Below are 56,915 nucleotides of genomic sequence, written 5' to 3'. Positions count from 1 at the left end.
AGCTCATTCCAGAGCTACAGATGATCTCCGGTAAGTTCGAAGTGGAAGGCTACACCTTCACCCCTATTCCTGTCATACATGCTTTGAAACTGAAATCCCTGGGATACATAATTGAGAAAGACCAAAAAAGGCTATTCATTACGGGAGATGTGGCCTGGATCGAAAAATCCAACCTCGCTAAAATTCCTCCCCTCGACCTTGTCATTACAGAAGCCAGCTTTATCAACAAGGGCGGCAGAATAAACAGGAAAAGAGACAAGATCTTTGGACATACCGGGGTGCCAGACCTCATTCGGCTATTGAGTCCTCACGCCAAAAAGGTCGCTTTTTGCCACTATGGAAACTGGTTCTTCGAAAAAACTCCGGAAGAGAGCAAGGAACAAATAAAGGCTCTTGAACAAGAGGTGGAGCTCATTCCCGCACATGACGGTATGGAGTTGGAAATTTAACCTTGCCCGAATATCTCTTTTAATTGTCTTGCATTTACGGGAGCATGCGCATGAATATCATTATTGAAGTAGATGTAGATCTCTTTCAATCCACTGTCCTTGATCTTTCGATGCCATTCTCTCAATTCAGTTTCAGAGTATAAATGATCATACCAATCCTTTCCTGTACCGTGAAAGCGCAGGTAACCGATTTTACCGGTTGTAATAAGATCATCGGGAAATTCGGGACTGGAGATCGAACTGAAAATGATCTTGTTCTTTCTCAAAATCCTGTAGACTTCTTCATCATACCAGGAGTCATGGCGAAACTCCAGCACATTCTTTATACCTGGATCCAGCGTCTGACAAAATTCTTCCAGCTTTTCATCATTCCGGTGAAGGTTTGGGGGCAACTGCCAAAGTACGCAACCCAGATTCTTTTTTAGAAGCTTTGCCAGCACTTCAAAATCCCTCACACTTTCGGAAACCTCTTTGAGTTTTTTTCGGTGAGTCACGTACCGATGTCCCTTTAGCGTAAACTGAAAATCTTTTTCAACAGTATCTTTCCAGGAATGCAGTGCATTCTCCCTGGGAAACCTGTAAAATGTATTGTTGATCTCTACGGTGTCAAAAATATCAGAATAATATTCTAGCCATTTTCGCTGCGGCATTTTTTGCGGATAGAAAGGTCCCCGCCATTCCTTATAATTATATCCTGAACAGCCAATATGCACCTTCATTTTTGCTCTTTTTGACAGGATGGACAAAAATAGGTGCTGCGACCGGAAACCTTTATCTGCTTTATTTTCCCTTCACACTTAGGACAGTCATCCCCTTCTTTTCTGTGTTTTATTAAAAAAGAATCAGGAAAGTCATCCCTCACTCCTTCTTTTTTAATGGCCGTTTCCAGCACGCTCTTCATTTTCTTAAAAAGTTGCTTTTGTTCTTTTTCTGAAAGTTTACCGGTTTTTGTTTTTGGGTGGATCTTACACTGGTACAGCATTTCATCTGAATAAACATTACCTATACCGGCCATGACGTGTTGATCTGTGAGTACTCCTTTGATGCTTCCGGATTTATCTTTCAACAGCTCCAGAAATTCCTTTTCTTTCAGCTCCAGGGCATCCTTTCCCAGCTCCTGCCTTTCCCTGAAGTCCTGAAGACCTTCAGCTAAAAAAAGTTTCCCCAGCTTCCTTCTGCACACATAGGCCAAATGATCATTATCCTCAAAAGAGAAGATCACCCGGGAATATTTGGGCGGCTCCTGGTTCCTGTAATATTCGATCTTGCCGGTCATTCCAAAATGCATTACCAGCACTTTGTCTCCCGTAGTCTCTATTACCAGATATTTACCGAGCCTATGGCTCCCTGTAAATGCGTTTCCCTTAAGGGCCTTCAAAAATTCATCTTTAGGGGCCTGTAGACCGCCTGTATGCAAAAAGTCTATAGCAGTGATCTTTTTATTTAAGGAGGTGGCATCAAGGTAATCCTTAGAAAGGGTAATTTCCGGTAGTTCTGGCATAGTCGTTGTCTTTTGGTTCTCCTTTTAAATTACTTAAAATCAGTTGAACACCCTATTTTTTATGAAAAGTTTGGAAAAATTCCGTTATGTATATTCTAACTTAAAGGGGCAGAAATAAAAAAACCAAAATGCACAGCATCCTTAAACGAACATACTTTTTCTTGTTTTTGACACCCCTTATTGCAGGGAGCTGGAGCTGTGCTGCGAAAAAAGATATGGAAGAAGAAAAGATCATCTATAAGGAAAACAAAATCATTCCGGAAAGCATCTTAAATGAGGCTAAGATCGCCCTTTCGTACTATCCCGAGCTGGAAGATGTTGAAATTGAATTCAAATTCAAGCAGGACATAAAAAAATCTTTTATGCAGGCACAGCCAAAGATTTCCAACCTGTTCAAAGGCAAAAAGAACCGGAGCTATTATGTGTTCATAAGCAATAAGTTCCTTATAGAAGACGAAGAATTTTCAATGGCCGATGTTCCTTCTGAAGTACTCATTGGCTGGCTGGGACATGAACTGGGACATATCATGGATTACCGTCACAAATCGGCTTTGGGGCTTGTGATCTTTGGCGCCCGATATATAACTTCTGAAAACTACATTAAAGAGGCAGAACGTGCTGCCGATACCTACGCCGTAAACAGCGGAATGGGAGATTATATTCTTGCCACCAAGGATTTTATTTTGAACCACTCACATCTTTCAGATTCTTATAAAGAAAGGATCGCCCGTCTCTATCTCTCTCCTGAAGAGATCCTTGTTCTTGTAAATGAGCTCGAAGAAAAAATGGAAGAAGCCGAAAAAGAGGAAAGTTAGATCCAATTCTTATTTAATATTTAATATTGATTACTGAATGTTGAATTGATTATTTGAATTTCCGTAAGTTGTGGCATATACATTGATTTATTTAATGCTATCAAACTAACACCACCGGTGACCATTATGAAAGGTTTCGCGAAAATTACTTTCCTGCCTGAGGCCTTTTCGCAGGTGCCACAAAAGCTTTTATCAAATTTGTCAACAAAAAAAATTCTTGTCTTTCTCCTTGTTTTTCCCTTTCTCGGCGGAAACTGGAGCTGTGCAACAAAGAAAAGCCTTGAAGAAAAAAAGGTCGTTTTTGAAGACAACAAGATCATTCCTCAAAATATTATAGGAGAAGCCAGGGTCGCCCTCTCCTTTTATCCTGAACTTAAGGATGTAGAGATCGAGTTCAAGTACAAAAAAGGGATCAAGAAATCGTTTATGCAGGCGCAGCCTAAGGTAACCACCCTTTTCAACGGAAAAAAAGCTCGTAGCTATTATGTTTTCATGAGTAATAAATTTCTCATTCAGGATGAAGAGTTCTCGATTACCGAAATTCCTTCTGAGGTGCTTATAGGTTGGCTGGGGCACGAGTTGGGACATATTGTGGATTACCGGGATAAGTCGGCCATGAAGCTGGTGAAATTCGGAACAAGATATGTTACTTCAGATAAATTCATCAAAAAAGCAGAACGTACGGCAGATACTCATGCCATTAATCGCGGCCTGGGAAAGTACATTTTTGCTACCAAAGATTTTATCCTGAATCATTCCACTCTTTCTGACTCCTACAAAAGGAGGAAGGCCCGTCTTTATCTTTCTCCGGCGGAAATTTTAGCTCTGGTGAATGATCTTGAAGAGGAGGTGCCTGAGGAAATAGAAGAAGAGGAAAGCTAGCCTCACATTATATGTAGAATGTCCATTGTATATCGACCTGGTCCTCAAATCGTTTGTGCGTTTGCACTATAAGGAACTAAGCTGTTGCCTCTGTTTGTAATTTGGAAATTTAGACCGGAGCTAAAGCGTTCGATATTTGAGGATTTCCGGTTATTGCTACTTGTTAATTGCTCATTGATCTCACAAATTCTTCCCATTGAGCAAATTTATCTTCTTTCATCACCTTTTCCATTTTCACCTGTCCGCCCTTCTTTTTATTCGATGCGCTCCATTCTGTAAATACCTCAGGAGAAACTCTCACCACTTCTACCCCTTTTAAGGCCTTACTGCGGGCAACTCCATAATTCTTATTTGCTTCCTGCAGGGCGGCGTCAAGTGAAGCGGCCAGTTCCTTTTCATCCACCTTATCTTCTGTTCCCAAATACCATTTATGTATATATTCCCCGTCCTTCTTTACAGCTGCCACCGTGAACTCCGGAATACTGATGCTATACTTTTTCTCCATTTCCTTAATGGCATCATTCATTTTGTTGACCGAAAGTTGTGACCCCACCACATTCAGGAAGAATTTGGTTCTTCCGGTGATCCTTATTTCATGCCGTTCCAGGTCGGTGAATTTCACGGTATCTCCAATCACATAGCGCCATGCTCCCGAAACTGTACTTATCAAGAGGACATAATCTTTTTCAGCCTCCACCTTTTCCAACGGAAGCACAGGAGCATCGGTTTTGACCGAGCCATCTTCTTCAATGTATTCCGGTTTAAAAGGCACAAATTCAAAGTAGATCCCATTGTCAACCACAAGCTGCATGGAGCGGGTCTCTGGCCTGGATTGAAAAGCCATAAACCCTTCAGAAGCCAGGTAAGTGTCGATCACCACCAGAGGATGCGCCACCAGTTTTTCGAATTCCTTTTCATAAGGCTCAAAAGCTACTCCTCCAGTAGAATAGACCATGAGGTTGGGCCAGATCTCATGAATATTTGAGACCTTATGAAACTCAATGATCTTCTTGAGCATAAGTTCGGTCCAGGAAGGGATTCCAGTTAAGGCGCCAATATCCCAGTTCTTTGCCTCCCTGGCAATTTGCAGAACCCGCTCATCCCAATCCTCAATCTCGGCAATCTCAACGCCGGGTTTATAGAAATTGCGAAACCAAAAGGGAATATTGCTTGCGCTTATTCCACTTATTTCTCCTTCTTCATGATCCTCCACCTTCTTAAGATCTGTAGAGCTTCCCAACATCATGATCTCCTTCTGAAAAAAATCTGATGGCAGGTCATAATTCGCCAAAGAACCCACCTGCTTGATACCGGTTTGGCGGATGGCTTCCACCATATCATCTGTCACCGGTATCCTTTTGCTCGATTTTCCTGTAGTACCCGAGCTCAGTGCAAAGTAGGGAGGTTTTCCTGGCCAGGTAACATCTTCTTCTCCTTCATGCATTTTTTGCCACCACTCCTCATTGATCTTATTGTAGTCAAAAATGGGAATTCGGCGAGAGAATTCGGCTTTGATATCATCTGCTTCCAGAATTTCAGAAAACCTGTAGTGCTGGCCAAAAGCAGTATTTTTTGCTTTTTCCAACAGTCCTTTTAGTACCTCCTCCTGGGCTTCAAATGGTCTGGGTTGAGAAGTGAGGGCATCCTTTGCCTGAATTATTCCTTTTATGATCGATCCTATGACTGCCATTGATTCAAATTTGGCTGAAATTACTGAAAAGCCCATGAAGAGCCTGAAGAGGCGGTTTTAATTATCAAGATTTTAACCTTTTTAGAGCCTGAGATCAGAACAATTACTTCAGAAAAAAGCCGACATATTTTTGCTTTTTTGAGACCTTAGCCGCATGGAACTTCAGCCCAACTATAAAGCGCTTCTTGAACTTGCCCACGCCAAAATGCACTTTGGAAAGTATAAGGGGCGATATCTTTCAGAATTACCTGAGTTTTATTTGGTGTGGTTTAGGCAGAAAGGCTTTCCGAAGGGAAAAACAGGAGATCAGCTTCAACAGGTACTCGACCTTAAGGTAAACGGGATGGAAGATATCCTGAGGACAATTAGAAGAAAGTATCCAAAATGATTCGCCGAAACTCCCTTTTTGACACCTTAAAAACCTTAAAGTTTTGCTAACATATTCTGTTGCAAATGGTTTCTTTTTCTTTTCTTCTTTGTAATTTAGCGCCCTGAATAAAAGACGCACAAATACCTCTCAAAAATGGCTGAAACCAAGTATATTTTTGTCACCGGCGGCGTGTCCTCATCGCTTGGAAAAGGCATCATCGCTGCTTCCCTGGCAAAATTACTGCAAGCGCGCGGGTACAAGACGACTATTCAGAAACTGGACCCTTACATCAATGTTGATCCCGGTACCCTGAACCCTTACGAACATGGCGAATGCTACGTGACTGAAGATGGTGCCGAGACAGATCTCGACCTGGGGCATTATGAGCGTTTCCTCAATGTTAATACTTCCCAGGCCAATAATGTGACCACGGGGCGTATCTACCAAAGTGTGATCGAAAAAGAGCGCCGGGGGGAATTTTTAGGTAAAACTGTGCAGGTTATTCCGCATATCACCAATGAGATCAAGGAACGGGTGCAGCTACTTGGGAAAAATCACGAGTATGACATCGTGATCACAGAAATAGGTGGAACGGTTGGGGATATCGAGTCCCTACCCTACATCGAAGCTGTGAGACAGCTCAAATGGGAACTGGGAGATGACAATGCTCTGGTGATCCATCTTACGCTTGTTCCATACCTTTCTGCTGCAGGAGAACTGAAGACCAAACCCACACAGCACAGTGTGAAAACACTAATGGAAAGCGGATTGCGGGCCGACATTCTTGTTTGCCGTACCGAACACGAACTATCTGACGATATTAGAAGGAAACTCGCCCTCTTTTGTAATGTAAAGCAGGAGGCAGTGATCCAGTCTATTGACGCATCTACTATCTACGATGTGCCGAATATGATGTTAACGGAGGGGCTTGACACGGTGACTTTGAAAAAGCTGAACCTTCCTGATGATACTACTCCGAACCTTACTCAGTGGAACGAATTTTTGAAACGTCACAAAAATCCGAAACACGAGGTGAAGATTGGATTGATAGGTAAATATGTGGAGCTTCAGGATTCCTATAAATCAATTCTGGAGGCATTTATTCACGCCGGTGCTGCCAATGAAGTGAAGGTAAACATCGAGAGCATACATTCGGAATTTATTAATGACACTACTATAGAGCACAAGATCGCTCACCTGGACGGAATTCTTGTCGCTCCCGGTTTTGGAGAACGAGGAATCGAAGGAAAGATCGACGCAGTGAGATTCGCCAGGGAAAACAAACTACCTTTTCTCGGAATTTGCCTGGGAATGCAGATGGCAGTGATCGAATTTGCCCGAAATGTGCTTCAGCTTAAAAACGCCAATTCTACCGAAATGGATCCTACCACTCCGCACCCGGTAATCGATCTAATGAAGGAGCAGAAAGAGATCACCCACCTGGGAGGAAGTATGCGATTGGGATCATGGGAATGCGAATTGAAGGATGACACCATTGCCAAGGAGGTCTACGGCACCAATAAGATCTTTGAAAGACATCGTCACCGTTACGAATACAACAATCGTTATGCTACTCAACTGGAGTCGCATGGCTTGAAAAGTACGGGGGTTAACCCAAAAACAAATCTTGTGGAGATCGTGGAGATCGAGGATCATCCATGGTTTGTTGGTGTACAATACCACCCCGAATACAAAAGTACGGTTGCGAGTCCGCACCCTTTATTTATGGCTTTTATAAAGGCCGCTAAAAATTATTCACAGAAAAAAAAGAATGCCAGTCTGGCACAATAGGCTTGTTTGGTTAGAAAGTTGACCTGGAAGCACAGCGGAAGATCCCGCACTTATTAACTTTTAGAATGGAAGAAAAAAAATTAGATATTAATTCCCTGATAGGTTTCCTTTTAATTGGAGGAATCCTGCTTTGGATGTTGTACATGAATCCCTCTGCCCCCGAAGTTGAGGAAGAAACCACCACAGAACAAGTTGTAGTCACTCCGGATGAGGAGCAGCAAGTGGCAACAACAAATGCGCTTCAAGAAGCAGATTCTGCTGCAGTTGCAAGGGCAGCCAGCAGGTTAGGCGAATTTGGATATTCGGCCACCTTACCTTCAGCTACAGAGAATGAAACTTCGGTGGAGAATGATGTCTTAGACCTCAAGTTCTCTAATAAGGGTGGTTATCTTTCCGAAGTAAGGATGAAGAATTTCAAGACTTTTGATTCAATTCCTGTTTATTTGATAAAAGGCGACAACGCCTCTTTCAACCTGACATTTGCGACTACAGATGGCAGGGTGCTGAACACAAAAGACCTTTACTTTGAACCTACCGTGACCAAAAGCGGAGATAATACTATTGTCTCCATGAAACTCAAAGTTTCACCCGATGAATTCCTGGAATACCGTTATGTTTTGAAGCCGGGTGAATACATGCTCGACTTTACTATTCGCTCCCAGGGATTAAATGACGTGTTAAATTCTTCGGAGCCTATTGTCCTTGACTGGAAACTAAAAGGTTACCGTCATGCCAAGAGTATTAGCTACGAAAACCGTTACACCGAGCTCGTCTATGAATATGACGGAGGTGATGATGACTATGTCACCGATGGAGAAGATGAAGAGAACGACATCACCTATGTTGCATACAAACAGCATTTCTTCACTTCCATCCTGCTCACCGATACACCTTTTGAAACAGGAAAGTTTAAGTCTGAAGACCTGGTTGAGGATGAAGAGGTGGATACCCTTTACACCAAAGCTTTTGCTTCTACATTTCCTTTAGAGCTAAAAGGAGGGGAATTGAATTACAATATGAACTGGTACTATGGGCCAAGTGATTACCAGATCCTCAACGATTACGACCGCAATCTTGATGAGATCATGCCACTGGGCTGGGGGATCTTTGGCTGGATCAACAGATATGTTTTCATACCATTCTTCTCGTTCATCACCAACTACATGGGGTATGGAATTGCAATTATTGTAATGACCATAGCGATCAAACTCGTGTTGTCTCCCGTTCAGTACAAACAGTACCTGTCTCAGGCGAAGATGAAGGTGCTGCGGCCGGAGATCAACGAACTAAACGAGAAGTATAAGGACAACCCTATGAAAAAACAGCAGGAGACTATGAAGCTGTATAGCAAAGCCGGGGCCAGTCCTATGAGCGGATGTCTACCTGCCTTAATGCAGCTGCCGGTTTTCTATGCCCTTTTCATGTTCTTCCCAAGTGCTTTCCAGCTAAGACAAAAAGGATTTTTATGGGCAGATGACCTTTCCAGTTATGATACTATAGCTCAGTTACCATTCTACATTCCATTCTATGGAGATCACGTGAGCTTGTTCCCTATTCTGGCTTCTATTGCAATCTTCATTTACATGATGATGACAACGGGACAGACGATGCAGAATGCACAACAGCCGGGGATGCCTAACATGAAATTCATCATGTACCTGTCTCCACTTTTCATGCTGATTTTCTTTAACAATTATGCAAGTGGATTATCACTTTATTATCTGACTTCCAACCTTATTACTATAGGGATCATGTTGGTGATCAAGAATTTCATCATCGATGAAGATAAGATCCACGCTCAGATCCAGGAGAATAAAAAGAAGCCGAAGAAACAAGGAAAATTTGCACGAAAAATGCAGGAAATGATGGAGCAGGCAGAACAACAGAAAAAGAAAGGCAAATAAAATTTATCCTTTTAAAAAAATGAAGAGCCCGGAATTTCCGGGCTCTTCTGCATTAACCAATCACCTATTAAAAAAATTACATTTCCGGTAATATCACTGTGTCAATAACATGTATAACTCCATTATTTGCCTGGACATCAACAACAACTATATTGGAAGTTCTACCATTAGCATCGGTTATTGTGGCACCATTATCCAAATCGATCGTAAAAGATTGTTCTGCAAGGGTGGAAACCTCCATATCGTCGGCCAGCATAGATGAAGTCACGTTAGCTCCTGCAACCACGTGGTAGGCCAATGTAGAAGCAAGAACATCTTCAGGGATGTCTTCCAGAGAGCTCATCTCAAGTTCTTCAAGTAGAGCACCAAAGGCGTCATTAGTAGGTGCAAATACTGTGAATGGGGCAGGAGAACCGGTTTTCATAAGCGTACTTACAAAAGTAAAATCATCTTCCCGGGTAAGGGCCGCTACAAGTGTATTAAAAGTAGGATCGGCCAGTGCAAAAGTCACGACACTTGGCAGTCCTATTACAGCATCTACTGCGTGTATTACTCCATTATCAACTTCAATATTAGCCTGCTCAACTGTTGCTACGCCATTGATCATCACCCCATCCTCTGTACTTATATACATGGAAAGGTTATCATCTGAAGCACTTCCGGTAGCCATACTTTCAATATAACCTGTAGAGAGATCGGCTGCCATTATTTCTCCCATCTGCACGTGATTAAGTAAGATCTGCGTGAGAGCACTCACAGGAACTTCCGAGAGTGAAGAAAATCCGTTATCTGCAAGAAATGCTGCAAAAGCGTCATTATCTGGTGCAAATACAGTGTAATTATCCGTTCCGGCGAGAGTTGCAGTAATACCTGTCACCTGGAGAGCTGCTTCAAGCGAAGAGTAATTATCATTGGAGGCTACAAAATCGGCAATAGTATTAGTTTCCACAACCGGCGGAGTGGTAGCGTCATCGTCGTCACTGCAGGCAGTGAAAGTAAGCAACAGGAATAATCCTGCGAGGAATTGTTGTAAATTTGAATTTAAAGTCATGAGTTCTGATTTTTTGTTACATTTCAAAGATATATTTTTAAACAGAACACAAATGTTTATATTTAGTTAATTTAATTTAAACACAATATGATAAGATTTTGCTACTCCCTTCTGGCAAGCTGTTTATTATTCATGAATTCCCAAGTACTCCGGGCTCAGGAAGAATTAAACCGTCTCGATGCTAATGGAAAAAAACATGGAAAATGGGTGGAATATTTTGATAAATCAAGCTTATCGCTAAAATATGAAGGCCGGTTTCACCACGGAAGGAGGGTTGGTTTGTTTAAATATTATCAAGAAGGGCTTAAACAACCCGTAGCTCTAATGGAGTTTGATACCACCTCCAAAACGGCAAACGTCAAATACCTTTCCCAGAAAGGAAAAATAATTAGCCAGGGGGAAATGCAAGATCAACAGCGCACCGGCCTCTGGACCTATTTTCACAAGAATTCCAACAAAGTAATGATGACCGAAACCTATAAAGATGGAAAACTCCATGGTCCCAAAAAGGTGTTTTATGATAATGGAACATTGGCAGAAGAAGCAAATTACCTGGAGGGCAACCTGGAGGGAAGCAGAAAATTGCATTCAGTCAAGGGGGTGGTACTTGAAGACCTCACCTATAGGAATGGCGAATTACATGGCCCGGCGAAATTCTTTAATGGTAAAGGCGAGCTCATGAGTGAAGGACAATACCGCGATAATAAACACCATGGCACATGGCGCTATTACGAAAATGGGAAATTAAAAGAAGAGAAAATTTTTAAATAGCATCTTTTAATTGATATATTTACTTTACTCTTAATTAAAAACTTATGAAAAAGTATCTTTTATTATTTGCAGCTTTTGGACTATTCCTTTTTGCATCCTGCAGCGATGACGATAACAATGATGAAGAGCAATCAATAACCGGAACATGGGAACTCACCGCTGTGACCCCTTCTGTACCAGGTTGGGATTTCAATTCCTGCCCAGACAATCCTGAAATTACTTTTACCGCAAATGGTACCGCCATGTGGACACTCTATGATTCTGAAAACGACTGCGCAGAGAGTTCCAGTGAAGGTACCTGGGTAAAGAATTCCGGGAACAGTTACACAGTTTCAGTTCCGGAAGTAGGTGACGTGACGGGAACAGTTACTTTTTCGGGAGCTAATCAATTTAATTTCAATACCAGCGTACAATCTTTTCCGGTGGTACTTACTTTCCAAAAATAGGATCCTGGAATAACATTTTTGAGAGGCGGCCATGGCCGCCTTTTTCTTTTCTACCCTTTTTCTCCACTCGGCCCCTCCTTCTCAAAATGGCAAATTTTGTGTAATTTTGCAGGCTAATCAAGGACAGGAGAAGAATCATGAAAAGAGTAGTTGTAGGTTTATCGGGTGGTGTAGATTCCAGTGTAGCAGCCTATCTCTTAAAAGAACAGGGTTACGAGGTTATTGGCCTCTTTATGAAGAACTGGCATGACGAAGGTGTGACCATATCCAAGGAATGTCCCTGGCTTGATGATTCCAACGATGCCATGCTGGTGGCCGATAAACTTGGAATTCCGTTCCAGACTGTAGATCTAAGTGCAGAGTATAAGGAACGGATCGTGGATTATATGTTCAATGAATATGAACGTGGCCGCACTCCAAACCCCGATGTGCTCTGTAACCGCGAAATAAAATTTGATGTCTTTATGAAAATTGCCCTTTCTCTTGGGGCCGATTATGTTGCCACCGGCCACTATTGCCGTAAAGGGGAAGCTACTGTAGCTGGACAGCAGGTCTACCGTCTGCTTTCCGGAAAGGATAAGAATAAAGATCAGTCATATTTTCTATGTCAGCTATCACAGGAACAGCTGGCAAAAACCTTATTCCCCATAGGAGAACTTCAGAAGAGTGAAGTACGTCAAATCGCTGCTGAACAAAACCTTGTCACAGCCGAAAAGAAGGATTCTCAGGGCCTCTGCTTTATTGGAAAAGTAAGGCTTCCGGAATTCCTTCAGCAGAAGTTACAGCCAAAGGAAGGTGATATTGTAGAGATCCCTGCTTCCGAAGATAAGTTTCAAAATTCCACTCCCGAGTTTCAAAGCAAACAGGAAGAACTTGACTTTCTGGCCAGAAAATACACCTATGATACTTCCGAAGGGAAAAAAGTTGGCAGGCACCAGGGAGCACACTACTTCACCAAAGGCCAGCGCAAAGGCCTTGCTGTAGGAGGAACACCTGAACCGCTATTCGTCATTGAAACTGATGTTGAGGAAAACGTCATCTATACCGGACAGGGAAAAGACCACCCAGGAATCTATCGCCGCGGGCTTTTCGTTTCTCCCGATGAGACACACTGGGTTCGTCCCGACCTCCGCCTGAAAGAAGATGAGGAGATGCAGGTCAAAGCCCGCATCCGCTATCGTCAGGACCTACAACCTGCAACTTTGTTCCAAACAGCGAATGGAATGTATGTTATTTTTGATGAACCGCAGGCTTCCATTACCGAAGGTCAGTTTGTTGCCTGGTATCTCGAGGATGAACTAATAGGATCGGGAGTAATTTCTTAATTTGCAAAAGAACTTTTCAACCCTGTCAGGGTTCCAAACCCCTGACAGGGTTTATTTGACCTAATTATGACCAACAGAATTACCCAACTCTTCAATATTAAATATCCGATAATTCAAGCCGGAATGATCTGGGCCAGTGGCTGGAAGTTAGCCAGTGCAGTGAGCAATAACGGCGGATTAGGCATTATTGGAGCCGGCTCCATGTATCCGGAAGTGCTTAGGGAGCATATTCAAAAATGTAAAAAAGCGACTTCCTTTCCATTTGCTGTAAATGTACCCATGCTCTATCCCAATCTCGAGCAGATCATGGAGATCATTATTGAAGAGGGAGTTCCTATTGTTTTCACATCTGCCGGAAACCCAAAGACCTGGACTGCTCACCTGCAGGAAAAGGGAATTAAAGTAGTTCACGTGGTAAGTAGCGTAAAATTTGCACTAAAAGCAGAAGCAGCGGGTGTGGATGCTGTTGTTGCCGAAGGTTTTGAAGCAGGAGGCCATAACGGTCGGGATGAAACAACCACCTTTACGCTCATTCCTATGGTTAAGGAACAGATCAAGATCCCGTTAATTGCTGCCGGAGGAATTGCCACCGGTCGCGGAATGCTCGCAGCAATGGTGTTGGGAGCAGATGCAGTGCAAGTGGGAAGCCGTTTTGTCGCCAGTAATGAAGCTTCGTCTCATCCCAAATTTAAGGAAATGGTAGTGCAGGCAAAAGAAGGAGATACCGTGCTCACATTAAAAGAACTCGCTCCTGTAAGACTGCTTAAAAATCGCTTTTTCGAACAGGTAACCGAGCTTTATTCGAAAAATCCTTCAAAAGATGAATTAATAGAACTTCTTGGTCGTGCCAGGGCTAAGAAAGGAATGTTTGAAGGGGATCTTGATGAAGGGGAACTGGAGATTGGTCAAATTTCAGGGCTTATCCATGATATAAAACCGGCCGCAGAGATCCTGCAGGATATGCTAAAGGAATTCGAAGAAGCAAAAGCTGAAGTAGCTGCTCTTTAAGAGGAGAATTTCTCCAATTTACTTAGTTCTTCTTTAATTAGTTTTTGCCATTCGAGCTGGGCAGCTGCGTTCATGCTATGCCTTGTTTCCACATCAAACTTTTGTTGCATAAGAGCACGCTCCTTTTCAGCATGCTTGTAAAGCGCCTGTAGATCTGCCTTCAAATTACGGGCATTGACAAAATCGAATTCTGCAAGGGCTTTCCGAAGTTTTCTTGCGAAAAGTTCAGTAATGTCAAAGTGCAGCTGTTCATGCGCAAGAAGGTTGGCTGAAGCACTACCACCTTTCACCCATGACTTCCCCGGAATAAAAAAAGAAGTTACTTCGTATGTATATTCCTTTCCCGCGGCAGAACCTTTCATAGACCAGCCATAGGAGATCCCGGAACTGGTATTGGCAGCAAAAGGACTGGCAGGATCTGGTGTACCTTTGAAGTCACTCCAGGTAAGAACATTCTCCTTCCATCCCAGCCTTTCCTCTTCCATTTGAGCCTGTGTCCCAAAAGAAATGAGAAGAAGTAAAAGGCTACTAAGAATCGCTTTTTTCATGCTTGTAGTGAAAACTTATGTCCAGAACAATATCGGGATGTAAACTATACAGCACGGGACATGTCTTCGCTGCACGTTCCAGGATCTTCTGGTGTTTTTCTTCATAGGAAGCCGGAAAGGAAATAACCACTTTTATGCCCGAAATCCTTCTGGGATCGGCAGCCATCGTCTTTGTTACTTCAGCAACAGCTCCTTCTACTTTAATGCCCAGATCCCGTGCCTTAATTCCAATAATGGTAAACATGCAACTGGCCAAAGCTGTAGCAACAGTATCGGTTGGAGAAAAAGCCTCCCCTTTTCCCTGATTGTCTACAGGAGCATCTGTTATAAAAGTATCTTTACTCTGCAGGTGCTCGCACTGCGTCCTCAGTTCGCCCAGATATGTGACTTTTGATGTCATTAGCGCACTACGTTTAGATTGAGATTACGATCGTAGGAAACAATGTAAATAGCATTATTTATATAACCACCATTCGGGCGATGTTCGTACTTGAATTTATTCTCTACATATTGAGTGGTCCCTTCCTGCTTAATAGACTCATAAAGATCTTCAGCCGAAGCAAGTCTTAACAGCACATCATAAGTGACATCAAAACCTCTTACCGCCGCTGCATCTGGTGTAACACCGTACTTCTCCACATATTTTTTTATGAAGTTCCGGTTCTTAACAGGATCAAATGAGCGGTCAACCGACGGATAATGGAAATTCAGCTTTCCAAGGTGATTGTTCGAAATATTGTCACTGTCAAAAGACTTATTCCGGTCGGTGGTGAGAAGAGTTATTTTATAGCTGTCAGCGAGGGAATTTAGGTATGAAGTGGCATTACTTAAAATTCCAATCTTACTTGATTCCAGAATGATCCAGTTTGGCCTTGTCTTGTCCAGGGCCTCTGCCATTTGCGCCTGATTCAAAGATCCGCCTTCAGAAGGAGTGATAAGCCTTGCTGAAGGAAAAGCTGAAGATAACCTTCTTCGCTTTTCAGAAGCACTCCCATCGGCAATAATAATTAGATTTTTGCCTGCGGAATGATCTGAAATATAATTGATCATTGCCTCACTCAGCATCTCATCTGTAGGACGGGCCTGCAGGAAATTATCAAGTGATGCAGTTTCTTTTTTCGTAAGTGGAGAGATGACAGGGATATTCCTTCGCTCCAATCCCCGGGCCACTGTCTCTACAGTAGACTGCAACAGCGGACCAATAACCGCGTCAACATTATCAAAATCCCTGCTGTTAAGAAGTAGATTCACCTGCCCCGGATTTTGTTCTGTATCCAGAACCGTAAGATCTGTTGAAATCCCAAGAATTTTGGCAGAATCAACAGCCATAAGTACTCCGGTGTAAAAGTCCAGGGAAAGCTGCATCACCTTATCTTTTCTAATTCTTTCTTTAAAGTTGTCAGAACTGTCAGTCACAATAACTTTGTTCTTATTGAAAGGCAACATTACCACGAGGTTCTTGGTCTTATAGTTGGTGATATTTCGCTCAAGGTTAATATATTCTTCAGCGACGTATTCTCCCACACCTTCGGCCAGTTCAACATTAGGAATCCTTAGCACCATACCCGATTTTAAACCATCGGCCAAAGCAGGATTTAAAGAAACCAGAGAATCCCTGCTTATTCCGAAGCGGCGGGTAAGACTAAAAATTGTTTCCTGTGGTTGTACCTGATAATATTTGAACAGATTTCCGTAAACATCAACTACTTTTTCAACATTTCCATTGCGTACTTTGATCACCATCCCCGGTTTCAGGCTTTCCATATTTGGATTAAGCCTTTGCAGGTCGGCAATAGTTACATTGTATCTACGGGAAATCCCATACAGGGTTTCCTGTGGAAGTACCACATGCTCCTTAATACTGAGGTCTAATGGATTTGAACGGGAAGGGGTTGGAGTCTCAGCCCGGGTAACAGCTTGGGACGTCCCCTGGGGAATCCTGATGCGTTCCCCCCTGCGCAACTCTTCAGAATAAAGATGTTTGTTGAATCTTTTTATGTCTTCAATGCTCACGTTATATTTTTGCGAAAGGCTGAAAAGAGTTTCCTGCCGCTTCACCCTGTGCATCACAAACTGCTGCTTTTCATCTCCAGGAGCTTGAGCTGTTTCTGTGCGCCCTGTGGTAACAGGAACCACAAGTTTTCCCTCAGGTTTTATTCCACGACGGGCATCGGGATTATATCTAAAAAGGGTTTCTTCAGAAATATTGTATTGCCTTGCGATCTGCGCTGTAGTTTCTCCTCTTTTTACAATGTGATATTTGTATTGTTGTGCAAAAGCCTGAACGACAAACATCTGCAAGAACAGAAAAAGAACTGCAATTTTTTTCATAGGTTATATATTATTCCCACTCAATAGTGGCCGGGGGTTTGGAGCTTATGTCGTACACTACCCTATTAACGCCTTTAACTCTGTTAATTATTGTATTGGACGTCTTTTGTAAAAAATCATAGGGTAAATTCACCCAATCTGCCGTCATACCATCTGTGGACTCCACAGCACGTAATGCCACTACCTTCTCATAGGTCCTCTCATCTCCCATTACTCCCACAGAATTGACCGGCAAAAGAATTGCTCCTGCCTGCCAAACTTTATCATAGAGCATCCATTCCTTTAGACCATTGATAAAGATAGCATCCACCTCCTGCAAAATACGAACTTTTTCTGCAGTGATATCTCCAAGGATCCTGATAGCCAGTCCCGGCCCCGGGAAAGGGTGTCTTCCCAGCAATTCCTTATCGATCTCCAGCTCGGCTCCTACTCTTCTCACCTCATCCTTAAACAACATTCGCAAAGGCTCCACTACCTTCAGTTTCATATACGCCGGCAATCCTCCCACGTTGTGGTGAGATTTTATGGTTACTGAAGGCCCGTTCACAGAAACAGATTCAATCACATCGGGATAGATCGTTCCCTGTGCCAGGAACTTTACATCCTGAATGCGGTGGGCCTCATCATCAAAAACATCAATGAACGTCTTCCCTATCGCCTTGCGTTTGCCTTCGGGATCTGAGATACCTGCGAGGGCATCCAAAAAACGTGCCGAAGCATCTACTCCTTTCACGTTAAGCCCCATGTGCTTATATTGATCGAGCACGCTTTCAAACTCATTTTTTCTAAGCAATCCGTTATTGACGAAAATGCAATAAAGATTCTTTCCAATTGCTTTGTGCAACAGCACAGCGGCAACAGTAGAATCTACTCCGCCGCTAAGCCCCAGGACAACTTTATCATCTCCAATTTGCTTTTTTAAGTCTTCTACCGTCATATCCACAAAGGCTTCGGGCGTCCACTCCTGTGCAACTTCAGCAATATTGACCAGGAAATTTTCCAGCAATTGCTTACCGTCTGTAGAGTGATAGACTTCAGGATGGAATTGAATTGCAAAAGTTTCTTCCCCTTCAATTCTATATGCGGCATTCAAGACATCAGGAGTACTGGCAAGCCGAACTCCATTTTCGGGCAATTCTTTTATAGTATCACTATGGCTCATCCACACCTGCGAATTTTCAGTGATATTCTGAAACAAAGCCTCCCCATCTTTAATGACAGAAAGATTTGCGCGACCATATTCCCTTATCTCTGAAGCTTCTACTTTTCCGCCGTTGAAATGAGCGAGATACTGGGCGCCGTAACAAACTGCCAAAACAGGCAATTTTTTCCTGATTTTTGAAAGGTCAGGGTGCGGGGCATCTTCAGCCCGTACTGAAAAAGGGCTTCCTGAAAGTATTACTGCTTTAAAAATGGAAAGATCTTCAGGGATCTTGTTGTAAGGGTGGATTTCGCAGTAAATGTTCAGTTCTCTTACCCTGCGGGCTATCAACTGTGTGTACTGCGAACCAAAATCTAGGATGAGAACATTGTTTTGCATGTGCAAAAATAGGAATTTGAGCCTATTATCCTCGCCAGAAATGCATTTTTGTATACTGCTTAAAATCCAAAGATGAATTTTTTAATCCGGATACTGCTCCCGCGAAATCTCCAGCGGAAATACCTCCTAAAAATGTCATTTTTGGAGAGGAATACCTGCCATAATTCCATTGCGATACAAGGGAAGCAGAAATTTAAACTTTTCCCAAAGCTATCAACCGACTCTCCCGCTTTTGATATTTTTGAGAGAACCTCATAGATTTTAAACATGAAACTCTCCATTTCTTCTGAATTTAGAAAAGTCGCACTGGTAAATTATGTAGTTCCTCCCGAAGTCGTGGAGAAATACCTTCCTAAATACACAAAAATGGACTTTTACAATGGCGAGTGCATCATAAGCCTGATTGGCTTCCAGGTGCAAAAGCTGAAGGTCGCAGGTGTAAAGGTTCCCCTGTTGAAGGATTTTGACGAAATCGATCTTCAGATCTATGTGAAAAGGTTTGACGGGGCTCAATGGCGCAAAGGAGTAGTTGTGATTAGCCGCATTTTTGACCAACTGGCTGCTAGAGATCTGGCCAATACTGTCTTCAAAGCTAATTATACCTCAATGCCTGTATCGGGCAAAGTAGAGGAAACAGAATATCATTTAAAAGTACAATACTCATGGCAATTCAGGGAACTGCAGCAGAATTTTTGGGTGAAGAGCAACCGGCTTGCAGCACCTTATGATAAGGATTCGGCAGCCGCATTCCTTCTCGACCGACCTTATGGCTACCTAAAATCTGAAGATCAAACCTATGAGTACAAACTTGATCACGTGGACTGGCACCTGTACACTGTTGACGAATATTCCATAGATGTGGATTTTTCCAAACAATTTGATCCGGCTTTTAATATCCTGAACAGTCAGACCCCGCACTCTGTAATTCTCACGGAAGGCTCTACAATTGAAATTGGTGCCAATCAACTCGTACAATCCTGATTATAATCGGTTAATTGTGAACTGCTAATTGATCATTGGTTATTGAGCCGCTTCTCCGTAGAGCGTAAGTACAAGTTTTCTGCTTCCCCCGTGATCCCTGTGTTCACATAGATAAATTCCCTGCCAGGTCCCAAGATTTAGTCGGCCGTTGGTGATGGGGATCTGAAGAGAAAACCCGAGCATCGCAGCCTTTATATGTGCAGGCATGTCATCACTACCCTCCAAAGTGTGCCTATAATATGGCTGATCCTCGGGAACCATCTCGTTGAAATGACTTTCAAAATCCTCCCGTACAGTGGGATCGGCATTTTCGTTGATGGTCAATCCGGCTGATGTGTGTTTGATAAAGATGTGCAAAAAGCCAACCGATACCTTCTTTAACTCCGGAATTTGCTGAAGCACTTCATCCGTTACAAGGTGAAAACCTCTCGGTTTGGCTGCAAGTCGAATTTCCTTCTGAAAAATGTAGTTCAGATTTCCCATTTTTGACCCTCTCGTTTTACAGCTTTAAGTTATAAAATTCAGCAGCATTTCTTCCAAAGATCTTTTCCTTTTCTGCCTGGGAATAGCCTCTGAAAAATTCTTCCAATATTCCCAGCACTTGCGGATATCTCGCTGCGGAAAGGCAAACCGGCCAGTCTGAGCCAAAAATAATTCTATCCACTCCAAAGGCCGAAACCACTACCTCCAAAAAAGGCCAAAAATCGGTGCGTTTCCAGCTGAAGTTTTCCGTCTCTGTCACTAAACCGGAGATCTTGCACCAAACTTTGTCGCACTTCCCCAACTCCTGAATGTTTTCCACCCACTTAGCATCGGGTTTTCCTGAGATCTTTGGCTTTCCGATATGATCCAGCACAAACTTTTGCTCCGGAAAGGCCTTTACAAGTTCGACTGCCGCCTCGAGTTGATAATCAAAAGCAAGAATATCATAAGTGAGATCAAAAAGACCCAGGGCTTTGATCCCCCGCTGAAAATTGGGAGCTGTCATAAATTCCCCTTTTTCATCCCAGACCGTGTGGCGTATACCTTTCAAAAATGTGTTTTTTGAGAAGTTTTTCAGCCGGTCTTCCACATCGGCTGCAGAAAGATCCACCCAACCTACCACTCCTTTGATGAAGTCATGCTGTTCAGCATATTTCAGTAAGATCTCTGTTTCTGTTTCAGACTGATCTGCCTGCACAGCAATACAGCCTGAAAAGCCATTTTTGGAGAGTACTGGTTTGAGGTCTTCGGGAAAAAAGTCCTGTCTTATTGCCGACATCTCCTCCGGGATCCAGGAGTATTTTACAGGATCATATTTCCAGAAGTGCTGGTGGGAATCAATCTTTAGATTTGAGATTTGGGACATGAGGAATTAGACGTTAGATTTTAGACGGTAGACGGTAGACGGTAGACGGTAGATTTTAAATTTGAGATATTGAGATTATTTAAAATAATGTTGGCCGGTACAGTTTCAGAGAATGAAACGAGGCATTCCCTTGGCACCTGGAATTTGGTGCTTGTTTTATATTACGTCTTTTGCTTTTGCTTTTTAGCAGCCGGGAAAAGAACGTTGTTCAGGATTAGTCTATAGCCGGGGGAAGTGGGATGCAACTCCAGTTCGGTTTTTGGATCTCCAACCATGTGCTGATAATCTTCCGGGTCATGACCGCCGTAAAATGTAAAAAATCCGTTGCCTTTTATTCCGTGGATATAACGCGCTTCGCCATTGATCTTACTCTGCCCCATTACCAAAACGGTGGGTTTGATAGTAGCGGGATCATAGGCCGTAGTTTGCCCCATAAAACCTTTGACCAGCATGGTGTGATTTTGTGTGAGCATGGTGGGAACAGGATCCCATTTGGCAGAATATTCCATGAGCGTAAAATAATCTACATCCATTGGCACCTGCCGCTTGTTCGTCATATCTATAGAAGAAAATTCGTAAACCATAGGACTTCGCTCCAGGATGAAATTCTCAAAAGCGAAACTCTTTTCAAAATTCAGTTGTTTCTGATAATTGGCATCGCTTGGATCCCCATCAAACATTGGTTCGGCAATGTCAACTCCTTCGGCAGCGAGGGCAATATCAAAGCTGTCGGTAGCACTACACATGGCGAACATAAAACCTCCTCCCACAACATAATCCCGGATCTTTAAAGCCACGGCCAGTTTTTCTTCCGAAACCTTATCATAACCCAGCCTTTGAGCCAAAGCCTCAGCCTGTTTCTTATCTTCAATATACCAGGGCGTAGTGCGGTAAGTGCGGTAGAATTTCCCATACTGTCCTGTAAAGTCCTCATGATGCAGGTGCAGCCAATCGAACAGCAAGAGGGCATCATTCAATACTTCCTCATCATAAATGGTTTCATAAGGGATCTCGGCATAAGTGAGCACCATGGTAACTGCATCGTCCCAGGGCTTGTTGTCCTGCGGTGAGTAAACTGCAATTTTTGGTGCCTTCTCCAAAAGAACAGCTTCCATATTTTTCGCCGGACTGGAGATCTCCTCCAGGATACTTTCAGTTTTTTGATCACTGATCACTTCAAAGGACACTCCGCGGATCTTGCATTCCCGGCGCAGTTCTTCTGAATCGGGTAATAGAAACGAGCCGCCGCGGTAATTGAGCAGCCACTGTACCTTCACATCCTTGTCGAGCATCCAGTAGGTGATGCCGTAGGCTTTTAGGTGATTCCGCTGGGTTTCAGCATCCATAGGAATCAGGATCTGCGAAGCAAAAGCCGAGGTAGTCAGCATTAGCAGAAAAAAGAGCATGAAAAAACCGGAAAAGAAATAACTCTTTCCGGCTTTTGATCTTTTATTTGCAGTAGTAGCTTTTCCGAAGTGATTCGGAAGTTGAAAATTTATTTTATTAAAAAGGAACGTCGCTATCGTCATCATTTAAACCATCATTCATTGAGCTGCCAAAAGCTTCATCGGCACTGGGGAAATGGCCGGTATTGAAGCCAAAATCCCCCGAGTCATCGTCATTCATCTTAGAATGGAACTCAGACGGGGAATCAAAGTCATCTAAGTTATCGAATTTACCTAAATGTCCAAGGAATTTCAATCTAATATTCTCTAATCCACCATTCCTGTGCTTGGCGACAATAAATTCGGCCTGCCCATCGGTTGGAGATCGTTCTTCATCATCCCACTCCTCGATCTTGTAATATTCGGGACGATAGATAAAGGAAACAATATCGGCATCCTGCTCGATCGCACCAGATTCCCTAAGGTCACTCAAAAGTGGCCTTTTTGAGCCCCCTCTCGTTTCCACGGCACGGGACAACTGGGAAAGTGCAATTACCGGTACATTCAATTCTTTCGCCAAAGCCTTTAAGTTTCGGGAAATGGTAGAAATCTCCTGCTCCCGGTTCCCACCTTTCTGGCTTCCCCCGGCGGTCATCAACTGCAGGTAATCGATCACAATTAGTTTAATACCGTGTTGAGAAGCAAGTCTCCTTGCTTTGGCCCTGAGGTCAAAGATGGAGAGAGAAGGAGTATCATCGATGAATAAAGGTGCTTTTTCCAGGCCCTTTACCTTTACGTTAAGCTGCTCCCACTCGTGTTTTTCAAGATTTCCTGTACGCAGTTTTTCTGAAGAGAGTCCGGTTTCAGAAGAGATCAAACGGGTGATCAACTGTACCGATGACATCTCCAGGGAGAAAAAAGCTACGGGAATATTTTGCCCTACAGAAATATTCCTTGCCATAGACAGGGTCAATGCTGTTTTACCCATACCGGGACGCGCCGCCACAATGATCAAATCACTTGGCTGCCATCCCGAAGTTAACTTATCCAGCTTTTCAAAACCTGATGGAATTCCCGAAAGCCCCGATTTATTAGAGATTTCCTGGATCTTCTTCTTTGCCTGCATCACCAGATCCTGTGCAGTTTCTGAAGATCTTTTGATATTCCCCTGGGTCACCTCGTAAAGCTTGGATTCTGCGGTGTCTAAAAGGTCAAATACATCGGTGGTTTCATCGTAGGACTCCTCAATGATCTCATTCGAGATCTTAATAAGGCTACGCTGAATGTACTTTTGAAGAATTATCCTGGCATGAAATTCAATATGCGCCGAAGAGGATACTTTTTGAGTGAGCTGTACCAGGTAAAAATCACCACCCACCTGCTCCAGCTTCTGGTCTTTTCTCAACTGGTTGGAAACCGTTAATAAGTCAACGGGTTCTGAACTTTCAAAGAGTTTAAAAATGGCCTCAAAAATATATTGATGTGCACTTTTATAAAATACCTCAGGGTGAAGAATATCGATAATTTCATCTACACCTCGTTTGTCGATCATCATCGCACCTAGCACAACTTCTTCTAAATCAACTGCTTGAGGCGGAACTTTTCCTTTTTCGAGATTAATTACATTGCCGGGAGCGTAATTATAATTTTGGGGGGCTTTGGCTTTTTCCATGTTACGAAAGTAGAAAAATAGAGTTTAGAAGGTTACTGCAAAGCCTTCTACTTAGTTCACAGTTTATGAACATTTTAACTGTTGAAAACTTTAATTATTTGTTGATAAGGCCAAAAAAATCCGAAGAGAAACCCTTCGGATTTTTTGCCTTCTTATATACTAAGAGATTACCCTTTAAAGACACCCATATCGGAATATTTATTCATTCGCTTTTTCACCAATTCTTCTGGTGATAAGTTTTTGAATTCCCCATAAGCTTCAGAAATGGCATTCTTTACAATGTCAAAGGTCATTTCCCTGTTGCTATGTGCTCCACCCAATGGTTCTTTAACGATCTCATCGATAAGCTTTTGCTTTTTCATATCCTTGGCAGTTAGCTTTAACGCATCGGCTGCTCTTTCCTTGTACTCCCAGCTTCTCCAAAGGATCGAAGAACAGGATTCCGGCGAGATCACAGAATACCAGGTGTTTTCAAGCATAAGTACCTTATCACCTACTCCAATTCCCAGGGCTCCACCGCTGGCTCCCTCTCCAATGATCACCACAATAATCGGCACTTTTAGGCGGGTCATTTCGAGAATGTTTCGGGCAATGGCTTCTCCTTGTCCGCGTTCTTCAGCTTCCAGGCCGGGATAAGCTCCGGGAGTATCCACAAAAGTCACTACCGGAATACCAAATTTTTCCGCAGACTTCATAAGGCGTAGTGCCTTGCGGTAACCTTCAGGATTTGCCATCCCAAAATTGCGGTATTGTCGGGTTTTGGTATTGTACCCTTTTTGCTGACCAACGAACATATAGCTTTGATCCCCGATTTTTCCAAGGCCACCTATCATCGCCTTGTCATCTTTTACATTCCGGTCTCCATGTAATTCCAGGAAAGTATCTCCACATATCGCATTGATATAATCGAGAGTATATGGCCGGTTAGGGTGCCGGGAAAGCTGAACCCTCTGCCAGGCAGTTAGGTTCTTATAAATTTCTTTTTTGGTCTCGTTAAGTCTTTTTTCAATTTGACGGCAGGTCGCCGTAACATCAACATCACTTTCCTGACCTATGGCACAGGCTTTTTGATATTGTTCTTCCAACTCCTTTATAGGTAATTCAAAGTCTAAATATTCCATAATGAGTTATGGGTTGTTTTAAATTAGCTTACAAATATAAGAAACTTAAGAGGTAGCTTTCGGCTGTTTTTTAAATTTTCTCCTTGTCTTGAGAAAGCCATTCAGGATAACCGTCGTAAGTATAATAGCCGCCCCGTAATAGAAGCCGGGAGCCATGGCCTCGTCACTTCCAAAAACCCAGAAAGCCAGAAGAATTCCATAGACAGGTTCCATGTTGATGGTAAGCATGATAGTATACGGACTTAAGTGCCGCATTACCGCTACTGAAGCGATAAAAGCATAAGCAGTACAAACAGAAGCTAGAATGAAGAGCCACATCCAGTCTTCTGCCGAAATATTAAAGAAATTGAAGTTGAAACCTCCATCCCCCAAAAAGGAAAGAACCAGCAGGTAAAGACTTATAGCCGCAGCCCCGGTAAGTAGTTCGTAAAATGAGATGACAGAAGCATCTTCTTTTTTGGCCAGTTTTCCATTGATCAAAGAAAAAACTGCTGAAAGAAATGCAGAGATCAAAGCCAGCAGGATTCCGAGAACATATTCAGTCTCTACCTTAAAAATGATATACAGGCCCAGAATCACAATCAATCCGAAAAGGATCTCATACCAGATCACCTTTCGCTTATAAAATATGGGCTCAAGAATTGAGGTAAAAAAAGCTCCTGTTGATAGTAGCGCCAAAGTGATCGAAACATTTGACACTTTAATTGCACCAAAGAAAGTGAGCCAATGCAGTGCGATCACTACACCCGCAATGATCATTACCAGCACCCGCTTTGGTCCCAGCCGCAGGTTCTTTTTTTTCCACTTTATCCAAAGTAGAATAAAGACGCTCGCAAGCAACATGCGGTACCATACCAGCGGCACGGCATCCAACGTGATCAAAGCACCCAGCACTGCCGTAAATCCCCAAATAAACACGATCAAGTGAAAATGGAGATAGGACTTAACTTTATCGTTTAGCATTCCAAAGCAAATAAATTGCTAAAATTCCGAAGAAGATATTTGGAAACCACACCGCAATAAGAGGAGAAAAAGTACTTTGTTCAGCAATAGTTCCAAACACCTTATCCATAAATATAAAGACAAAGGCAAGACTAATTCCCAGGGCGAGATTCACTCCCATCCCACCGCGGCGTTTCATGGAAGATACCGCAACGGCAATAATGGTAAGGATATAAGCAGAGACAGGAAGGCTCCAGCGTTTATACGCCACAACTTTGTAGCGGTTAATGTTGCCCGAACCGCGACGCTTCTCCTGTTCGATAAAGGCTTCGAGCTCATCATAATTCAGGGTTTCGGCCATATAAGAAACCGGAGTGAGATCGTTAAATTCAAAAGGAAGGACAGTATCTTTTTTAATTTCAGAAATTACTTCATCCCCTTCTTCCCCAATGATCCTTTTAGTATAATTGGTGAGGGTATAGGTGGTGTCCTCTTCATTGAACTTTAACCGGGAAGCACTTATCTTGAACTTCATTTCATTGCCCTCAAAATGTTCAAGTGTGAAGTTTTGAGCCGAATTGATCCTGGGCTGAAAGTGAGAAGCATAGATAAATTCATTCTCATTGATCTGCCTGTAAACATCACTGGTTTCCTGAACCTCACTACCTCTTTTAAGGTAAGTGTATTTGAATTCATTAAATCCCTTACTGGCACTGGGAGCAAGATACATTCCCAGGATCAATGCCGCCGCACAAACTATCGTTGAACCTATTATATAAGGACGCAGGAATCTCCAAAAGGAAACCCCGCTACTCAAAAAAGCAATAATTTCGGTGTTCTGTGCCAGCTTTGAAGTGAACCAGATCACAGAAAGGAAAAGGAAAAGCGGAAAAAGCAGATTGGCAAAGTAGATTGTAAAGTCAATGTAATAATTGACAACCTCCCAAAAAGGCACTTCATTCTCCAGGATCTTGTCGATCTTTTCGGCCAGGTTAACTGTTATACCAATAGGTATGAACAGGAGCAACATTAAAATAAATGTCCCCAGATATCGCTTTAATATGTACCAATCAAGGATCTTCAACTTAGAGGCGTTTGTTCATTTGCTGTACCATCATATTTTTCCAGGAAGCAAAATCCCCGGCTAAGATATGTTTTCTGGCCTCACGAACCAACCAGAGGTAGAAGCCAAGATTGTGCATGGTTGCAATTTGCTTGCCAAGCATTTCATTGACGGTAAACAGGTGTCTTAAATAAGCCTTTGTATAAAAAGTATCCACATACGTAGCACCGGACTCATCTATAGGTGAGAAATCATCTTCCCATTTTTTGTTCTTTATGTTGATGGTTCCCTGTGCTGTAAAAAGCATTCCGTTACGTGCATTTCTCGTGGGCATAACGCAATCAAACATATCAACTCCCAGTGCAATATTTTCCAGAATATTTATTGGGGTGCCTACGCCCATTAAGTAGCGGGGTTTTTCCTTCGGAAGGATATTCGTCACTACTTCGGTCATGGCATACATTTCTTCGGCAGGCTCCCCTACTGAAAGTCCGCCGATAGCGTTTCCTTCTGCCCCTGCATTGGCAATGTACTCGGCAGATTGCTCTCTTAGATCCTTGTAAGTACTGCCCTGCACAATAGGAAAGAGAGTTTGCGAATAGCCATATTCCGGTGGGGTTTTATCGAGATGGGTAATACAGCGGTCCAGCCAGCGATGTGTACGGTGCATAGAGTTTTTAGCGTACTCGTAATCGCATGGATAGGGGGTACACTCATCGAAGGCCATGATAATGTCTGCGCCAATAAGACGCTGTATCTCCATTACATTTTCGGGAGTGAAATTGTGGTAAGAACCGTCAATGTGAGATTTGAACCGGACTCCTTCTTCCTTGATCTTTCTTCTTTCCGAAAGGGAATAGACCTGGTAGCCCCCGCTATCGGTCAAAATATTGCGGTCCCAGTTCATAAATTTATGAAGTCCGCCGGCCTTTTTCAGGATCTCGGTCTGAGGTCTTAGATAAAGGTGATAGGTGTTCCCAAGGATGATATCGGGATTCACCTGTTCCTTAAGATCTTTCTGGCTTATTCCCTTAACCGAAGCCACCGTTCCCACCGGCATAAAGATGGGAGTTTCAATGGTTCCGTGATCTGTAGTTATAATTCCCGCCCTGGCACCGCTGCCGGGATCATTCACTGCTAATTCAAATTTCATAGGAGATTTTAATGGGCGCAAAGATAGTTATTTTTAGTGGTCAGTGGTCAGTGGGCAGTGTTCAGAAAAATTTTCTAGCGGCTCCTAAGTTCAAATCAAAAATCATCGAGGATTAGGAAATTCCCCAGACTCACTTTCTTTATTTTCAGAAAATTGTACAAACTTTTAGGAATAGAAATATCCCAAAAGTCTCAACTACCTTCTCAAATCCCCAATTCACTAATCCCTTTTTAACCTTTCCATCAACTGTTAACAGCTTTTGATAAGAATTGAGGCAGGTTGATTTCCAAAGCATTGATAAAATAGTATTTTTGCATCACATTTAATTAAAACCAGATGCCAAACACACAACAACTAGAAGATTTTGTCACTCAGGTGAGAAGAGACATTTTGAGGCAGGTTCATAAGGTGAATTCGGGGCATCCCGGGGGATCATTGGGCTGTGCCGAATTTTTCACTGTTCTCTACCAGGAAGTGATGCAAAGAAAAGAAGGCTTTGACATGGATGGAATTGGAGAGGACCTGTTCTTTCTTTCCAACGGTCACATCTCCCCTGTTTTTTACAGCGTTCTTGCCCGTAGCGGTTATTTCCCAGTTGAGGAGCTAAACACTTTTCGACTTATTGATTCCCGCCTGCAGGGACATCCTACCACTCATGAAGGTCTACCCGGAGTAAGGGTGGCTTCAGGGTCTTTGGGACAGGGTCTTTCTGTAGCCATTGGTGCTGCAAATACAAAAAAACTCAATGGAGATGACCATCTGGTTTACTCCCTTCATGGGGATGGAGAACTTCAGGAAGGACAAAACTGGGAAGCCATCATGTATGCGGCTGCCAAGAAAGTTGACAATCTTATCGCTACTGTAGACCGAAATTTTCAGCAAATAGACGGTTGTACAGATGATGTACTACCAATGGGCGATCTTACTGCAAAATTTGAAGCTTTTGGGTGGGATGTGCTGGAGATCAAGAACGGCAACAGCATCCCCGAAGTGCAGGAAGGCCTAAAGGAAGCTAAAAGCCGAACCGGAAAGGGAAAACCGGTTTGTATTATAATGAATACGGAAATGGGCCACGGGGTGGATTTCATGATGGGAAGCCACAAATGGCACGGCGTTGCTCCAAACGATGAGCAATTGGAAAAAGCACTTGCACAAAACCCTGAAACCTTAGGCGATTATTAATCTCCCACACAAGAAAGAAATGAAAAGATATACAGATACAGGAAAAAAAGATACCCGATCTGGTTTTGGAGCCGGACTTACTGAATTGGGAAGGACTAATCCCAACGTAGTTGCACTCTGTGCCGATCTTGTTGGTTCGCTAAAAATGCAGGATTTCATTGATGAAAATCCCGAAAGATTTTTCCAGGTAGGGATCGCTGAAGCCAACATGATGGGGATTGCAGCAGGAATGACCATAGGCGGAAAGATTCCTTTTACAGGAACTTTTGCCAACTTCTCTACCGGAAGGGTTTATGACCAGATAAGACAATCTATTGCATATTCAGACAAAAATGTGAAGATCTGTGCATCCCACGCAGGACTTACTCTTGGGGAAGACGGGGCGACTCACCAGATCCTTGAAGATATAGGTTTGATGAAGATGTTGCCAGGTATGACTGTGATCAATACCTGCGATTACAATCAGACAAAAGCAGCCACTATCGCCATCGCAGAGCATCATGGGCCGGTCTACCTTCGCTTCGGAAGGCCAAAAGTTGCAAACTTCACTCCTGAAGACCAGAAGTTTGAAGTAGGAAAAGCCGTTCTTCTAAATGAAGGAACAGACGTGACCATAATCGCCACCGGACATTTGGTATGGGAAGCACTACAGGCCGCAGAGGAACTGGAGGAGAAAGGAGTTTCGGCTGAAGTGATCAATATCCACACCATCAAACCTCTTGATGAGGCAGCTATTTTGGCTTCGGTTGGAAAGACAGGTTGCGTGGTTACCGCCGAAGAGCACAACTTCCTTGGAGGGCTTGGAGAAAGCGTATCCCGCACCCTGGTTCAAAATCACCCTGCACCACAGGAATTTGTTGCAACTATGGACACTTTTGGAGAAAGTGGAACTCCCGAGCAACTTATGGAAAAGTATGGCTTAAATGCTGCGGCAATTATCAGGGCTGTAGAAAAGGTGATCAAAAGAAAATAAGTTCCGAAAAACAGGAGCATATAAAGCCTCTCAAAAATGACATTTTTGAGAGGCTTTCTTTTTCAGCAAATATTTCAGCACTTACAGCGTTTAAATTAGGAACTAAAACAAATCTTTTATGAAAAAGTACCTACTGATCTTTATGATGACGGCAACATCAGCAGCAATGGCCCAGAGCGGCTTTGGTCTTAAAGGAGGTCTTAACTACGCCGATAATGGGGAAATGACCTATTCTGATTTTACGGGCGCCGGTGAGGATGTCCTGAAAGGTGGAGAAAGTAAAATGGGCTATCACTTTGGGGTTTTTTATGAGGCCAATATTCTTGGCTTCTTCTTAAGACCGGAGCTCGTTTATACCACTACAAAAAGCACCTATCAATTCAACCAGCAGGAGTCTGATTATGATCTGTCGAAAATTGATCTTCCAATTCTATTAGGCACCAGGGTTTTTGGGCCTGTGAGATTATTTGCGGGACCAAGTCTGCAATACATTATGGACAACGATTTTGAAGGTTTTGAACTGGGAGATGTTCAAAATGAGTTCACTATAGGTGCACAATTGGGCGCAGGAATTCAGTTAGGAAAACTTGGCCTGGATGTGAGATATGAACGTGCGCTTAAAGAGAATGAAGCCGAATTTATGAGCCTTGATGGCGGCCAGGGTCCAGAACGCGTAGATACCCGTCCCAGCCAGATCATCTTTGGACTTTCCCTTAGTCTTTAAAACCCTTTTTTATAAGCATCAAAAAAGCCCCTTTCCGGGGCTTTTTTTAGTTGTTTATATCCAGATAATCCGGAGTGCCATCGTTGTCGGCATCGGGATATGGAAAAATAATATTTCCGTCTTCATCTGAAATTTCTTCCCAGGTTGGAATAAAATCCCCGTCGTCATCCCTATCCAGATAATTTGGAGAGTTATCCCCATCTGTATTATCATCAAGTAATCTCTGGTTCCCGTTTAGATCTTCTCTCCATGAAGGAACCCCATCCTGATCATGATCGGCTTCATTCACAGCATAAAGGTGAAACGTAAACACCAACGGACTGTAAGTGGGGATTCCCTGCTGGAAGGAACTAAAATAGCCAAGACCTGAAGGCATAAAAATAGCTCCTATCCCATAATCATCGTTCCATTGAACTGTATTGTCGGATAATATCTCAAAACCCGATGCACCTCTGAATTCAGTTAACCCCTGTCCAAAGCCTGCTATAGTGCGGGTAAGGTCAAACCATACAGGACTCTCAGAAGAATCAAAGGTCGTTCTGTTGAGCAGCTCCCCTTCATAAGCAACATAGGTAGAGTCACTGAATTTTGGCTGAGGCTGCTCCGCTGCACCTTCTCTTACCTTCAGAACATATAAAGTGTACTCTACATCTTCATATGTAAAAGTCTTAGGCATTAAAAGCGGTGAGGAACTCAAAGGAATTTTATCGGCATTAGCTTCATTGATGGTGTCGATCTGGATCCTGTAATCGAAACCTGCAGGAGGATTTTCAAACTCTTCGTAGTTGTAAAAATGCGTCTTTAAGTATTCCTCTAATGCTGCCTGATCGGCGATCTCCTGTTCTCCCCGGTCTCTTGGAGGGACAACTTCAGGATCATCATCATCTTTATCACACGAAATGGCAAAAGCAGCTAAAAAAAGATATAATAACAAGAACTTGTTCAGTTTCATCAATAGGTAATTTAGGGCCGCAAGATACAATATTCTTGTATTTTTGCTGAAGAACGACAGATTTTTACTGTACAAATATGAGAGTAGATAAGTTTTTATGGTGTGTGAGATATTACAAAACCCGAAGCATTGCTACAGAAGCATGTAAGCAAGGTAAAGTAAGAGTGAATGGTGCACTTGTCAAACCTTCAAGAGAGGTCTATGCGGCCGATAAATTGACTGTAAGAAAGAACCAGATCAATTATGAACTCGAGGTCCTGGATCTTCCAAAAAGTCGTGTAGGCGCTAAGCTGGTCAACCTTTACATAAATGACATCACTCCCCGGGAAGAGCTGGAGAAAAGAGAACTTCTCAAATATTCTCAGGATTATTACCGCAAGAAAGGAACGGGAAGACCTACCAAAAAGGATCGCAGGGAACTGGATGATTGGTTTGATGTGGAAGAGGATGAGGATGGTTCAAATTGAAAGACCAAATACTTATCTTTGAAAAAAAACAATCCCAATGGAGAAAAACTCTGTCATTATACTCGATAAGGACCAGATCAACCATAAGATCAAAAGAATCGCCTACCAGATCTATGAGAGTAATGTAGACGAGGATGAAATAATCCTGGCAGGGATCGCAGATAGCGGATTTGAGCTGGCAAGAAGACTGCGGGTGGAGCTTCAGGAAATTTCAGATCTAAGTATTCTCCTTTGTGAAGTAAAAATAAATAAGAAGGATCCGCTGGATGTCATCACCACAAGCCTTGATCCCGGCGATTATCGCGACAAGGCACTGGTGCTTATAGACGACGTTTTAAACTCTGGGACCACCTTGATCTACGGAGTGCGCCATTTCCTGGAAGTTCCCCTAAAGAGATTCAAGACAGCTGTACTGGTTGACCGTAGCCATAAGAAGTATCCCGTAAAAGCAGATTTTAAAGGAATCTCCCTCTCCACCTCCATTCATGAGACCGTCAATGTTTCTTTTTCTGAAGGAGAGGATCGTGTAGAATTAATTTAATCTTTCCAGGATATCATCCACTATATCCCGGACAGATCTTCCATCTGTAGAAACAATAAGATCACTCTGGTTATAATAGAAGGTACGCTCAAATAAATGCTTCCTTATGAAGTCTTCCAGAACTTCAGGAGAGTCAAGCTCTGCAATAAGAGGTCTACTTTCCTTTTCGTTGATCAATCTCTTCTTTAGCTCCTCTATTCCGGTTTTAAGATAAACTGAAATGGTTTCGGGGTTATCTTTGATTAGCTGAAGGTTCTTTCCGTAGCATGGAGTACCTCCTCCCAGTGAAAGAATAAAGTTGCCCTCCTGCTCCAGAAGCCTTTGAAGTACCTCTGTCTCCTTTCTCCGGAAATATATTTCCCCTGAAGCCGAAAAAATTTCCGAAATACTGCGGCCTTCAAGTCTGCTAATTTCATTATCCAGGTCGAGGAACTGCAGGTCCAGGCTGGCGGCAAGTGCTGTACCCACAGCAGTTTTTCCTGATCCCATGTAACCTGCAATAATTAATTTCATACTTTAAAATGATGATTTCTAAGGGGTTTTACCCCCTGGTTAAATTCATGAGCAAATTTATGTCAATTTGTTCTTGAAAAATAAATTAATGTGGGTATATTTGCACCCGCATTAGCAAAAATGCAACAAGTTAGATCTGGTAGCTCAGTTGGTAGAGCATCTCCCTTTTAAGGAGAGGGTCCTGGGTTCGAGCCCCAGCCAGATCACAAATTGGAGTTCTGATCTTTTTGGGCGAGAAGTTTATCCTGAGCGAAGTCGAAGGAAGCCCCAGCCAGATCACAAATTGAAGTTCTGATCTTTTTGGGCGAGAAGTTTATCCTGAGCGAAGTCGAAGGAAGCCCAGCCAGATCACAAATTGAAGTTCTGATCTTTTTGGGCGAGAAGTTTATCCTGAGCGAAGTCGAAGGAAGCCCCAGCCAGATCACAAATTGAAGTTCTTTAAATATTGACCTGGTAGCTCAGTTGGTAGAGCATCTCCCTTTTAAGGAGAGGGTCCTGGGTTCGAGTCCCAGCCAGGTCACTTTTACCTGAACCACAGCGACAGCATCTTGTCCCGGTTCATAAGTTCTAGATCCCATGGGGTCATTTTTCTTTTTCCGGAGCTTCTTAACTGGTTTGATATTACCTTAAGAAATCATAAACAATTGCCCAGGTGCTGGAACTGGTAGACAGGCATGGTTGAGGGCCATGTGTCCATTAGGGCGTGCGGGTTCGAGTCCCGCTCTGGGCACATTTCATTTTCTACTTTCTTCTTTTGAAAGAAAATTCTGGCTACTGTTAAGAATTTTCACCTTTCTGACCACACTTCTTACATAAAAGCTAAATTTCTGTTAATCATATTTTTAGCATCTTCATGAGAAAAAATAAAGACTATTTTTATCAAAGATAATTCACTCTTAGACCGGAAGAAGATGCAGTTCCAATTATATTCTCAGCTACTAAAATTAGATCTCTCCAATGATGATCTGCTTCAAATGTATTATGTACTTTATTACGATCTAAGGCAGGAGGAGAAAGAGATGGCTGAAAATATAGCCAAACTCATCGAGATAAGAGAAAAAGCAAAACTCGAGTTGAGAAGACTTCTTTTCAACATAAAAAATTCTATTCAAACCTCCACAGTTGGAAGTGCGATCTTGAATTTTTTGCCGGTTTTTCTTAAGCTGGATTATCTGGCCCGAAACACCTTCAACAATTTAAATTTGAAGGCATGTTATGAAAAAGAGAAAAAAAACATTAAATTGTATTACGAAACACTTTATAATCAGGATATTCCGACTTCAACTCTGGAAGTTTTGTTAAAACACAAGAGAAAACTGGAATCCTTACCATAATAAATAGATGAGAAAACAGTAATTTTTACTGGGGGGCAAAAATTACTTGATAGAATACTCCGGAATAAACCCCGGGGTTTCTCATCTACTTTTTTAGAAAAGCAATCCTTTGGGGGTTGCTTTTTTATTTTTTTACCCAAACAAAAAGCTCCCGCCGGTTGGCGGGAGCTTTTATCTTTAATTCAAGATACTTTTAAGCTGCGTTCTGCTTTTTGATAAGGTTAAGAGCAGATCCTTCCTTATACCACTCGATTTGAGGCTGGTTATAAGTATGGTTGGCCTTAATGATATCTTTAGAACCGTCAGCATGAACTACTTCAATTGTAAGCTGCTTATCTGGTGCAAAATCTTCAAGATCTATGAAATTGAAGGTATCATCTTCCTGGATTAGATCATAATCGCTTTCATTAGCAAAAGTTAGTCCGAGCATTCCCTGTTTTTTCAGGTTAGTCTCATGGATCCTTGCAAAAGATTTTACAAGAACTACCTTCACCCCTAAATGCCTTGGCTCCATGGCAGCGTGTTCTCTCGAAGAACCTTCCCCGTAGTTGTGATCACCCACCACCACGGTTGGAATTCCTGCGGCTTTATACTTTCGCTGCGTTGCAGGAACACCATCGTATTCTCCGGTGATCTGGTTCTTCACAAAGTTCGTCTTCATATTGAAGGCATTCACAGCACCAATCAAACAGTTGTTTGAAATATTATCGAGGTGACCTCTAAATCTCAACCATGGCCCGGCCATAGAAATATGATCTGTTGTACATTTTCCATGAGCTTTAATAAGCAATTTGGCGCCCATTAAATTCTTTCCGTCCCAGGGTTCAAAAGGCTCAAGCAATTGGAGTCTTTCAGATTTCGGGTTTACTTTCACCTCCACACTGGAACCATCTTCGGTTGGTGCGAGATAACCGGGATCTTCAACATCAAATCCTTTTGGAGGTAGTTCCAATCCTGTGGGCTCATCCAGTTTTACCTGTTCCCCATCCTCGTTCAACAAGGTATCTGTAGTTGGATCAAAATCCAGACGACCCGCAATTGCAATTGCCGCAACCATCTCGGGTGACCCTACAAATGCGTGTGTATTTGGATTTCCATCTGCCCTTTTTGAAAAGTTACGGTTGAAGGAATGTACAATTGTATTCTTTTCTTCTCCTTTACGATCGCTTCGGTCCCACTGTCCAATACATGGTCCGCAGGCATTGGTAAAGATGGTTGCATCAAGATCTTCAAAAATCTGAAGAAGCCCATCTCTTTCTGCAGTATAGCGTATTTGCTCAGAACCCGGATTGATCCCGAAGTCAGATTTTGCTTTAACTTTTTTGTCGACCGCCTGCTTGGCAATAGAAGCCGCGCGGGTAAGATCTTCATAAGAAGAGTTGGTACAGGAACCAATTAACCCCCAATCTACATTGATCGGCCAGTCATTCTTTTTGGCTTTTTCTCCCATTTCTGAAATTGGAGTAGCGAGATCCGGAGTAAAAGGCCCGTTTAAATGTGGCTTCAATTCTGAAAGATTAATTTCGATAACCTGGTCAAAATATTGTTCCGGATTAGCGTAAACTTCAGCGTCTCCTGTGAGGTGTTCCTTCACTGCATTGGCAGCATCTGCAACATCTGCACGGTTTGTCGCACGAAGATATCTGGCCATTGATTCATCATAGCCAAAAGTAGAAGTGGTTGCCCCAACTTCTGCCCCCATGTTACAGATTGTTCCTTTACCGGTAGCTGACATTGACTCGGCTCCTTCTCCAAAGTATTCAATAATAGCTCCGGTTCCTCCTTTTACAGTAAGTATTCCGGCAACTTTTAAAATCACATCTTTTGGTGCAGTCCAACCCGAAAGTTTTCCGGTCAACTTAACCCCTATAAGCTTAGGAAATTTAAGCTCCCAGGCCATTCCGGCCATTACATCAACAGCATCTGCACCACCTACTCCAATAGCTACCATTCCCAGTCCGCCGGCATTAACCGTGTGAGAATCGGTACCTATCATCATTCCTCCGGGAAAAGCATAGTTCTCAAGTACTACCTGGTGAATAATTCCTGCTCCCGGCTTCCAGAACCCAATTCCGTATTTGTTCGAAACAGACTCCAAAAAGTCGAAAACCTCATCACTGGATTTCTTTGCACTTGGAAGATCGAATTGAGCTCCAAGTTTAGCCTGGATAAGGTGATCACAATGTACAGTAGTTGGAACTGCAACATTCTTCTTCCCAGCCTGCATAAATTGCAGCAGGGCCATTTGCGCAGTAGCATCCTGGCAGGCTATCCTGTCTGGTGCGAATTCCACGTAATCTTTACCGCGGTTAAATTTCTTTGTAGGTGTTCCATCCCAGAGGTGGGAATAAAGAATTTTCTCTGAAAGAGTCAAAGGTTTCCCAACGATTTCGCGTGCAGCATTTACCCGCTCGCCCATCTGGCTGTAAACCTTCTTGATCATATCAATATCGTAAGCCATATCTTGAATTTGTTTTATTCTGAAGTGTTGCAAAATTACAAATTCCAACCCGATTTAAAAAATCACAACCAAACTTGAATATTACATGAAGAAAGTTTAATAAATCCTAAAAAAAAGGCTATCGAAAATAGCTAAATCACATAAAACGTAGCTTAAAATAAGAATCTGGCAAAGCGTAGTGAAATTTATTCCCGGTTAAGGCCAGTTGGTTTTACGTGCTTTAGTCTTTTACGCTGAAAGACGTACCACCGGTGCAAGATTCGGCAAGATGAGCATCGACATTAACCAGAAGGTCTTATTGAAGATCCTGGAGTTGATCATATCGAATAAAATGAGGAGCCAAAATCCGGTGAGAAAAAGAACACTCATAAGAGCGGGGATGGAAAGGCTGTCCCAGTCCATTAGATTGGCGCCCAACTTAATCCAGAGAAATTGGCAACCAAAGAAAAGCAAGGTTACCGGAAACCTCAGTTTCACGAGAAGATCAATCATGATCTAAATATAATAAAAGATCTTAAAATAAGCTTTTTATGATCTCATCTTCCGAAATTCCTTGGACCTAGATACTAAATTCCTATTGAAGAAAAACATAATTGAGGTGCTGCAGCTTCTTTATCCAAAATGAAATAAAGTATATTTTCTTAAGGTCATGATTACTATTGAAATTGCACAATCCTACCCTTTTTCGCTGGAAAGAAATATGCTGCACGATTTTGCCTGATACTTAACAGTTTGAGAATTTCTTCTCGTTTCCTGAAGGCTGTACTACAAAAAAAACATCATTGATGAATTCGAGGACTGCTAGCAAAAGCCAGGTGTGAGAGAATTATTTCTATACGACGAGAAGTTAATCAATCGGGTTTTTTAAGCTGCCACTTTAAATCTAATAAAGGTTCTAACATAAAAACCTTCTCATCTAAAGGTCTATAACCCAGGAATTTGAACAACCTGGTATCTCTTTGTGTAAAATCTAAACTGTAAGACTTATTTAAATCGAATTCTATCAGCGGTTTTGAAAAGTTTCGATCATCAAGGAGAATTAGTTCTGTATTTCTTTCGAGTTCATTAGAAGCTTTGGAAAGAGGATGAGCTGCTATTACCGTCACATCACTTTTACTGTAAGTCTTATCCTGACCTAAGGCTATAGCCGGCACAAGAAATATTAGGATCAAAAAAGATTTTTTCATGATATCTTGTGGTTTAAATTACTTCCTGACAACAAGCCGTTTTGAAGGTTTAATATACTACAAATAATTTTTCTTGTTTAGGAATCAGTTCCCAATTTCAACATCAAATATGTTAATCCAACTCCTCTAGGTTCATATCATAAGTTCTTCTGTGCAGACCTGTCAACTTTATAGTTCCACTTCTTTCCTTACCTATGATATACGGGATGTCCAGATCCATAAAGAGAATATCAAAGCCGTTATGTTTTGTCCTTTCCCAGGCTAATTCAAGTTTAGTATTATTGTCCCAGCACTTTATTAGCAAACTGTCATTTACGAAGTTTAATGTATCACTATAATTTTTAGATGTTCTTAAAAACCGTTTACCTGCCAGATCTATGTTTTGCGATCTGCTTTTTAGGGTATCGCTAAGTCTTTTATAGACTGTATTATTTGCTCCTTCCAATCCCTTTATAACCAAACTATCCCTGGATATAATATCAAGAACGGCGGTACTGGGATTGTCAGAGTTAAAGAAAATGGTGCCATCATTATATGAATATGTTCCCTTTTCAACGTCTGACTTTGATCTATAGTCATATTTAAACCTCTTCGCAAAGTATTTATCAACTTCGAAGGTAACAACGATCCGCTCGGGCAGATGATTAGCAGAATCCGAAATATTGTAATAGGAATAAGCTCCAATCCAGGTTCCTTCTATATTTTCCCGGGAATTACAGGACAAAAGGTGTCCTGCAACAAGCATGATGAGTATCTTTTTCATTTACTGATTAATGGCAGGAAAAAAGTGCAGTAAAAGATATTAAAATAAGCTTTTTATGATCTCTTCTTCTGAAATTCCTTCAGCTTCGGCTTTGTAGTTCTTGATGACTCTATGCCTTAGAATGCCATAGGCTACTGCCTGCACATCCTCAATATCCGGGGAAAATTTGCCGTGGACGGCTGCATTTGCTTTGGCTCCTAAAATGAGATTTTGAGAGGCTCTTGGACCCGCCCCCCAGTCCACGTATTCTTTTACTAAAGCAGTAGCCCTTTCTCCCGCCGGCCTTGTCTTTCCAACCAGGTCAACAGCATATTCCACAACATTATCGGCTACCGGAATCCTCCTTATTAAATGCTGAAAATCTACAATCTCGCTGGCTGTAAAAAGAGAATTCACTTTTATGACCTCATCTGATGTTGTGCTTTTAACTACTTCAATTTCCTCTTCAAAAGTGGGATATTCAAGTTTTATTGCAAACATAAACCTGTCTAGCTGAGCTTCGGGCAATGGATATGTTCCTTCCTGTTCAATAGGGTTTTGTGTAGCCAGCACAAAGTACGGAAGATCCAGTTTATAATGCTGTCCCGCTACAGTCACTGCTCTTTCCTGCATGGCCTCCAGTAAAGCAGCCTGTGTTTTTGGGGGCGTCCTGTTGATCTCATCGGCCAGGATAATATTTCCAAAAACGGGGCCTTTGATAAATTTAAAATGACGGTTCTCGTCCAGGATCTCAGAGCCAAGAATATCGCTCGGCATAAGATCGGGTGTGAATTGTATTCTTTTGAAGTTAAGTCCCAGCGCCTGAGCGATGGTGTTCACCATTAAGGTCTTTGCCAACCCGGGAACGCCGATAAGCAGAGAATGACCACCTGAAAAAACGGATAAAAGGATCTGGTCCACTACTTCCTGCTGTCCAACAATCCTTTTGGCAATTTCCTGCCTCAATTGCTGGTGCCTGTTGACCAAATTCTTTACCGCTTCTACATCTGTCATACTCCCAAATATATTACTTTTTCAACCAGTTACTCGAAAATGCACAATCCCTGTATTCCCCGTTCACTTTTACATAAGTCTCACTGATCTTCTCCTTTTGCCATTTTTCAATAGCCTCCAGCTGTTTGTCACGCAGGGCGAGTTCCTTGATCTTGTTATAATCCTGCGCATAATCTGCCTTATGCTCCGGGTATCTGTTGGTTACCGTGATGATCTTGTAAAAAGGTCTTCCTGTGTTATCCTGATCTGTTAGAATTCTGGTCACCTGACCTTTTTCAAGGTTTACTACCTGCTCATAAAGTAAAGGATCTATTTTAGTAAGCTCAAATCTTGTGTCTCCTGTAGTAGGATTGATAAGCTTTCCACCGCTCTCACGGGTTTCCTTTTCATCTGAAATTTCTCTTGCAGCTTCAGCAAAAGTGATCTCTTTATTATTGATCCTCTCGCGTACCCTCTCAATTTTATCGAAAGCTTTTTGTTTCGTCTCTTCAGTAACATCAGGTATTAAAAGGATGTGACGCACATCTACCTGCTGACCACGAATTTTATCCACCGTAAGAATATGATATCCAAACTCAGTTTGAAAAGGTTTGCTTACCTCCCCTTCCTGCAGGGAAAAGGCGGCATCCTTAAATTCTTTTACAAATGGATCCTTTCGGGTAAGAGTAATTTTCCCTCCCGAAGATCTTGAGCCTGGATCCTGAGAATACAACACAGCTTTAGTAGCGAAACTGGCCCCGTTCTCTATCACATCTGCTCTCATTTCGTTGAGACGGTTGATGATCTCGTTTTTCTGCTCTTGAGGAATCTCGGGCTTTACCACAATCTGTGCGATCTCCACCTCATCTCCAAATACAGGACGCTCATCTTCAGGAATGCTGGTAAAGAAGGCTCTTACTTCTTCAGGAGTAATTTCCACAGCATCAACGATCTTTCTTTGCATTTCAGAAGCAAGGCGGTTCTGCTTATTGATCTCGAAAAGCTCTGCCCTAAAATCGGCTTCGTTATCTTTTTTATAGAATTCGAGTACTTTTTCCAAAGATCCAACCTGCTGTGTCATATAAGCCAGCTGTTGATCAATATTCGCATTGATCTCGGCATCAGAAACTATAATACTATCCTGGATTGCATGATGGGCGTATAATTTATTTTCCATTAAACGACCGGCAAGATTACAGTTGGTCACATCTTTTACAGAAGCTCCCTGGCTTTGAAGTTCCAGATACATTTTGTCAATGTCGCTTTCAAGCACAACAAAATCACCGATTACTGCGGCAACCCCGTCTACTTTGAAGCGTCCACTTCTATCCTGTATCTGCTCCTGGATCTCAGATTCGATACCAATAGCTGTACTATCGGTAACAATTACTTCCTGTGCCTGCAAAGAACCTCCGGCAAGGAAGAGAAGCAGCAAGCTATTAATTATAGATCTCAAATTTGTCATTTTTAATTGCATCTTGTGTAATGTCTTTTTCTAATTTCTTAATGAGTTCCAGCTTTCTTTTATTGAGCAGGATCTGCTTTATGCTTGGCAAAGAATATTCCAACGGCGCCTGTTCAGTGCGTAATTTAACATCCTCAACAGAGATCAAATATACTCCTAATGAGTCTTCAAGCTGCATAAAATTCTTATTTTTTAGGAATTCCGGATTGTCCTGAGGGGTCAATGGCCTTATCTTATCATAAACCTGCTTGGTTTTAACCCACACCGAATCATTAAGGGAATATGAGTTGAAATGTATGGCCATATCCAGCAATGCTTGCTTATCCTCTTCATTGAACCTGCGGAAACGGGTCTTAATGTTTTCAAAATCTTTATTGTCCTTAGTGATATTGATGTATCTCAATTTCACCAGATTCTCATTCAGCACAAAATTTTCTCCATTCTCCCTATAATAAGCCTCGGCTGCTTCGGTGCTAATGGAAGTATCCAATTCCCGGGCAACGATGGCATCTGTATATGCTTTTGCATAAAGCTCATTTTTATAGTTCTGCACCAGGCGGTCGAATTCTGCCTGTTGCTTTGTACTGAGATTTATTCGGGCCCTGTCGAGCAACAGCTTTTGAGTTGCCCATCGGTTAATAAAATTGTTTACCAGGAGCGTGCTGTCTTCAGGCGAGGTATTTTGGGAGACCAGGTTAGCAATATCTTCTCTAAAAAGATAAGCATCATTGACACGGGCAATCACTTCCTGCTCTTCGGGCTCATTTAAAAAATTGCACCCGGTGGTAAGAAAACCCAGCAGCAGAAAAGAAATTAAAGCATTTTTTATTGTCAAAATAACCTGCAGTGTTATGAATTGGCAAAAATACGAATTCCAAACAGTATACCAACCTGCAGGTAAAACGAAAGAATTTTATAAAAAGTACATTTTTGGCCCGGCTTTGGTTGAGTGTCTGATCAAGAAATAATTTTTATGACCCAACTTAGAAACCTTAAACTCATCTGGGACTTTAAAGGTCCGGATGCCGAAAATACCGCAGCTCATCATGCAATTCACCTTCAGGAATATGCTGAAAGGAACAACCTGCATCAAAAGATTTCAGGTTCAGAAAAAATGGGCGAAATGCATTGCATTGCATATCTAGTAGTTACTGAAGCAGAAATGCCGGCCGTGAGAGATGCCCTAAAACCTCATCGCGGGCAGTTCTATACTGCTTCTGAAGAAAAATAATTTTTTAAAATCCTCATAAATACCACTGCAGCTTTATATTTGCGAAAACTAAATTCAAATCATGAAAAAATATCTAATAGCCTTAAGTTTTGCCTTTTTAAGTATCTCTGCCTTTTCGCAGTCGAAAATAGGAACCATTGATGCCGATTATATTCTGAATCAAATGCCACAAATGGCTGAAGTCAATGAAGGCCTGAAAACCTACAACACCGAGCTGCAAAAAGAACTGGAAAACAACGTTACCAAATACGAGACCCTGGTGAAGGATTACCAGGCCAACAGTACAAGCCTTTCTGAAGAAGAAAGAAAAACAAAGGAAACTGAAATTATAAGTTTAGAAAACGACATCAAGAACTTTAGGCAAAAAGCCAGTGTTATGATGCAGCTTAGGAGAAATGAGCTCACAAAGCCTCTTTATGAAAAGATCAATGGAGCTATGTTGCAGGTAATACAGGAGGAAAATTACACGCAGATCTTCCACTCAGGTGGTAACGATCTCGCCTTTTCTGCCGAGGAATTTGATATTACCATGAAGGTTATTGGTAAACTTGGGATTCAGGTGAAGGAATAATTTTAGTGGTCAGTGATCAGTGGTCGGTGATCAGTGGTCGGTGATCAGTGGTCGGTGATCAGTGGTCAGTGATCAGTGGTCGGTGATCAGTGGTCGGTGATCAGTGGTCGGTGATCAGTCGGTGATCAGTCGGTGATCAGTGGTCGGTGATCAGTTGTCGGTGATTTTAGATTAAAAAGGGTCTCAAAAATGTCATTTTTGAGACCCTTTTACTTTTAACTTTTATAAACTGACTTAAGGAGTTTTATATTTCCTATTTTTTTCCCTACAGGACGTCAAACATATATCTACCGGATAAATTTCCAAGGACAAGTTTAACCGAGTCTTGATGACCGTTTAGTGGTGGGTGCAAAAAAATAAACTGCCAACGGCTACTAAATACTGCCAAGTAAAGAATCCTTGTTCCTGTCTCTTTCTAAACCTAAAAAATTACCTGCTGTAGTTGGGGGATTCTTTGGTGATGGTTACGTTGTGAGGATGGCTTTCATTGATCCCTGATGCAGTTATTTTTACAAATCTGGCTGTCTCTTTTAAAGTAGCAACATCCTTCGCGCCACAATAGCCCATTCCGGCACGTAAACCGCCAACAAACTGGTGAATACTTTCATAAAGGTCCCCTTTATAAGGTACGCGCCCTACGATTCCTTCGGGCACCAATTTTTTAATATCGTCTTCCACATCCTGGAAATAACGGTCTTTAGAACCTTGTTTCATGGCTTCGACAGAGCCCATTCCGCGGTAAGATTTGAACTTCCTTCCTTCGTAGATAATAGTTTCGCCCGGCGACTCCTTGGTACCGGCTAAAAGACTTCCCAGCATCACACAATCTGCGCCTGCAGCAATGGCTTTTGGAATATCCCCGGTGTAACGGATCCCACCATCGGCAATTACTGGAACTCCGCTGCCTTTAATAGCTGCTGCCACTTCCAGGACTGCAGAGAACTGCGGAAAACCAACTCCTGCAACAACTCTTGTAGTACAAATAGATCCCGGTCCAATTCCCACTTTTACAGCATCGGCTCCTGCCTCCACCAAATATTTGGCGGCTTCGGCCGTGGCTATATTCCCTACAACCACCTCAAGATCGGGGAATTTTTTCTTTACTTCCTTCAGCACTGTCACCACTCCTTTAGTATGCCCGTGAGCTGTATCAATAACAATAGCATCCACCCCGGCTTTTACTAAAGCTTCAGCCCTGTCTACAGCATCTCCCGTCACCCCTACTGCAGCTGCAACGCGCAGCCTTCCGTAGGAATCTTTATTGGCAATAGGTTTTTGAGTGAGCTTGGTGATGTCCCGGAAGGTGATCAACCCGACCAGCTTATCGTCATCATTTACAACAGGTAGCTTCTCGATCTTATTCTGCTGCAGGATTCCTTCGGCGTCTTCAAGAGAAGTACCTTCAGCAACAGTCACCAGATTTTCAGAAGTCATAACTTCAGAAATTGGCCGGTTGTTATTCTTTTCGAAACGCAGGTCACGATTGGTCACGATCCCCAGCAACTTTCCTTCTTCATCTACTATAGGAATTCCTCCAATGCTATGCTCCCGCATATTCTCTTTCGCATCACCTACCCTTGCAGTTATAGGAAGAGTGACCGGATCGATGATCATTCCGCTTTCCGCACGCTTTACCTTTCGCACTTTAAGCGCCTGATCTTCTATGGTCATATTCTTATGAAGCACTCCAATCCCTCCTTCCCGGGCAATGGCAATGGCCATACGGGATTCGGTCACGGTATCCATAGCTGCAGAAACGATGGGAACGTTCAGCGTGATGTTACGCGTAAATTTTGATTGAATACTGACTTCGCGAGGTAGGACTTCTGAAAAGGCAGGAACTAAAAGTACGTCATCGTAAGTAAGTCCTTCGCCCAATATCCTGGAGGTGTGTGCGATCATGGCAATTAAGATTTAATTGCGTGCAAATATACATTCTTTATACCACATAAGGGAATTATAACTCCTAATTATTTACAGGAAATTAATCCAGCTCCTTAACCCGGTAATGCTGCTTAAAACTATTGAAATTCTTTGAGCCAGAACAGTTTAGTCGCACCTCAAAGGAACTATAGTCTTATCTGTAAAGTGGAATACCAGGTCAATGGCTGTGCAGGAATTATTCCCGGCCCGGGATAGCCTGTAGCCCTTCTTGCAAAGTAGGAATTATTGAGAAGGTTGTTGATACCGCCCTCCAGCTTAAACCTTCCCAGGGAATAGGAAAAAGAAAGATCGAGAATTCCATAAGCGGGAATAGCTCCTTCAATCCCACGCTGAGAATCGGTCCTGTCCTGCGGGGCATTCGTAGCATCTGTATATTGCTTTGAAAGGTAAGTGTACTGCAGACTGCCAAGAAAATCTTTATAGCCGAAATTAACCCCGGTCTTAAGGTTGATCAAGGGAATAAATTCTACCTGATTTCCCTCTACATTGTTCTGTTCTGAGCTTAGATATTCGGAATTTGTAAATGCAGCGTTTACAAAAATGCTTGAGATCATGTTCGAATTGCCACTCAAAAAGGTGTTTTTTAAGTTCCAGTCTGCAAAGGTTTCAAGGCCATATATGAAAGCATCACCTATATTACCACGAAACCTGATTATCCTTCCTGTCCGTTCCCACTCTTCCATGGCATTTAATCTCTCTTCTGCTTTGAGCACCTCTCCTATCCGGTTGTTATATTCTAATGCGAAAGCACTTATGTCTAGAGAAACATAGTTTTTCCATCTGCCTCTTATCCCAACATCTGCAGTAAACCCTTCTTCGTCGGTGATATTCGGGTCCACCTGAAAAACCGGGTTTACTACACGAATGTCATTAAAGGTTACCGAGCGATAGTTTTGAGAAAAATTCCCGTAGAGCTCGAAATCAGGTGTTAATTCATAACTACTTCCCAATCCCAGTAAGACAAAGCTACGTTCGAACTCCCTGTTATCCGGAAGGGTTTCATTCTTCAGCACATTTCCCGCCCTGTCCAAAAAGATATTTTTATAGGTTCCTTCACTGCGGGTATTGATGTATTCAAACCGAAATCCCGGAGTAACAGAAAACTTTCCAGTCAAATTAAAGATGTTTTCACCGAAGAAGGCCAGGTTTTGGTTAGGAAAGGTGAAATCTGATTGCCTGTTATAGTTCGGAAACTGTTCATCGGCAAAGGAAAAATCGGCATCGGCTGCCGCAGTTCCCGGTCCCTGCCGTTGTTCATTTTGAGCCGTATAATATTTGCTGCCAAGGAGAATGACCGATTCTTCATTGAAGACGTTATACCTGCTAAGCAGTCTTAACTCGGCGCCCCAGTTGTTAAACTCATCGGATAGGAGCTCTCTTGGAGCCTCGGGGTCATCGGCCTGGGAGACCCTGTTTTCCCTGTATCCCACAGCCTTTCGGGAGGCATCAAGTCCAAAAACATTAAATGAAAGATCGGTTTTTCGAGAAAATTTGTGTTCGAGCTTTACAGCAAAAAGATTCCAGTTCACCTGGAACCAGTTACGGGTTCGGTTACTGTAAACAGGATCTTCGTAGAACTGCCTGTCTGTAAGTCCGCCGGGTTGCTGTGCAAGATAATCCAGCCAGGTGTACTCGAAACTGAGCCTCGTGTTTTCACTGAATTCATAATTGAGGTGAGCAAAGGCATTTTGGGAGTCATAGCCTGAATTCGGTCTATACCCATTTCCGGTCTTATAATTGTAAAATGTATAGTAGCTGAATTTTCCCAGCGTTCCGCTAAGGCTGTTAAAACTGGTGAAAAGGTCATAAGAACCAACCGATTGTCGCGAGATAAGCTCGATCTTTCTTACCGGATTTGGTTTCCTAAATTTAAAGTTGATCAACCCGCCAAACTGCGTCCCGTACTGAAGGGAAGCTGCACCTCTAATTACCTGTATTTCGTTGAGAGCTTCAGCAGGTGGTGTATAATAGCTTTCGGGGTAGCCAAGTACATCTGCAGAAATATCATAACCATTTTGCCTGGTGTTAAAGTTCTGGGTGCGATTTGGATCCAGCCCCCGTCCCCCTATGTTCAACTGCAACCCAGCGTCTCCGTTATCATAAATATTCAGGCCTACCACCTGGTTGTAGATCTGCCTGGCATTATTGGCTGCAAGGTTTCCTGTGATCTCCTCCATGAGTACCACTTCACTCTTCTTTCCTGCGTAAATTGCAGTTCCCTCGACTTTTCGAAGGTTACGTAGCGCAAAGATCTCTTTTCTTCGCTGGACCAGCACCACTTCTGAAAGACTTTCGGCAAGCGGAAATAATTCTACAAGTAGCTCCCGGTCCTGCGATAACTCGAGCTGCAGCTCCTTTACTTCATGATCATAAATAAAAAATGCAAGGTCGTAGGTGCCGGCAGACAAGGATTTAATTTCGAATGCCCCATTTCTGCCCGCGATGGTAAGTTGTCCCGTTGTGCGGTTGTAAATCTCTGCGTTTTGAACCGGTTCTCCTGTTTCGGCAGAAATGACTTTTCCGCTTAATGAATATTGAGCATATGCGGCAAGATTGAATGCCAGGAGAAATAGAACAAAGCTATAAGCCTTTGATGCTGTCATGAAAAGGTAAAATAAAGGTCTTATGCTCAAAAGAATCTTTATGTTCAAGCAAATTGACCCGGGGGTTTATAAAAGGAGTACTTCTTCGACCGTTAAGAGCTACGTGGCTATCGACATAGATTTCGACGTGCTCGAAACCTTGCCCTTCAAAATGATCGGCTAAAAAGTGGGCATACTGGAGAATAAAATCAGGCTGAAAAGACATTTGTTTTTCCTGGAACGGGGTGAGGAAATTTCCATTATTCACATAAAAGGTTTTTCCTGTTTTTCCATCCACCACTCTAAATTGTGCATAACCGGCTTTCTCCATTAGCATTACCCGCCATGAAAAACGAAAGCCTTCCTCTGTCCAAAAAAGCTCGCCGGGATATAAAAGATATCTCCAGGGGAAGAGTAATTGCACTGTAAAGAACAGAACCAAAAAACCGACCGTAAAATACCTTTTTTGAGCAGGAAGTATGAGGATCTTCGCATTATCAAAACGAGCCTTAGAAATTTTGAACAGTGCCGAGATCTTCTCCAGGATCTTATGATGCAGGCCTGCGTCAAAAAATATTAAGCTGCTTACGATCATTATAAAGGGAAACATTCCAATGGGGAACAGAATCCTGGTGAGCCCGTGAAAGATCACCACCAGGAGAAAAGCGAACCAACGCGTGGGCTTGTAAAGTAGCAGAAAAGGAATGGTGAGATCATAGATCATTCCAGACCAGCTAAAGAAATAATGTGCCCACTCCTGTTGCAGGATATTTCCCAGGAGGGGAAGATCATATTTGGAGGGCAACCAGATCTTAAGGGGCATTGCTCTGAAAAGCCAATCGGAATTTATCTTGGCGAGCCCTGCATAGAAATACACGATCCCGAGCAACAATTTGATACTGTCAATACACCAGGATGGCACCCTTTGAACAGAATTTTCGGGATTTCTATAAGCGTCAACCGAGTAGTATTTCGCGGCCGGAAGAAAAATCAGCAGAAAACTAAGAAGGCTTATAAAATAGTAATGATTGAGGTAAGTAGTCTTGTCCATAAGCTCTATATAAGTAAAGCTTAGGAAGAAAAGAATAATGGACAGCCTGTACCTGTAGCCTGCAGCAACTGCCAGTGAAGCCAGGGCACAAATACCAAAGATCACATAAGTGAGATCACCCGGCGGTTTCACCCATTCAAAACCATAATAGGAAAAGGAAAATTGAGGTATAATATAAAGCTTCTCGATCCAGCCGTTAAGCCAGAACCTCATTATACTGCCAAACATCATAAGACCAAAAAAGATACGGAACACCGCCAGAGGGGCGGCTTCAGTATCTTTTTTTAAATACCTGGCAATATTCATGATCCCAACAATCTAATACAGGTTAATCCCCGTCGGTATCAACATAGTCAACACTAATGTCAAGGGCCTGCAACATATCGATCTTTAGGAGGACGACCAGCTTTTGCAATTCATCAAAAGCAGCTAACATGACGTCCTTATCGGTCCTCACCTGCTCTGCAAGATTTGATTGAAGCGCGTCTGCCTGTTGTACAACATCTGCCATCTGCTCATTGATCAAGGCAGCAATGTTCTCTCCTCCCCTTATGGAATGGAGGTACTCCAAATACTGCTTGTAACTTGGACCTGTTTGACTGCTGTTAAAATGCTTTCCATTAAAGAAGTTCCTGAAAGTCTCAAAGGCTTTTAGATAAAGCTGTTTTGAAAGGTCTTCTGAATAATAAGCTTCGGCGGTTTCGGGCGCAGGGTTACCGGAAAAAGCTCCTGCGGGAATTCCGATTTTTCCTGAACGCAGATCCATTTCGAAGTACATCACAAAATCATTAGTGAACTTATCTACAGATCCGGTACTGGAGGAGCTGGTATTGTTTACAAAAATATCGCGGTATGAATTCTTCCAGTCAGCCAAAACTGCATTAGTGAGTGCATTGATCCTGGCTGTTACCGCCGTAAGGTAATTTTTATAACCTTCGGAATTTTCATTTTCAGAAGTATAGAAGGAAACAATTTCGGTATCAGTTTCCCCAAGTCCGTTGATTAGATAATCGAGTGCAGGAAAACCCTGTTCATCCCTGGAACCCGGCAGCTCAAGATTAAAACTATTAGCTTCGGCCTTTGCTGTTATAGCGGCGGCATCTGCTGGATAGATATTAAGGAATCCATGGTAATCGAGGGCCTCTGCCTCTCCTATTTCAAAGGGGGCAACGGTTTGATACTCCAGATAAGCCTCTTCAAATGCAGCCCTTAGAATTGCGAGATTTCCTTCGGAAGGATCTTCAGCAAAATTAACTGCCGCCTCCTCGAGAGATGCTGTCTTACCTGAAAAATTTTCAAAAGACGGAATGATGATATTATCAGCCCAATTTTCAAGCATGGCTCCCCTGTCAAAATTATCTGTATCTGTATTTCCGGATTTTCCCGAATCGTCGGAGTTACAGGCGACAATAAAAGCAGCTAAAACGAGAAGTTTTATTTTCTTGAACATAATATTGTAGTTGTATTAAAGGGCCGGCAGTACCGGCCCTTCTCTAATTTTATTTATTCTGCAGCCTGGGCAACAGTTATTCCAAAAGCATCTGCTATAGCTTCAGAAATACTGTCAAGAGTCTCAGGCGTCACATCCCATAGCCCGTTTCCTGCTGTGAGTTGCTCATGATATCCCAGGAGCACCTCGGGAGCTAAATAAGGTTCTCCGGTCTCGGGGTTATGAGTAAACCTAAGACTGTAAAGGAAACCCAGACCTTCAGAAAGTCCGTGGAAGGCAGTACCCAAGTCCTCGTTGGCCATGGCAGATTTGCCGTTTTGCAGGTAATATATAGTACGTACTGCACTTACCAGAGATAAATTCCTGCGAATTATCGCAACCTGTTCATCACGAAGTTCATAATCTCCTGCTACGATTGCAGCACGCCCTGTTTTAAACGCTTCAAAAGTTTCCTCGGCAATTCCGGCAAAATCAGGATCATTATCCACCTTTACAAGGTAATTAAAAAGTAATTTGTCTTCATGTGAATCAAGAGAAGCCAAAGGAGATTCTGAGGAGATAGATGGATGTCCTACAAGGTAACCATAAGCTTCATCCCACTTGTGTTCCATAGTAGTATAGCTTTTACCCTCTTCTGTAGCACCTTCACTATTTTTTTCGGTATTATCTGCTTCATCAAGTACAGCCTCTGAAAGATAATTGTTGAGGATCTGATCTGTCACTAAAGCTCCTATCAGACTCTTAGCAAAGATTTGATTCACTTCAATTCCCTTTCCGTTTACGTATCGGGTTTTATCTCCCTGTGCTATTTGTCCTGCAACACCTTCTTCGGCCAAAGTCTCCCAGTTGGGAAAAACATCTGTAACCTGCTCGCTTATCCAGCTTTCAAAAGTGCTCTTTATAGCGTTGCTCTCTACAGAGTTGGAACTAAAGTAAAGTTTTGAAGCAGCCACCTTACTTTTTATGTCCTTTGAACTGGAATTGAGATCTTCGGAAGAAAAAGGATTTTCTTCATTTGAGAACATGTTGGAAAGCTTTTCTTCTGTCATCTCCGGATTTAGGAGGTCACCGAACAGTTCCCCGGCCATAAGGATCCTGGTAGTTTGCCCGCTAAAAGAGACAGTAGACTCTCCATTTCTTGTAAAGGTATAAGTTTCCGGAACTTCAATGGAAGGGTCCGGATAAATAACGTCATCATCTGTTGAACATGAAGTGAAGGCAATCCCTCCTACTAGTGCAGCAAATAAAATTTTTTTCATTTGTGGTTTATTTAGACTTATTTAAAATAGAGATGCAAATATAGAACTGTGAGCTTTTTTGACACAGTTTATTTAGACCAATTTTAAATACTATTTTTTGATAGCAGATAAAGAAGCTATTAGTAATTCTAATGATAAACGCTGAAGATCTTCGTAGCTTCGTTGTGTGAAGCTTCAAAACTCATCATTTTTACGTTGGTATCATCCTTTTTTGAGGTGAAGTAAGAGAGCAATTTTTCAGTAGGCATGTTCCCCGTGAGTTCATCCTTGGCCATAGGACAGCCACCAAAACCCTGAATAGCTCCGTCAAATCTTTTACAGCCGGATCTATACGCTGCATCCACTTTTTCGAACCATTTAGCCGGGGTAGTATGAAGATGGGCTCCAAATTCGATCTCGGGGTACTTTGGAATAAGATTGGAAAAAAGATATTCTATCACCTCGGGTGTTGAGCTCCCAATGGTATCAGACAGGGATAGGATTTTCACACCCATTCCGGAAAGCTTTTCTGTCCACTCCCCTACGATCTCCACATCCCAGGGATCACCATAAGGATTACCAAAGCCCATGGAAAGGTAAGCTACGACTTCCTTTCCCGTTTTTCCTGCAATGTTGAGGATCTCCTGCAGCGTTTCGACCGATTCGGCTATGGTTTTATGGGTATTCCGCATCTGGAAGTTCTCGGATATAGAAAACGGATAGCCCAAATAATGAATTTCCGGATATTGGGATGCATCCTCGGCTCCACGGGTATTGGCAACAATTGCCAGAAGCTTGCTCCGGGTTTTGGAAAGATCCAGTCGTGAAAGCACATCTGCAGTATCGGCCATCTGCGGAATCGCTTTTGGAGAAACAAAACTTCCGAAGTCGATGGTATCGAACCCGCAGCGTAATAAGGATTGTATGTATTGAACTTTTTTTTCTGTAGGAATAAAGGTTTTTATTCCCTGCATCGCGTCCCGCGGACATTCAATAATTTTAATGTTCCCCATAGGCCAAATATAAGGAAGTTAGAATTGAGATTTACGATGGAAGAAGCAGGAAAAAAAAGACCCTGGACCGCTTCGCTACAAGAGCCAAGAATCAAGACAAGGGTCTTTGAATGTTTCCAAATTCGTCACATTTTCAAATTTCGCCATCAGATTTAGGAGAATAAAAAGTCTAATAGAATTTTTGAAACTATGTAAAAGCGAACAGGGAAGCAGATTTATTCTTATACAATTAAAAGCTAACCCCGACCCCACCCCCACCTGCGGTCATCCGTTGGTAGGAGGTGAAGTAAAAAAACAAACACCGTATCACGGATTATAAATCCCGGTCCAGGATACATGAAAAAACAACGGCTAAAGGCTAATAGCAAAAGTTCTTTGCTCAATATTCAAAACAGCAAACCAACTCTTCTATACCAAAATAAAAATCCCAATCCCGACAAATACTACCACCTGCAACCACTTAAAGATCACTCCTGAGTACGGGTGCTTGTTGAGATATGTCGAGATCTTTCCGGCAAGGATCGCGACCGTAGAAAAGATGAGAAAAGCCTGCAACATAAAAAGAGATCCAAGGATGTAGAATTGCACTACGGTATTCCCTTCCGGCTCCCAGAGAAAGCCGGGAAAAAATGCAAGAAAGAAGATAGCAACCTTTGGGTTTAGAACATTCATCAAAAATCCCCTTTTAAAGAGGGAAGCCATTTCCTTTTTACTACCGCTGATCTCTGCTCCAATCTTGATGCTGGCATCACTGCGGTACACCTGCCACGCCAAATAGAACAAATATCCCGCACCGAGGATCTTAATGAGCAGGAACAAAGCCTCGGATTGTTTAATAACAGCCGAAACTCCAAATGCCACTAAACTCGTATGAATAATAATTCCTGAAACCAGCCCTAAAGTTGTAACTATTCCATGCTTCTTCCCGTTGGTCATTCCCTGCACCAGTACGTAAATAATGTCTGGCCCGGGAGATAAGGTGAGAAGTATGGAAGCAGTAAGAAAGGGAATTAATTCGGCGGTCACTTGGCGCGTTTTATAATTTCCTCATTGATCCTTTTAACCAGGTGAGGTCCTTCATAGATAAACCCCGTATACAACTGCACAAGGCTTGCACCTGCCTCAAGTTTTTCTATAGCATCTTCGGGAGTCATAATTCCCCCGACGCCAATGATAGGAAAGGCTTTATTACTTTTTTCAGAAAGGAACCGGATCACCTCTGTGGCTCGTTTAGTCAATGGTTTTCCGCTTAGTCCTCCTACCTCATTTCTGTCTTCTGAAGTCAAACCATCCCTTGAAATAGTGGTATTGGTCGCTATAACTCCGGCAATTCCTGTTTCTTTTACTATCTCTATGATATCCAGCAACTGGGCATCTGTAAGGTCTGGAGCTATTTTTAGAAGGATGGGTTTGGAAGTTGGTCGCTTCAGGTTCTCCTGCTGAAGGGTGTTGAGCAGAGCAGTTAAAGGCTCCTTATCCTGAAGTTCCCGAAGATTTGGCGTGTTTGGAGAACTCACATTCACCACGAAATAATTTACATGCTCAAAAAGGGCATTAAAGCAGATCAAATAATCATCTACTGCGTTCTCGTTAGGAGTGATTTTGTTCTTTCCAATATTCCCCCCAATCAATACTCCGGTATTCTTCTTCAACCTCCCGACAGCTTCGGCCACTCCCCCATTGTTGAAGCCCATGCGATTAATGATCGCCTTGTCTTCCCTTAACCTGAATAATCTCTTCTTCTCATTTCCCGGCTGCGGTTTTGGGGTAAGAGTTCCGATCTCCACAAATCCAAACCCGAAATTTGAGAGTTCCTTATACAACTTTGCATCTTTATCAAAACCTGCAGCAAGTCCTACGGGATTGGGAAATTTGATTCCAAACACCTCTTTTTCAAGACGCCTGTCTTCAATTACAAACTGCTTGCGCACTAACTTCTGACTTCCCGGCAGCAGAAATATTTTTCTAAGTGCAGAAAAGGTAAAATAATGGACTTTTTCAGGATCAATATTGAATAAGAGCGGCCGGATTATCTTTTGATACATGGCGAGGAGTTTCAGCAAAATTAACACAAAGCTGCACAAATATAGAGGAAAAGATAAAAGGTTTTGAACCTACTTCTTATATGATTATTTTTGGTAAAACTTCAGCAAAAATGACCAACAAGCAAGAGATTATTGACCGCTTTCTAAGCTATGTCAAAATAGATACCCAAAGTGATGAAACCAGCGACTCCACTCCCAGCACGGAAAAACAGTGGGATCTTGCAAATAAATTAAAAGGTGAGCTTCAGGCCATGGGAATGCAGGATGTGAGCATTGATGAAAATGCCTATGTCATGGCAACCCTGCCTTCCAATGTTGATCACCAGGTGCCGGTAATTGGTTTTGTTTCACATTTTGATACTACCCCAGATTTTTCGGGCACTAACGTCAATCCACAGATCATAGAAAATTATGATGGCAAAGACATAGTTTTAAACAAGGAGAAGGACATTATCCTTTCCCCTGATTACTTTAGCGATCTGCTACAGTATGAGGGACAGACCTTAATTACTACCGATGGCACTACCCTCCTCGGAGCCGACGATAAAGCCGGAATTACCGAGATCATGGAAGCCATGAAGTACCTCCTGAACAATCCGCAGATCAAACACGGAGCTATTAGAATATGCTTCACTCCCGATGAAGAGATTGGCCGGGGCGCTCATAAATTTGATGTAGAAAAGTTTGGAGCCGAATGGGCTTACACCATGGACGGCAGCCAGGTGGGTGAACTGGAATTCGAGAATTTCAATGCGGCAGGAGCGGTAGTGAAAGTCAGCGGGAAAAGCGTTCATCCCGGCTATGCCAAGAACAAGATGATCAACAGCATGTACATTGCTATGGATTTCATCAATTCCCTGCCACGCCTGGAGACACCCGAGCATACAGAAGACCGGCAAGGCTTCTTCCATCTGAATGCAATAGAAGGTGATGTGGAGGAAACAACTCTACACTACATTATTCGTGACCATGACCGGGAACATTTTGAGGCCAGAAAACAGATGATGCAGGACCTGGCGCAGGAGATATGCAGCCAGCAGGAAAGAGATTGTGTTAGCGTTGAGATTAAAGATCAGTACTTCAATATGAGGGAGAAAGTTGAGCCGGTGATGCACATAGTGGATATTGCCGAAGAGGCCATGAAACAGGTGGACGTGACTCCTATCATCAAGCCAATTCGCGGCGGAACCGACGGAGCACAGCTCAGTTTCAAAGGACTCCCCTGCCCTAACATCTTCGCCGGGGGCCACAACTTCCACGGAAAATATGAGTATGTACCGGTGGAAAGCATGCAGAAAGCTGTAGAAGTAATTGTCAAAATAGCCGAGCTTACTGCAACGAGGTCCAATAAATAAGATAAAGACCTCCCAGGTTTTTGAAACCTGTGAGGTCTAGATACTCAATTAAATTTCAACTTGAAACTAATTCCTGATTAAACTATGGCCATCCAATCAGCAGAAGAATATATAGCAGCGCATCCCGGTTGGGAAGAGGAACTAACAAAGCTAAGGGAAATGATCCTTGGCACAGATGTCGAGGAGACCATTAAATGGGGCGCACCTGTTTACACTGTAGGCGGCAAAAATGTCCTTTCCATTGCTGCTTTCAAGAACCACTGCGCAATGTGGTTCTACAACGGAGCTTTGCTCAGGGAGAATACTGCTTTACTGGAAAATGCACAGGAAAGTAAGACAAAGGCGCTAAGACAGATAAGATTTGAAAAAGGAGAGGATATTCCGGTTGAGCAACTTCGAAAATACGTTTTGGAAGCAGTGCAGAATCAAAAGGAAGGCAAGGAGATAAAACCAGAAAAGGCCAAAAGGAACGTGATCCCTCCCGAACTTGAATCGGCTTTTGCCGAAGATCCTGCTTTAGAAGTGGCCTTTAAGAATCTTACCCCGGGCAGACAGCGAGAGTACTGTGACCATATTTCGGAAGCTAAAAGGGAAGCCACCAAACAAAGCAGGCTGGAGAAAATCACCCCAATGATCAAAGCCGGTGGCGGATTGTACGACAAGTACAAGAATTGCTAGAGTTAGGAAACCCTGTAAGGCCTGCAGTCCTGCCGAGTTTTGAACCCTTTCAGGGTTTGGAACCCTCGTATGTTTGAATTGTGAGGATCTTTTCAAAGATAAGCTATACAAAAAGAAATAATCTTACTTACTTGAA

Annotated in this window: 54 protein-coding genes and 3 tRNA genes (1 of these 57 running past the window's edge); 24 read left to right on the top strand and 33 right to left on the bottom strand. The window is 42.6% G+C overall.

All coding sequences use genetic code 11. The features are described from left to right. Positions 1-449, top strand: partial view of an MBL fold metallo-hydrolase gene (locus VR862_RS12800; RefSeq protein WP_324721372.1) — the 3' portion only. 238 nt of this gene lie to the left of the window's left edge; only the last 449 of its 687 coding nucleotides appear in the window; the start codon falls outside the window, past its left edge; its stop codon occupies positions 447-449. Here VR862_RS12800 and VR862_RS12795 read toward each other — a convergent pair. Further along, entirely contained in the window at positions 446-1,168 is a 723-nt protein-coding gene (locus VR862_RS12795) for a DUF72 domain-containing protein (RefSeq protein ID WP_324721371.1), read from the bottom strand. The two genes, VR862_RS12800 and VR862_RS12795, sit on opposite strands and share 4 nt — an antisense overlap. Beyond that, positions 1,165-1,950, bottom strand: coding sequence for an Fpg/Nei family DNA glycosylase (locus VR862_RS12790; protein ID WP_324721370.1), 786 nt, complete (start codon positions 1,948-1,950; stop codon positions 1,165-1,167). The genes VR862_RS12795 and VR862_RS12790 overlap by 4 nt, the downstream gene beginning before the upstream one ends. A gap of 128 nt (positions 1,951-2,078) precedes the next feature. On the opposite strand from VR862_RS12790, the gene VR862_RS12785 reads away from it, so the two are divergent. Both VR862_RS12785 and VR862_RS12780 read left to right on the top strand, forming a co-directional pair. Next, the gene (locus VR862_RS12785) at positions 2,079-2,765 is read left to right on the top strand and encodes a M48 family metalloprotease (protein WP_416384501.1); all 687 of its coding nucleotides are present in this window, start codon (positions 2,079-2,081) and stop codon (positions 2,763-2,765) included. A gap of 198 nt (positions 2,766-2,963) precedes the next feature. Further along, a complete protein-coding gene (locus VR862_RS12780; RefSeq protein ID WP_324721369.1) occupies positions 2,964-3,647 on the top strand; it encodes a hypothetical protein in 684 nt (227 codons plus the stop codon). A gap of 163 nt (positions 3,648-3,810) precedes the next feature. Here VR862_RS12780 and VR862_RS12775 read toward each other — a convergent pair whose 3' ends face one another. Further along, positions 3,811-5,337, bottom strand: a complete 1,527-nt coding sequence (locus tag VR862_RS12775) for a GH3 family acyl-acid amido synthetase (RefSeq protein ID WP_324721368.1) — start codon at positions 5,335-5,337, stop codon at positions 3,811-3,813. Between the two features lie 154 nt (positions 5,338-5,491). Here VR862_RS12775 and VR862_RS12770 point away from each other — a divergent pair, with 154 nt between their 5' ends. The 3 genes from VR862_RS12770 (at position 5,492) to yidC (ending at position 9,402) form a co-directional block, all read left to right on the top strand. Continuing rightward, positions 5,492-5,725 carry a DUF3820 family protein gene (locus VR862_RS12770; protein ID WP_324721367.1) on the top strand — a complete coding sequence of 78 codons (234 nt, stop codon included), beginning with the start codon at positions 5,492-5,494 and terminating at the stop codon, positions 5,723-5,725. 135 nt (positions 5,726-5,860) lie between these two features. Beyond that, positions 5,861-7,498 (top strand): CTP synthase, encoded by a 1,638-nt coding sequence (gene pyrG / locus VR862_RS12765; RefSeq protein WP_324721366.1) that lies wholly within the window; start codon positions 5,861-5,863, stop codon positions 7,496-7,498. 65 nt (positions 7,499-7,563) lie between these two features. Then, positions 7,564-9,402: a membrane protein insertase YidC gene (gene yidC, locus VR862_RS12760; protein WP_324721365.1), complete on the top strand. Its 1,839-nt coding sequence runs from the start codon at positions 7,564-7,566 to the stop codon at positions 9,400-9,402. 76 nt (positions 9,403-9,478) lie between these two features. On the opposite strand, the gene VR862_RS12755 is transcribed toward yidC, so the two are convergent. Then, on the bottom strand, positions 9,479-10,453 hold the full coding sequence (locus tag VR862_RS12755) for a fasciclin domain-containing protein (protein WP_324721364.1): 975 nt from the start codon (positions 10,451-10,453) through the stop codon (positions 9,479-9,481). Between the two features lie 132 nt (positions 10,454-10,585). Here VR862_RS12755 and VR862_RS12750 point away from each other — a divergent pair, with 132 nt between their 5' ends. The 4 genes from VR862_RS12750 (at position 10,586) to VR862_RS12735 (ending at position 14,003) form a co-directional block, all read left to right on the top strand. Then, positions 10,586-11,224, top strand: coding sequence for a toxin-antitoxin system YwqK family antitoxin (locus tag VR862_RS12750; protein ID WP_324721363.1), 639 nt, complete (start codon positions 10,586-10,588; stop codon positions 11,222-11,224). Between the two features lie 44 nt (positions 11,225-11,268). Next, positions 11,269-11,670, top strand: a complete 402-nt coding sequence (locus VR862_RS12745) for a lipocalin-like domain-containing protein (RefSeq protein WP_324721362.1) — start codon at positions 11,269-11,271, stop codon at positions 11,668-11,670. A 137-nt stretch (positions 11,671-11,807) separates the two neighbouring features. After that, positions 11,808-12,995 (top strand): tRNA 2-thiouridine(34) synthase MnmA, encoded by a 1,188-nt coding sequence (mnmA, locus tag VR862_RS12740; RefSeq protein WP_324721361.1) that lies wholly within the window; start codon positions 11,808-11,810, stop codon positions 12,993-12,995. Between the two features lie 66 nt (positions 12,996-13,061). Continuing rightward, positions 13,062-14,003 carry an NAD(P)H-dependent flavin oxidoreductase gene (locus tag VR862_RS12735; protein WP_324721360.1) on the top strand — a complete coding sequence of 314 codons (942 nt, stop codon included), beginning with the start codon at positions 13,062-13,064 and terminating at the stop codon, positions 14,001-14,003. On the opposite strand, the gene VR862_RS12730 is transcribed toward VR862_RS12735, so the two are convergent. From VR862_RS12730 to guaA, 4 genes are read right to left on the bottom strand one after another with little or no spacing between them, the layout of a single operon-like run. Next, the gene (locus VR862_RS12730; RefSeq protein WP_324721359.1) at positions 14,000-14,551 is read right to left on the bottom strand and encodes a DUF922 domain-containing protein; all 552 of its coding nucleotides are present in this window, start codon (positions 14,549-14,551) and stop codon (positions 14,000-14,002) included. The two genes, VR862_RS12735 and VR862_RS12730, sit on opposite strands and share 4 nt — an antisense overlap. Then, positions 14,532-14,951, bottom strand: a complete 420-nt coding sequence (locus VR862_RS12725; RefSeq protein WP_324721358.1) for an OsmC family protein — start codon at positions 14,949-14,951, stop codon at positions 14,532-14,534. The genes VR862_RS12730 and VR862_RS12725 overlap by 20 nt, the downstream gene beginning before the upstream one ends. Further along, complete coding sequence (locus VR862_RS12720) at positions 14,951-16,882, bottom strand: LysM peptidoglycan-binding domain-containing protein (RefSeq protein ID WP_324721357.1); 1,932 nt, start codon at positions 16,880-16,882, stop codon at positions 14,951-14,953. The genes VR862_RS12725 and VR862_RS12720 overlap by 1 nt, the downstream gene beginning before the upstream one ends. 10 nt (positions 16,883-16,892) lie before the next feature. After that, positions 16,893-18,422, bottom strand: coding sequence for a glutamine-hydrolyzing GMP synthase (guaA, locus tag VR862_RS12715; RefSeq protein ID WP_324721356.1), 1,530 nt, complete (start codon positions 18,420-18,422; stop codon positions 16,893-16,895). A gap of 267 nt (positions 18,423-18,689) precedes the next feature. Between guaA and VR862_RS12710 the strand changes: the two genes are divergently transcribed. Beyond that, positions 18,690-19,403 carry a DUF2071 domain-containing protein gene (locus tag VR862_RS12710; protein ID WP_324721355.1) on the top strand — a complete coding sequence of 238 codons (714 nt, stop codon included), beginning with the start codon at positions 18,690-18,692 and terminating at the stop codon, positions 19,401-19,403. Positions 19,404-19,442: 39 nt separating this feature from the next. Here VR862_RS12710 and VR862_RS12705 read toward each other — a convergent pair whose 3' ends face one another. The 8 genes from VR862_RS12705 to tgt form a co-directional block, all read right to left on the bottom strand. Next, entirely contained in the window at positions 19,443-19,886 is a 444-nt protein-coding gene (locus VR862_RS12705) for a secondary thiamine-phosphate synthase enzyme YjbQ (protein ID WP_324721354.1), read from the bottom strand. A 16-nt stretch (positions 19,887-19,902) separates the two neighbouring features. Further along, entirely contained in the window at positions 19,903-20,751 is an 849-nt protein-coding gene (locus VR862_RS12700; protein WP_324721353.1) for an amidohydrolase family protein, read from the bottom strand. 161 nt (positions 20,752-20,912) lie between these two features. After that, a complete protein-coding gene (locus VR862_RS12695; RefSeq protein WP_324721395.1) occupies positions 20,913-22,157 on the bottom strand; it encodes an asparagine synthetase B in 1,245 nt (414 codons plus the stop codon). 97 nt (positions 22,158-22,254) lie between these two features. Then, positions 22,255-23,808, bottom strand: a complete 1,554-nt coding sequence (gene dnaB, locus VR862_RS12690; protein WP_324721352.1) for a replicative DNA helicase — start codon at positions 23,806-23,808, stop codon at positions 22,255-22,257. 167 nt (positions 23,809-23,975) lie between these two features. After that, positions 23,976-24,929 (bottom strand): acetyl-CoA carboxylase carboxyltransferase subunit alpha, encoded by a 954-nt coding sequence (locus VR862_RS12685; protein ID WP_324721351.1) that lies wholly within the window; start codon positions 24,927-24,929, stop codon positions 23,976-23,978. Positions 24,930-24,974: 45 nt separating this feature from the next. Beyond that, the gene (locus VR862_RS12680) at positions 24,975-25,892 is read right to left on the bottom strand and encodes a DMT family transporter (protein ID WP_324721350.1); all 918 of its coding nucleotides are present in this window, start codon (positions 25,890-25,892) and stop codon (positions 24,975-24,977) included. Beyond that, a complete protein-coding gene (locus VR862_RS12675; protein WP_324721349.1) occupies positions 25,879-26,955 on the bottom strand; it encodes an LptF/LptG family permease in 1,077 nt (358 codons plus the stop codon). The genes VR862_RS12680 and VR862_RS12675 overlap by 14 nt, the downstream gene beginning before the upstream one ends. 1 nt (position 26,956) lies before the next feature. Beyond that, on the bottom strand, positions 26,957-28,087 hold the full coding sequence (tgt, locus tag VR862_RS12670; RefSeq protein ID WP_324721348.1) for a tRNA guanosine(34) transglycosylase Tgt: 1,131 nt from the start codon (positions 28,085-28,087) through the stop codon (positions 26,957-26,959). Positions 28,088-28,423: 336 nt separating this feature from the next. Here tgt and VR862_RS12665 point away from each other — a divergent pair, with 336 nt between their 5' ends. From VR862_RS12665 to VR862_RS12655, 3 genes are all read left to right on the top strand, one after another. Then, the gene (locus tag VR862_RS12665; RefSeq protein ID WP_324721347.1) at positions 28,424-29,269 is read left to right on the top strand and encodes a transketolase; all 846 of its coding nucleotides are present in this window, start codon (positions 28,424-28,426) and stop codon (positions 29,267-29,269) included. A 19-nt stretch (positions 29,270-29,288) separates the two neighbouring features. Next, a complete protein-coding gene (locus VR862_RS12660) occupies positions 29,289-30,242 on the top strand; it encodes a transketolase family protein (protein ID WP_324721346.1) in 954 nt (317 codons plus the stop codon). Positions 30,243-30,360: 118 nt separating this feature from the next. Then, positions 30,361-30,966 carry an outer membrane beta-barrel protein gene (locus VR862_RS12655; protein WP_324721345.1) on the top strand — a complete coding sequence of 202 codons (606 nt, stop codon included), beginning with the start codon at positions 30,361-30,363 and terminating at the stop codon, positions 30,964-30,966. A 46-nt stretch (positions 30,967-31,012) separates the two neighbouring features. Here VR862_RS12655 and VR862_RS12650 read toward each other — a convergent pair whose 3' ends face one another. Then, the gene (locus VR862_RS12650; protein ID WP_324721344.1) at positions 31,013-31,918 is read right to left on the bottom strand and encodes an FKBP-type peptidyl-prolyl cis-trans isomerase; all 906 of its coding nucleotides are present in this window, start codon (positions 31,916-31,918) and stop codon (positions 31,013-31,015) included. Positions 31,919-31,995: 77 nt separating this feature from the next. Here VR862_RS12650 and VR862_RS12645 point away from each other — a divergent pair, with 77 nt between their 5' ends. Together VR862_RS12645 and VR862_RS12640 are read left to right on the top strand one after the other, a co-directional pair. Then, positions 31,996-32,385: an RNA-binding S4 domain-containing protein gene (locus tag VR862_RS12645; protein ID WP_324721343.1), complete on the top strand. Its 390-nt coding sequence runs from the start codon at positions 31,996-31,998 to the stop codon at positions 32,383-32,385. Between the two features lie 37 nt (positions 32,386-32,422). Further along, positions 32,423-32,926 carry a phosphoribosyltransferase family protein gene (locus tag VR862_RS12640; protein ID WP_324721342.1) on the top strand — a complete coding sequence of 168 codons (504 nt, stop codon included), beginning with the start codon at positions 32,423-32,425 and terminating at the stop codon, positions 32,924-32,926. On the opposite strand, the gene VR862_RS12635 is transcribed toward VR862_RS12640, so the two are convergent. Beyond that, positions 32,918-33,439, bottom strand: coding sequence for a shikimate kinase (locus tag VR862_RS12635; RefSeq protein ID WP_324721341.1), 522 nt, complete (start codon positions 33,437-33,439; stop codon positions 32,918-32,920). The genes VR862_RS12640 and VR862_RS12635 overlap by 9 nt on opposite strands. Before the next feature lie 133 nt (positions 33,440-33,572). On the opposite strand from VR862_RS12635, the gene VR862_RS12630 reads away from it, so the two are divergent. The 4 genes from VR862_RS12630 to VR862_RS12615 all read left to right on the top strand — a co-directional run bounded on the left by VR862_RS12630 (position 33,573) and on the right by VR862_RS12615 (position 34,773). Continuing rightward, positions 33,573-33,645 (top strand) — tRNA-Lys (locus VR862_RS12630). A 241-nt stretch (positions 33,646-33,886) separates the two neighbouring features. Next, positions 33,887-33,959: transfer RNA gene (locus VR862_RS12625), tRNA-Lys, on the top strand. 126 nt (positions 33,960-34,085) lie between these two features. Beyond that, positions 34,086-34,169, top strand: a tRNA-Leu gene (locus VR862_RS12620). A gap of 181 nt (positions 34,170-34,350) precedes the next feature. Further along, a complete protein-coding gene (locus tag VR862_RS12615; RefSeq protein ID WP_324721340.1) occupies positions 34,351-34,773 on the top strand; it encodes a hypothetical protein in 423 nt (140 codons plus the stop codon). Between the two features lie 193 nt (positions 34,774-34,966). Here the strand turns inward: VR862_RS12615 and VR862_RS12610 are convergent, their stop codons facing one another. The 7 genes from VR862_RS12610 to VR862_RS12580 form a co-directional block, all read right to left on the bottom strand. After that, positions 34,967-37,234, bottom strand: coding sequence for an aconitate hydratase (locus tag VR862_RS12610; protein WP_324721339.1), 2,268 nt, complete (start codon positions 37,232-37,234; stop codon positions 34,967-34,969). 228 nt (positions 37,235-37,462) lie between these two features. Then, entirely contained in the window at positions 37,463-37,726 is a 264-nt protein-coding gene (locus tag VR862_RS12605) for a hypothetical protein (RefSeq protein WP_324721338.1), read from the bottom strand. 359 nt (positions 37,727-38,085) lie between these two features. Further along, positions 38,086-38,421 carry a hypothetical protein gene (locus tag VR862_RS12600; RefSeq protein WP_324721337.1) on the bottom strand — a complete coding sequence of 112 codons (336 nt, stop codon included), beginning with the start codon at positions 38,419-38,421 and terminating at the stop codon, positions 38,086-38,088. Positions 38,422-38,533: 112 nt separating this feature from the next. Next, positions 38,534-39,184 (bottom strand): lipocalin family protein, encoded by a 651-nt coding sequence (locus VR862_RS12595; protein ID WP_324721336.1) that lies wholly within the window; start codon positions 39,182-39,184, stop codon positions 38,534-38,536. Positions 39,185-39,223: 39 nt separating this feature from the next. Beyond that, a complete protein-coding gene (locus VR862_RS12590; protein ID WP_324721335.1) occupies positions 39,224-40,177 on the bottom strand; it encodes an AAA family ATPase in 954 nt (317 codons plus the stop codon). Between the two features lie 13 nt (positions 40,178-40,190). Continuing rightward, positions 40,191-41,621 carry a peptidylprolyl isomerase gene (locus VR862_RS12585; RefSeq protein ID WP_324721334.1) on the bottom strand — a complete coding sequence of 477 codons (1,431 nt, stop codon included), beginning with the start codon at positions 41,619-41,621 and terminating at the stop codon, positions 40,191-40,193. Next, positions 41,596-42,456, bottom strand: coding sequence for a peptidyl-prolyl cis-trans isomerase (locus VR862_RS12580; protein ID WP_324721333.1), 861 nt, complete (start codon positions 42,454-42,456; stop codon positions 41,596-41,598). Before VR862_RS12580 ends, VR862_RS12585 begins: the two co-directional genes overlap by 26 nt. 138 nt (positions 42,457-42,594) lie before the next feature. Here VR862_RS12580 and VR862_RS12575 point away from each other — a divergent pair, with 138 nt between their 5' ends. Continuing rightward, positions 42,595-42,852 carry a hypothetical protein gene (locus tag VR862_RS12575; protein WP_324721332.1) on the top strand — a complete coding sequence of 86 codons (258 nt, stop codon included), beginning with the start codon at positions 42,595-42,597 and terminating at the stop codon, positions 42,850-42,852. 61 nt (positions 42,853-42,913) lie between these two features. Continuing rightward, complete coding sequence (locus tag VR862_RS12570; RefSeq protein ID WP_324721331.1) at positions 42,914-43,423, top strand: OmpH/Skp family outer membrane protein; 510 nt, start codon at positions 42,914-42,916, stop codon at positions 43,421-43,423. Positions 43,424-43,852: 429 nt separating this feature from the next. Here the strand turns inward: VR862_RS12570 and guaB are convergent, their stop codons facing one another. The 8 genes from guaB to VR862_RS12530 all read right to left on the bottom strand — a co-directional run bounded on the left by guaB (position 43,853) and on the right by VR862_RS12530 (position 54,746). Further along, a complete protein-coding gene (guaB, locus tag VR862_RS12565; RefSeq protein ID WP_324721330.1) occupies positions 43,853-45,325 on the bottom strand; it encodes an IMP dehydrogenase in 1,473 nt (490 codons plus the stop codon). A 167-nt stretch (positions 45,326-45,492) separates the two neighbouring features. Then, the gene (locus tag VR862_RS12560; protein ID WP_324721329.1) at positions 45,493-47,970 is read right to left on the bottom strand and encodes a TonB-dependent receptor domain-containing protein; all 2,478 of its coding nucleotides are present in this window, start codon (positions 47,968-47,970) and stop codon (positions 45,493-45,495) included. After that, positions 47,948-49,306: an HTTM domain-containing protein gene (locus tag VR862_RS12555; protein ID WP_324721328.1), complete on the bottom strand. Its 1,359-nt coding sequence runs from the start codon at positions 49,304-49,306 to the stop codon at positions 47,948-47,950. Before VR862_RS12555 ends, VR862_RS12560 begins: the two co-directional genes overlap by 23 nt. A 22-nt stretch (positions 49,307-49,328) precedes the next feature. After that, complete coding sequence (locus VR862_RS12550; RefSeq protein WP_324721327.1) at positions 49,329-50,450, bottom strand: imelysin family protein; 1,122 nt, start codon at positions 50,448-50,450, stop codon at positions 49,329-49,331. 53 nt (positions 50,451-50,503) lie between these two features. Then, a complete protein-coding gene (locus VR862_RS12545) occupies positions 50,504-51,709 on the bottom strand; it encodes a DUF4856 domain-containing protein (RefSeq protein ID WP_324721326.1) in 1,206 nt (401 codons plus the stop codon). Between the two features lie 128 nt (positions 51,710-51,837). Then, on the bottom strand, positions 51,838-52,701 hold the full coding sequence (locus VR862_RS12540) for a hydroxymethylglutaryl-CoA lyase (protein WP_324721325.1): 864 nt from the start codon (positions 52,699-52,701) through the stop codon (positions 51,838-51,840). Between the two features lie 408 nt (positions 52,702-53,109). Beyond that, positions 53,110-53,727: a LysE family translocator gene (locus VR862_RS12535; protein WP_324721324.1), complete on the bottom strand. Its 618-nt coding sequence runs from the start codon at positions 53,725-53,727 to the stop codon at positions 53,110-53,112. Then, a complete protein-coding gene (locus VR862_RS12530; RefSeq protein WP_324721323.1) occupies positions 53,724-54,746 on the bottom strand; it encodes a quinone-dependent dihydroorotate dehydrogenase in 1,023 nt (340 codons plus the stop codon). Before VR862_RS12530 ends, VR862_RS12535 begins: the two co-directional genes overlap by 4 nt. A 110-nt stretch (positions 54,747-54,856) precedes the next feature. Here VR862_RS12530 and pepT point away from each other — a divergent pair, with 110 nt between their 5' ends. Both pepT and VR862_RS12520 read left to right on the top strand, forming a co-directional pair. Next, a complete protein-coding gene (pepT, locus tag VR862_RS12525; RefSeq protein ID WP_324721322.1) occupies positions 54,857-56,101 on the top strand; it encodes a peptidase T in 1,245 nt (414 codons plus the stop codon). Positions 56,102-56,185: 84 nt separating this feature from the next. Beyond that, positions 56,186-56,779, top strand: a complete 594-nt coding sequence (locus tag VR862_RS12520) for a YdeI/OmpD-associated family protein (protein ID WP_324721321.1) — start codon at positions 56,186-56,188, stop codon at positions 56,777-56,779. The last annotated feature ends 136 nt before the right edge of the window (positions 56,780-56,915 follow it).

The organism is Salinimicrobium aquimaris (assembly GCF_035607535.1).
Taxonomy (GTDB): domain Bacteria; phylum Bacteroidota; class Bacteroidia; order Flavobacteriales; family Flavobacteriaceae; genus Salinimicrobium.
The sequence above is the reverse complement of the archived record's forward strand: the minus strand, read 5'-3'. Positions and strand labels throughout refer to the sequence as shown.

What these genes read in the sequence shown, in the direction of transcription:
- VR862_RS12795 (WP_324721371.1), bottom strand. Translation starts at nt 1,168, where the DNA reads ATGAAGGTGCATATTGGCTGTTCAGGATATAATTATAAGGAATGGCGG.
- VR862_RS12790 (WP_324721370.1), bottom strand. Translation starts at nt 1,950, where the DNA reads ATGCCAGAACTACCGGAAATTACCCTTTCTAAGGATTACCTTGATGCC.
- VR862_RS12785 (WP_416384501.1), top strand. Translation starts at nt 2,079, where the DNA reads ATGCACAGCATCCTTAAACGAACATACTTTTTCTTGTTTTTGACACCC.
- VR862_RS12775 (WP_324721368.1), bottom strand. Translation starts at nt 5,337, where the DNA reads ATGGCAGTCATAGGATCGATCATAAAAGGAATAATTCAGGCAAAGGAT.
- VR862_RS12770 (WP_324721367.1), top strand. Translation starts at nt 5,492, where the DNA reads ATGGAACTTCAGCCCAACTATAAAGCGCTTCTTGAACTTGCCCACGCC.
- pyrG (WP_324721366.1), top strand. Translation starts at nt 5,861, where the DNA reads ATGGCTGAAACCAAGTATATTTTTGTCACCGGCGGCGTGTCCTCATCG.
- yidC (WP_324721365.1), top strand. Translation starts at nt 7,564, where the DNA reads ATGGAAGAAAAAAAATTAGATATTAATTCCCTGATAGGTTTCCTTTTA.
- VR862_RS12755 (WP_324721364.1), bottom strand. Translation starts at nt 10,453, where the DNA reads ATGACTTTAAATTCAAATTTACAACAATTCCTCGCAGGATTATTCCTG.
- VR862_RS12750 (WP_324721363.1), top strand. Translation starts at nt 10,586, where the DNA reads ATGAATTCCCAAGTACTCCGGGCTCAGGAAGAATTAAACCGTCTCGAT.
- VR862_RS12745 (WP_324721362.1), top strand. Translation starts at nt 11,269, where the DNA reads ATGAAAAAGTATCTTTTATTATTTGCAGCTTTTGGACTATTCCTTTTT.
- mnmA (WP_324721361.1), top strand. Translation starts at nt 11,808, where the DNA reads ATGAAAAGAGTAGTTGTAGGTTTATCGGGTGGTGTAGATTCCAGTGTA.
- VR862_RS12735 (WP_324721360.1), top strand. Translation starts at nt 13,062, where the DNA reads ATGACCAACAGAATTACCCAACTCTTCAATATTAAATATCCGATAATT.
- VR862_RS12730 (WP_324721359.1), bottom strand. Translation starts at nt 14,551, where the DNA reads ATGAAAAAAGCGATTCTTAGTAGCCTTTTACTTCTTCTCATTTCTTTT.
- VR862_RS12725 (WP_324721358.1), bottom strand. Translation starts at nt 14,951, where the DNA reads ATGACATCAAAAGTCACATATCTGGGCGAACTGAGGACGCAGTGCGAG.
- VR862_RS12720 (WP_324721357.1), bottom strand. Translation starts at nt 16,882, where the DNA reads ATGAAAAAAATTGCAGTTCTTTTTCTGTTCTTGCAGATGTTTGTCGTT.
- guaA (WP_324721356.1), bottom strand. Translation starts at nt 18,422, where the DNA reads ATGCAAAACAATGTTCTCATCCTAGATTTTGGTTCGCAGTACACACAG.
- VR862_RS12710 (WP_324721355.1), top strand. Translation starts at nt 18,690, where the DNA reads ATGAAACTCTCCATTTCTTCTGAATTTAGAAAAGTCGCACTGGTAAAT.
- VR862_RS12705 (WP_324721354.1), bottom strand. Translation starts at nt 19,886, where the DNA reads ATGGGAAATCTGAACTACATTTTTCAGAAGGAAATTCGACTTGCAGCC.
- VR862_RS12700 (WP_324721353.1), bottom strand. Translation starts at nt 20,751, where the DNA reads ATGTCCCAAATCTCAAATCTAAAGATTGATTCCCACCAGCACTTCTGG.
- VR862_RS12695 (WP_324721395.1), bottom strand. Translation starts at nt 22,157, where the DNA reads ATGCTCTTTTTTCTGCTAATGCTGACTACCTCGGCTTTTGCTTCGCAG.
- dnaB (WP_324721352.1), bottom strand. Translation starts at nt 23,808, where the DNA reads ATGGAAAAAGCCAAAGCCCCCCAAAATTATAATTACGCTCCCGGCAAT.
- VR862_RS12685 (WP_324721351.1), bottom strand. Translation starts at nt 24,929, where the DNA reads ATGGAATATTTAGACTTTGAATTACCTATAAAGGAGTTGGAAGAACAA.
- VR862_RS12680 (WP_324721350.1), bottom strand. Translation starts at nt 25,892, where the DNA reads ATGCTAAACGATAAAGTTAAGTCCTATCTCCATTTTCACTTGATCGTG.
- tgt (WP_324721348.1), bottom strand. Translation starts at nt 28,087, where the DNA reads ATGAAATTTGAATTAGCAGTGAATGATCCCGGCAGCGGTGCCAGGGCG.
- VR862_RS12665 (WP_324721347.1), top strand. Translation starts at nt 28,424, where the DNA reads ATGCCAAACACACAACAACTAGAAGATTTTGTCACTCAGGTGAGAAGA.
- VR862_RS12660 (WP_324721346.1), top strand. Translation starts at nt 29,289, where the DNA reads ATGAAAAGATATACAGATACAGGAAAAAAAGATACCCGATCTGGTTTT.
- VR862_RS12655 (WP_324721345.1), top strand. Translation starts at nt 30,361, where the DNA reads ATGAAAAAGTACCTACTGATCTTTATGATGACGGCAACATCAGCAGCA.
- VR862_RS12650 (WP_324721344.1), bottom strand. Translation starts at nt 31,918, where the DNA reads ATGAAACTGAACAAGTTCTTGTTATTATATCTTTTTTTAGCTGCTTTT.
- VR862_RS12645 (WP_324721343.1), top strand. Translation starts at nt 31,996, where the DNA reads ATGAGAGTAGATAAGTTTTTATGGTGTGTGAGATATTACAAAACCCGA.
- VR862_RS12640 (WP_324721342.1), top strand. Translation starts at nt 32,423, where the DNA reads ATGGAGAAAAACTCTGTCATTATACTCGATAAGGACCAGATCAACCAT.
- VR862_RS12635 (WP_324721341.1), bottom strand. Translation starts at nt 33,439, where the DNA reads ATGAAATTAATTATTGCAGGTTACATGGGATCAGGAAAAACTGCTGTG.
- VR862_RS12615 (WP_324721340.1), top strand. Translation starts at nt 34,351, where the DNA reads ATGCAGTTCCAATTATATTCTCAGCTACTAAAATTAGATCTCTCCAAT.
- VR862_RS12610 (WP_324721339.1), bottom strand. Translation starts at nt 37,234, where the DNA reads ATGGCTTACGATATTGATATGATCAAGAAGGTTTACAGCCAGATGGGC.
- VR862_RS12605 (WP_324721338.1), bottom strand. Translation starts at nt 37,726, where the DNA reads ATGATTGATCTTCTCGTGAAACTGAGGTTTCCGGTAACCTTGCTTTTC.
- VR862_RS12600 (WP_324721337.1), bottom strand. Translation starts at nt 38,421, where the DNA reads ATGAAAAAATCTTTTTTGATCCTAATATTTCTTGTGCCGGCTATAGCC.
- VR862_RS12595 (WP_324721336.1), bottom strand. Translation starts at nt 39,184, where the DNA reads ATGAAAAAGATACTCATCATGCTTGTTGCAGGACACCTTTTGTCCTGT.
- VR862_RS12590 (WP_324721335.1), bottom strand. Translation starts at nt 40,177, where the DNA reads ATGACAGATGTAGAAGCGGTAAAGAATTTGGTCAACAGGCACCAGCAA.
- VR862_RS12585 (WP_324721334.1), bottom strand. Translation starts at nt 41,621, where the DNA reads ATGACAAATTTGAGATCTATAATTAATAGCTTGCTGCTTCTCTTCCTT.
- VR862_RS12575 (WP_324721332.1), top strand. Translation starts at nt 42,595, where the DNA reads ATGACCCAACTTAGAAACCTTAAACTCATCTGGGACTTTAAAGGTCCG.
- VR862_RS12570 (WP_324721331.1), top strand. Translation starts at nt 42,914, where the DNA reads ATGAAAAAATATCTAATAGCCTTAAGTTTTGCCTTTTTAAGTATCTCT.
- guaB (WP_324721330.1), bottom strand. Translation starts at nt 45,325, where the DNA reads ATGATCGCACACACCTCCAGGATATTGGGCGAAGGACTTACTTACGAT.
- VR862_RS12560 (WP_324721329.1), bottom strand. Translation starts at nt 47,970, where the DNA reads ATGACAGCATCAAAGGCTTATAGCTTTGTTCTATTTCTCCTGGCATTC.
- VR862_RS12555 (WP_324721328.1), bottom strand. Translation starts at nt 49,306, where the DNA reads ATGAATATTGCCAGGTATTTAAAAAAAGATACTGAAGCCGCCCCTCTG.
- VR862_RS12550 (WP_324721327.1), bottom strand. Translation starts at nt 50,450, where the DNA reads ATGTTCAAGAAAATAAAACTTCTCGTTTTAGCTGCTTTTATTGTCGCC.
- VR862_RS12545 (WP_324721326.1), bottom strand. Translation starts at nt 51,709, where the DNA reads ATGAAAAAAATTTTATTTGCTGCACTAGTAGGAGGGATTGCCTTCACT.
- VR862_RS12540 (WP_324721325.1), bottom strand. Translation starts at nt 52,701, where the DNA reads ATGGGGAACATTAAAATTATTGAATGTCCGCGGGACGCGATGCAGGGA.
- VR862_RS12530 (WP_324721323.1), bottom strand. Translation starts at nt 54,746, where the DNA reads ATGTATCAAAAGATAATCCGGCCGCTCTTATTCAATATTGATCCTGAA.
- pepT (WP_324721322.1), top strand. Translation starts at nt 54,857, where the DNA reads ATGACCAACAAGCAAGAGATTATTGACCGCTTTCTAAGCTATGTCAAA.
- VR862_RS12520 (WP_324721321.1), top strand. Translation starts at nt 56,186, where the DNA reads ATGGCCATCCAATCAGCAGAAGAATATATAGCAGCGCATCCCGGTTGG.